The sequence below is a fragment of the Paraburkholderia antibiotica genome (assembly GCF_012927125.1).
Lineage (GTDB): Bacteria > Pseudomonadota > Gammaproteobacteria > Burkholderiales > Burkholderiaceae > Paraburkholderia > Paraburkholderia antibiotica.
Map to the genome: position 1 here is coordinate 744,624 of NZ_JABBFZ010000001.1, position 57,671 is coordinate 802,294.

47 protein-coding genes and 1 tRNA gene (2 of these 48 cut by a window edge) are annotated in these 57,671 nt (G+C 63.7%); 37 read left to right on the forward strand and 11 right to left on the reverse strand.

The genetic code is table 11. From position 1 onward, the window contains the following. The 14 genes from ispG to HHL14_RS03410 all read left to right on the forward strand — a co-directional run. Nucleotides 1-1,099, forward strand: the 3' portion of a protein-coding gene (gene ispG, locus HHL14_RS03345; protein ID WP_169496136.1) for a flavodoxin-dependent (E)-4-hydroxy-3-methylbut-2-enyl-diphosphate synthase. 218 nt of this gene lie to the left of the window's left edge; 1,099 of the gene's 1,317 nt are visible here — the last part of the coding sequence; the start codon falls outside the window, past its left edge; it ends in the stop codon at nt 1,097-1,099. Nucleotides 1,100-1,120: 21 nt separating this feature from the next. Next, complete coding sequence (gene hisS, locus HHL14_RS03350) at nt 1,121-2,461, forward strand: histidine--tRNA ligase (RefSeq protein ID WP_169496137.1); 1,341 nt, start codon at nt 1,121-1,123, stop codon at nt 2,459-2,461. Nucleotides 2,462-2,527: 66 nt separating this feature from the next. Further along, nucleotides 2,528-3,157 carry a tetratricopeptide repeat protein gene (locus tag HHL14_RS03355; RefSeq protein WP_169496138.1) on the forward strand — a complete coding sequence of 210 codons (630 nt, stop codon included), beginning with the start codon at nt 2,528-2,530 and terminating at the stop codon, nt 3,155-3,157. Between the two features lie 78 nt (nt 3,158-3,235). After that, nucleotides 3,236-4,381: an outer membrane protein assembly factor BamB gene (bamB, locus tag HHL14_RS03360; protein WP_169496139.1), complete on the forward strand. Its 1,146-nt coding sequence runs from the start codon at nt 3,236-3,238 to the stop codon at nt 4,379-4,381. Nucleotides 4,382-4,923: 542 nt separating this feature from the next. Then, nucleotides 4,924-6,261 carry a ribosome biogenesis GTPase Der gene (gene der / locus HHL14_RS03365; RefSeq protein WP_169496140.1) on the forward strand — a complete coding sequence of 446 codons (1,338 nt, stop codon included), beginning with the start codon at nt 4,924-4,926 and terminating at the stop codon, nt 6,259-6,261. 225 nt (nt 6,262-6,486) lie between these two features. Then, a complete protein-coding gene (hfq, locus tag HHL14_RS03370) occupies nt 6,487-6,723 on the forward strand; it encodes an RNA chaperone Hfq (protein ID WP_006051315.1) in 237 nt (78 codons plus the stop codon). A gap of 57 nt (nt 6,724-6,780) precedes the next feature. Then, entirely contained in the window at nt 6,781-7,968 is a 1,188-nt protein-coding gene (hflX, locus tag HHL14_RS03375) for a GTPase HflX (RefSeq protein WP_169496141.1), read from the forward strand. A gap of 49 nt (nt 7,969-8,017) precedes the next feature. Beyond that, nucleotides 8,018-9,418, forward strand: coding sequence for an FtsH protease activity modulator HflK (hflK, locus tag HHL14_RS03380; RefSeq protein ID WP_169496142.1), 1,401 nt, complete (start codon nt 8,018-8,020; stop codon nt 9,416-9,418). 15 nt (nt 9,419-9,433) lie between these two features. Beyond that, complete coding sequence (hflC, locus tag HHL14_RS03385) at nt 9,434-10,339, forward strand: protease modulator HflC (protein WP_169496143.1); 906 nt, start codon at nt 9,434-9,436, stop codon at nt 10,337-10,339. Nucleotides 10,340-10,382: 43 nt separating this feature from the next. Beyond that, the gene (locus HHL14_RS03390; protein ID WP_169496144.1) at nt 10,383-10,574 is read left to right on the forward strand and encodes a DUF2065 domain-containing protein; all 192 of its coding nucleotides are present in this window, start codon (nt 10,383-10,385) and stop codon (nt 10,572-10,574) included. A gap of 293 nt (nt 10,575-10,867) precedes the next feature. Next, nucleotides 10,868-12,019 (forward strand): ATP phosphoribosyltransferase regulatory subunit, encoded by a 1,152-nt coding sequence (locus HHL14_RS03395; protein ID WP_169496145.1) that lies wholly within the window; start codon nt 10,868-10,870, stop codon nt 12,017-12,019. Between the two features lie 220 nt (nt 12,020-12,239). After that, nucleotides 12,240-13,586 carry an adenylosuccinate synthase gene (locus HHL14_RS03400; RefSeq protein WP_169496146.1) on the forward strand — a complete coding sequence of 449 codons (1,347 nt, stop codon included), beginning with the start codon at nt 12,240-12,242 and terminating at the stop codon, nt 13,584-13,586. A gap of 18 nt (nt 13,587-13,604) precedes the next feature. Continuing rightward, nucleotides 13,605-14,180, forward strand: a complete 576-nt coding sequence (locus HHL14_RS03405) for a phosphoribosyltransferase (RefSeq protein WP_169496147.1) — start codon at nt 13,605-13,607, stop codon at nt 14,178-14,180. A 354-nt stretch (nt 14,181-14,534) separates the two neighbouring features. Then, complete coding sequence (locus HHL14_RS03410) at nt 14,535-16,421, forward strand: potassium transporter Kup (RefSeq protein WP_169496148.1); 1,887 nt, start codon at nt 14,535-14,537, stop codon at nt 16,419-16,421. Between the two features lie 191 nt (nt 16,422-16,612). Here HHL14_RS03410 and HHL14_RS03415 read toward each other — a convergent pair whose 3' ends face one another. Then, on the reverse strand, nt 16,613-18,964 hold the full coding sequence (locus HHL14_RS03415; RefSeq protein ID WP_169496149.1) for a Tex family protein: 2,352 nt from the start codon (nt 18,962-18,964) through the stop codon (nt 16,613-16,615). Nucleotides 18,965-19,298: 334 nt separating this feature from the next. Between HHL14_RS03415 and HHL14_RS03420 the strand changes: the two genes are divergently transcribed. The 3 genes from HHL14_RS03420 (at nt 19,299) to HHL14_RS03430 (ending at nt 22,958) form a co-directional block, all read left to right on the forward strand. Further along, entirely contained in the window at nt 19,299-20,246 is a 948-nt protein-coding gene (locus HHL14_RS03420) for a hypothetical protein (protein WP_407945253.1), read from the forward strand. Nucleotides 20,247-20,411: 165 nt separating this feature from the next. Continuing rightward, nucleotides 20,412-20,630 (forward strand): DUF465 domain-containing protein, encoded by a 219-nt coding sequence (locus HHL14_RS03425; protein ID WP_169496150.1) that lies wholly within the window; start codon nt 20,412-20,414, stop codon nt 20,628-20,630. Between the two features lie 63 nt (nt 20,631-20,693). After that, nucleotides 20,694-22,958, forward strand: a complete 2,265-nt coding sequence (locus HHL14_RS03430; RefSeq protein ID WP_169496151.1) for an ATP-dependent DNA helicase — start codon at nt 20,694-20,696, stop codon at nt 22,956-22,958. A gap of 206 nt (nt 22,959-23,164) precedes the next feature. Here the strand turns inward: HHL14_RS03430 and HHL14_RS33045 are convergent, their stop codons facing one another. Next, nucleotides 23,165-23,440 carry a hypothetical protein gene (locus HHL14_RS33045; protein ID WP_230412894.1) on the reverse strand — a complete coding sequence of 92 codons (276 nt, stop codon included), beginning with the start codon at nt 23,438-23,440 and terminating at the stop codon, nt 23,165-23,167. 232 nt (nt 23,441-23,672) lie between these two features. Further along, a complete protein-coding gene (locus tag HHL14_RS03435) occupies nt 23,673-24,926 on the reverse strand; it encodes a cupin domain-containing protein (protein WP_169496299.1) in 1,254 nt (417 codons plus the stop codon). A gap of 32 nt (nt 24,927-24,958) precedes the next feature. On the opposite strand from HHL14_RS03435, the gene HHL14_RS03440 reads away from it, so the two are divergent. After that, nucleotides 24,959-25,501 (forward strand): FKBP-type peptidyl-prolyl cis-trans isomerase, encoded by a 543-nt coding sequence (locus HHL14_RS03440; protein WP_169496152.1) that lies wholly within the window; start codon nt 24,959-24,961, stop codon nt 25,499-25,501. Here HHL14_RS03440 and HHL14_RS03445 read toward each other — a convergent pair. From HHL14_RS03445 to HHL14_RS03460, 4 genes are all read right to left on the reverse strand, one after another. Continuing rightward, nucleotides 25,481-26,884, reverse strand: a complete 1,404-nt coding sequence (locus tag HHL14_RS03445; RefSeq protein WP_169496153.1) for a hypothetical protein — start codon at nt 26,882-26,884, stop codon at nt 25,481-25,483. The two genes, HHL14_RS03440 and HHL14_RS03445, sit on opposite strands and share 21 nt — an antisense overlap. Further along, nucleotides 26,871-29,558: a DNA mismatch repair protein MutS gene (mutS, locus tag HHL14_RS03450; protein WP_169496154.1), complete on the reverse strand. Its 2,688-nt coding sequence runs from the start codon at nt 29,556-29,558 to the stop codon at nt 26,871-26,873. Before mutS ends, HHL14_RS03445 begins: the two co-directional genes overlap by 14 nt. 129 nt (nt 29,559-29,687) lie before the next feature. Beyond that, entirely contained in the window at nt 29,688-30,986 is a 1,299-nt protein-coding gene (lplT, locus tag HHL14_RS03455) for a lysophospholipid transporter LplT (protein WP_169496155.1), read from the reverse strand. 151 nt (nt 30,987-31,137) lie between these two features. Beyond that, on the reverse strand, nt 31,138-31,947 hold the full coding sequence (locus tag HHL14_RS03460; RefSeq protein WP_169496156.1) for an inositol monophosphatase family protein: 810 nt from the start codon (nt 31,945-31,947) through the stop codon (nt 31,138-31,140). A 450-nt stretch (nt 31,948-32,397) separates the two neighbouring features. Between HHL14_RS03460 and HHL14_RS03465 the strand changes: the two genes are divergently transcribed. Next, the gene (locus HHL14_RS03465) at nt 32,398-33,237 is read left to right on the forward strand and encodes an RNA methyltransferase (RefSeq protein ID WP_169496157.1); all 840 of its coding nucleotides are present in this window, start codon (nt 32,398-32,400) and stop codon (nt 33,235-33,237) included. A 378-nt stretch (nt 33,238-33,615) separates the two neighbouring features. After that, nucleotides 33,616-34,473: a serine O-acetyltransferase gene (gene cysE, locus HHL14_RS03470; RefSeq protein ID WP_169496158.1), complete on the forward strand. Its 858-nt coding sequence runs from the start codon at nt 33,616-33,618 to the stop codon at nt 34,471-34,473. Nucleotides 34,474-34,684: 211 nt separating this feature from the next. Here the strand turns inward: cysE and HHL14_RS03475 are convergent, their stop codons facing one another. Both HHL14_RS03475 and HHL14_RS03480 read right to left on the reverse strand, forming a co-directional pair. Then, nucleotides 34,685-35,482, reverse strand: a complete 798-nt coding sequence (locus HHL14_RS03475; protein ID WP_169496159.1) for a UDP-2,3-diacylglucosamine diphosphatase — start codon at nt 35,480-35,482, stop codon at nt 34,685-34,687. A 48-nt stretch (nt 35,483-35,530) separates the two neighbouring features. Beyond that, the gene (locus HHL14_RS03480) at nt 35,531-36,025 is read right to left on the reverse strand and encodes a peptidylprolyl isomerase (RefSeq protein ID WP_169496160.1); all 495 of its coding nucleotides are present in this window, start codon (nt 36,023-36,025) and stop codon (nt 35,531-35,533) included. Between HHL14_RS03480 and HHL14_RS32805 the strand changes: the two genes are divergently transcribed. Then, on the forward strand, nt 36,024-36,188 hold the full coding sequence (locus HHL14_RS32805; protein WP_206002160.1) for a hypothetical protein: 165 nt from the start codon (nt 36,024-36,026) through the stop codon (nt 36,186-36,188). The genes HHL14_RS03480 and HHL14_RS32805 overlap by 2 nt on opposite strands. Nucleotides 36,189-36,214: 26 nt before the next feature. On the opposite strand, the gene HHL14_RS03485 is transcribed toward HHL14_RS32805, so the two are convergent. Together HHL14_RS03485 and HHL14_RS03490 are read right to left on the reverse strand one after the other, a co-directional pair. Further along, nucleotides 36,215-36,796 carry a peptidylprolyl isomerase gene (locus HHL14_RS03485; protein WP_169496161.1) on the reverse strand — a complete coding sequence of 194 codons (582 nt, stop codon included), beginning with the start codon at nt 36,794-36,796 and terminating at the stop codon, nt 36,215-36,217. Nucleotides 36,797-36,853: 57 nt separating this feature from the next. Further along, the gene (locus tag HHL14_RS03490; RefSeq protein ID WP_169496162.1) at nt 36,854-37,663 is read right to left on the reverse strand and encodes a tetratricopeptide repeat protein; all 810 of its coding nucleotides are present in this window, start codon (nt 37,661-37,663) and stop codon (nt 36,854-36,856) included. Between the two features lie 247 nt (nt 37,664-37,910). Here HHL14_RS03490 and cysS point away from each other — a divergent pair, with 247 nt between their 5' ends. From cysS to HHL14_RS03570, 16 genes are all read left to right on the forward strand, one after another. Beyond that, nucleotides 37,911-39,308 carry a cysteine--tRNA ligase gene (gene cysS / locus HHL14_RS03495; RefSeq protein WP_169496163.1) on the forward strand — a complete coding sequence of 466 codons (1,398 nt, stop codon included), beginning with the start codon at nt 37,911-37,913 and terminating at the stop codon, nt 39,306-39,308. A 47-nt stretch (nt 39,309-39,355) separates the two neighbouring features. Then, nucleotides 39,356-40,471: a DNA-3-methyladenine glycosylase family protein gene (locus HHL14_RS03500; RefSeq protein WP_169496164.1), complete on the forward strand. Its 1,116-nt coding sequence runs from the start codon at nt 39,356-39,358 to the stop codon at nt 40,469-40,471. Between the two features lie 127 nt (nt 40,472-40,598). Then, nucleotides 40,599-41,570, forward strand: coding sequence for an acetyl-CoA carboxylase carboxyltransferase subunit alpha (locus HHL14_RS03505; RefSeq protein ID WP_169496165.1), 972 nt, complete (start codon nt 40,599-40,601; stop codon nt 41,568-41,570). Between the two features lie 54 nt (nt 41,571-41,624). Continuing rightward, nucleotides 41,625-43,163 carry a tRNA lysidine(34) synthetase TilS gene (gene tilS, locus HHL14_RS03510; protein WP_169496166.1) on the forward strand — a complete coding sequence of 513 codons (1,539 nt, stop codon included), beginning with the start codon at nt 41,625-41,627 and terminating at the stop codon, nt 43,161-43,163. Between the two features lie 414 nt (nt 43,164-43,577). Next, entirely contained in the window at nt 43,578-44,828 is a 1,251-nt protein-coding gene (locus HHL14_RS03515) for an aspartate kinase (protein WP_169496167.1), read from the forward strand. A gap of 180 nt (nt 44,829-45,008) precedes the next feature. Beyond that, nucleotides 45,009-45,102, forward strand: a tRNA-Ser gene (locus HHL14_RS03520). 1,187 nt (nt 45,103-46,289) lie between these two features. After that, entirely contained in the window at nt 46,290-46,928 is a 639-nt protein-coding gene (locus tag HHL14_RS03525) for a response regulator transcription factor (RefSeq protein WP_169496168.1), read from the forward strand. A 244-nt stretch (nt 46,929-47,172) separates the two neighbouring features. Beyond that, nucleotides 47,173-47,715: a fimbrial protein gene (locus HHL14_RS03530; RefSeq protein ID WP_169496169.1), complete on the forward strand. Its 543-nt coding sequence runs from the start codon at nt 47,173-47,175 to the stop codon at nt 47,713-47,715. A gap of 135 nt (nt 47,716-47,850) precedes the next feature. After that, nucleotides 47,851-48,702, forward strand: coding sequence for a fimbria/pilus periplasmic chaperone (locus HHL14_RS03535; RefSeq protein WP_169496170.1), 852 nt, complete (start codon nt 47,851-47,853; stop codon nt 48,700-48,702). 113 nt (nt 48,703-48,815) lie between these two features. After that, entirely contained in the window at nt 48,816-51,734 is a 2,919-nt protein-coding gene (locus tag HHL14_RS03540) for a fimbria/pilus outer membrane usher protein (protein WP_230412895.1), read from the forward strand. A gap of 54 nt (nt 51,735-51,788) precedes the next feature. Then, nucleotides 51,789-52,064 carry a hypothetical protein gene (locus HHL14_RS03545; RefSeq protein ID WP_169496171.1) on the forward strand — a complete coding sequence of 92 codons (276 nt, stop codon included), beginning with the start codon at nt 51,789-51,791 and terminating at the stop codon, nt 52,062-52,064. After that, nucleotides 52,003-53,232 (forward strand): fimbrial protein, encoded by a 1,230-nt coding sequence (locus tag HHL14_RS33720; protein ID WP_169496172.1) that lies wholly within the window; start codon nt 52,003-52,005, stop codon nt 53,230-53,232. The genes HHL14_RS03545 and HHL14_RS33720 overlap by 62 nt, the downstream gene beginning before the upstream one ends. A 191-nt stretch (nt 53,233-53,423) precedes the next feature. Then, nucleotides 53,424-53,567, forward strand: coding sequence for a hypothetical protein (locus HHL14_RS03555; protein ID WP_169496173.1), 144 nt, complete (start codon nt 53,424-53,426; stop codon nt 53,565-53,567). A 145-nt stretch (nt 53,568-53,712) separates the two neighbouring features. Continuing rightward, nucleotides 53,713-54,579, forward strand: coding sequence for a lysophospholipid acyltransferase family protein (locus HHL14_RS03560; protein ID WP_230412896.1), 867 nt, complete (start codon nt 53,713-53,715; stop codon nt 54,577-54,579). A gap of 173 nt (nt 54,580-54,752) precedes the next feature. Continuing rightward, nucleotides 54,753-55,949 (forward strand): HlyD family secretion protein, encoded by a 1,197-nt coding sequence (locus tag HHL14_RS03565; protein WP_169496175.1) that lies wholly within the window; start codon nt 54,753-54,755, stop codon nt 55,947-55,949. Between the two features lies 1 nt (nt 55,950). Next, nucleotides 55,951-57,671 carry the 5' portion of a peptidase domain-containing ABC transporter gene (locus HHL14_RS03570; RefSeq protein ID WP_169496176.1) on the forward strand. 445 nt of this gene lie beyond the right edge of the window, so 1,721 of the gene's 2,166 nt are visible here — the first part of the coding sequence; it begins with the start codon at nt 55,951-55,953; its stop codon lies beyond the right edge, outside the window.

Below are 57,671 nucleotides of genomic sequence, written 5' to 3' on the forward strand. Positions count from 1 at the left end.
CAAGGAACTGGCACAGGCCGGCTCGGAGCTGGTCCGTATCACGGTGAACACGCCGGAAGCCGCGGCGGCCGTACCGGCCGTGCGCGAACAGCTCGACCGGATGGGCGTGATGGTGCCGCTCGTCGGCGACTTCCACTACAACGGCCATCTGCTGTTGCGCGACTACCCGGCCTGCGCGGAAGCGCTGTCGAAGTACCGGATCAATCCGGGCAACGTCGGTCATGGTGCGAAGCGCGATACGCAGTTCGCGCAGATGATCGAAGCGGCGGTCAAATACGACAAGCCGGTGCGCATCGGCGTGAACTGGGGCAGTCTCGACCAGGACCTGCTCGCGAAGATGATGGACGAAAACGCGTCGCGTGCCACGCCGTGGGAAGCGCAAAGCGTGATGTACGAAGCGCTGATCCAGTCGGCGATCGGCTCGGCGGAGCGCGCGGTCGAACTTGGCCTCGGACGCGACCAGATCATCCTGTCGTGCAAGGTCAGCGGCGTGCAGGATCTGATCGCCGTGTATCGCGAACTCGCACGCCGTTGTGACTTCGCGCTGCATCTGGGCCTGACCGAAGCGGGCATGGGCTCGAAGGGCATCGTCGCGTCGACGGCGGCGCTGTCGGTGCTGCTGCAGCAGGGCATCGGCGACACGATCCGCATTTCGCTGACGCCGGAACCAGGCGCGTCGCGCACCGGCGAAGTGATCGTCGGTCAGGAAATCCTGCAGACCATGGGGCTGCGCTCGTTCACGCCGATGGTGATCGCGTGTCCGGGCTGCGGTCGCACCACCAGCACGCTGTTCCAGGAACTCGCGTCGCAGATCCAGACCTATCTGCGCACGCAGATGCCGGTGTGGCGCGATCAGTATCCTGGCGTCGAGCAGATGCATGTCGCGGTGATGGGCTGCATCGTCAACGGACCGGGTGAATCGAAGCAGGCCAATATCGGTATCAGCCTGCCGGGTTCGGGCGAGAATCCGGCCGCGCCGGTGTTCATCGACGGCGAGAAGGTCAAGACGCTGCGCGGCGAGAACATCGCGCAAGAATTCCAGCAAATCGTGAGCGACTACGTCGAGCGCCGTTATGGTCGCGCCGACGCGCTCAACTAAACATCGGCTATCGAAATACAGATGACTGAACAGAAGAAAAAGCTCGAGAAGCTGTCCGGCGTGAAGGGCATGAACGACATCCTTCCGCAGGAAGCCGGGCTCTGGGAATTTTTCGAGACCACCGCCAGGTCGATGCTGCGTTCGTACGGATACCAGAATATCCGCACGCCGATCGTCGAGCATACGCAGCTGTTCACGCGCGGGATCGGCGAAGTGACCGATATCGTCGAAAAAGAGATGTACAGCTTCACGGATGCATTGAACGGCGAAAACCTGACCATGCGCCCGGAAAACACGGCGGCGGTGGTGCGTGCGTCGATCGAGCACAACATGCTGTACGACGGCCCGAAGCGCCTGTGGTACATCGGCCCGATGTTCCGTCACGAGCGTCCGCAGCGCGGCCGTTATCGCCAGTTCCATCAGGTCGGCGTCGAGGCGCTTGGCTTCGCGGGCCCGGATGCGGACGCGGAAATCATCATGATGTGCCAGCGCCTGTGGGACGACCTCGGCCTGAGCGGCATCAAGCTCGAAATCAACTCGCTGGGTCTCGCTGAAGAGCGCGCCGCGCATCGCGTCGAACTGATCGCGTATCTCGAAAAGCACATGGACGTGCTCGACGAAGACGCGAAGCGTCGTCTCTATACGAACCCGCTGCGCGTACTCGACACGAAGAATCCGGCGTTGCAGGAAGTCGCGCAGAACGCGCCGAAGCTGATCGATTTTCTCGGCGAGGAATCGCGCGCGCACTTCGAAGGGCTGCAGCGTCTTCTGAAGGCAAACAACCTGCCGTTCACGATCAATCCGCGTCTCGTGCGCGGTCTCGATTACTACAATCTGACCGTGTTCGAGTGGGTGACCGATAAGCTCGGCGCGCAAGGCACGGTCGCCGCGGGCGGCCGCTACGATCCGCTGATCGAGCAGCTTGGCGGCAAGCCGACGGCCGCGTGCGGCTGGGCGATGGGCGTCGAACGGATTCTCGAACTGCTGAAGGAAGAGCAGCTCGTGCCGGAAGACGAAGGCTGCGACGTGTACATGGTCCATCAGGGCGATGCCGCGCGCGAGCAGGCTTTCATCATTGCCGAGCGGTTGCGCGATACGGGCCTCGACGTGATCCTGCATTGCAGCGCGGACGGCCAGTCGGCAAGCTTCAAGTCGCAGATGAAGCGCGCCGACGCGAGCGGCGCCGCGTTCGCGGTGGTGCTCGGCGAAGACGAGATCGCCAACGGCACGGTCGGCGTCAAACCGCTGCGCGATACGCAGGCCAACGGCGGTAAGAGCGAGCAACAGAACGTGCCCGCCGAAGACTTGACCGAATATCTAATCAATGCGATGGTTGCAACCGCCGAAGACGGCGACGACTGATCGCGATGTCGTCGGGCCGGCTGGCTCGACACGCGTAAGTATCAAGAAAGAGGAAATCGCCGGGCGATGAGTTACCACGACGAACAAGAATCGATTGAAAGTCTGAAGGCATGGTGGAAGCAGTGGGGCAATGCGACCACGTGGATCGTGCTGGTGGCGTTGTTGGCAGGCGCGGGCTGGAACGGCTGGAATTTCTGGCAGCGTCGCCAGGCCGCCGAAGCGTCGGTGCTGTATGACCAGGTGCAACAGGCCGTGACGTCGGGCGACAAGGCGCAGGTCCTGCGCGTCGCCGCCGACATGCAGGACAAGTTCGGTCGCACCGCCTACGCGCAGTTGACCGCGCTCGGCGCCGCCAAGGCGCTGTACGCCGCCGGCGACGAAGCCGGCGCGAAGGCGCAACTGCAATGGGCGATCGATCACGCGAAAGACGACGAGTTCAAGCAGATCGCGAAGCTGCGCATGGCGTCGCTGCTGCTCGACGAAAAAGCCTACGACCAGGGGCTCGCGCTGCTGGCCGAACCGCAATCGGATGCCTTCAAGGGCGTCGTCGCGGATCGCCGTGGCGACCTGCTCGCCGCTCAGGGCAAGCGCGACGATGCGCGCACGGCCTACCAGCTTGCGCTCGATTCGCTGGCAAAGAGCGACAGCTCCGCGCGTCAGCTGATCCAGTTCAAACTGGATGCGCTCGGCAGCTGAGCGTCCCGCGCGGCGCGCCGCGCGCCATGACCGCAAGACGGTCTCCTTTAATCCATTTCCTGAATGCTTCGTCCACCGATGAATCTGCTGAAACGTTACGCTGTGCCCGTTATCTGTGCGATGACCGTTCTCACGCTGGCGGCTTGCTCATCCACGAAAGACGAGCGCCGTGTGCCGACGCCGCTCACCGAGTTCAAATCCGTGCTCGATGTGCAGCAGTCCTGGTCGGCGAGCGTGGGCAAGGCGGGTCGCTACCTGTTCTCGCCAGTCGCGGTCGGCAATGCCGTGATCGCGGCGGGCGCGAACGGCACGGTTGCCAAAATCGACGCGCAAACCGGCAAGGACGTGTGGCGCGTCAAGCTGCATGACGACCTGTCGGCCGGTGCCGGCAGCGACGGCACGCTCACCGCGGTCGGCGGTCTGAAGGGCGACGTGTACGTGCTCGGCGCGGACGGCAAGCAACTCTGGACGGCCCGGGCGCCGGGCGAAATCATCTCGCCGCCGCTCGTCGGCAACGGCCTCGTGATCGTGCGCACGATCGACGGTCAGATCGTCGCGTTCAACGCGCAAACCGGCGAGCAGAAGTGGAACTACCGCAACCGTGCGGTGCCGCTGAACCTGCGCGTGTCGTCGGGCATGACCTTCGCGGGCGACGCGGCGGTGCTGGCCGGCTTCCCGGGCGGCTCGTTCGCGGCAATCAACCTGCAGACCGGCGACACCTACTGGCAGACGCCGGTGTCGTATCCGAAGGGCGTGACCGAAGTCGAGCGTATCAACGACGTGACGGGCCCGCCCACGCTGGTCGGCTCGCAAACCTGCGCGGTCACGTTCCAGGGCCAGATTGGCTGCTTCGACGCGAACTCGGGCCGCTCGCTGTGGAGCAAGCCGTTCTCGAGTGCGAGCGGTCTCGCGCAGGATGAGCGCAGCGTGGTGGCTGCGGACGACTGGTCGGTCGTGTCCGCGTTCGACGGCAACAACGGCTCGGTGCTGTGGAAGAACGAGACGCTGAAGAACCGCGATCTGAGCGTGCCGATGCTGCTCGGTCGTGCGGCCGTGTTCGGCGACTACCAGGGCTATGTGCATTTCCTGTCGGCGACCGACGGCGTGGTCGTCGCGCGGGTGAAGACCGACGGCAGCGCGATTACCGCGGCGCCGGTGCTGGCCGGCGACACGCTGATCGTGCAGACGCGCAACGGCGGTCTGTACGGCTTCCGCCCGCGTTGATCGCGTAACACAGGCTGTCTGGCGCGCAGGCCGGCTTTGCCGGCCGCGCGCTTTTTAGTTGAGGTTCGAGCCGGCTTCACGCCGGCTGGAAGTAGGCGAACCGGTTTGGGTTTGCCGGTCTGCCCGCCGCGCGAGCGAATGGGCTCAATAGAAAAAATCGCCGGACGGGCTGGTCCGGCAAGTCGGATCGCGTGCTGTCCCGGCTGTCGTGCCGGCGGCGTCCGGGCTTCTTCAGCGGGACCGTGAAAAAGCGCGTGAAAAGATGCGTCGAGTGGACGTGTCAAGCCGACGCCTCGAGCGGCGCGCAACGAAACGTGCTCGAACGGACGTGCGAACCGTCGGGCAATCGGATCTGCAGCAGACGGCAGCCGCCATCGTCTGCACAGCCCACTCCCGTCCGCCCGGATGCGTATCGCGATTGCTTATCCGGGGCTGGCCGAATTCGTGATAATTTCGTCGGAACGTCGCCATGTGGCGACTCTCCTGACGTCGCTACGCGGGCGATCGCTGCCGATCCCGCGTTTCACCGTGAACAACATCAGATGAAACCCGTTATTGCCCTCGTCGGGCGCCCCAATGTGGGGAAATCCACGCTATTCAACCGCCTCACGCGCTCGCGCGACGCGCTGGTTGCCGATCTGCCCGGTCTCACCCGCGATCGCCATTACGGCGAAGGGCGCACCGGCGAGCGGCCGTATCTGGTCGTCGATACCGGCGGTTTCGAACCGGTCGCGAAAGACGGCATCCTGCACGAGATGGCGCGCCAGACCCGCCAGGCGGTCGAGGAGTCGGACATCGTCGTGTTCATCGTCGACGGTCGCAACGGTCTCGCGCCGCAGGACAAGTCGATCGCCGACTATCTGCGCAAGGTCGGCCGGCCGATCTTCCTCGTCGTCAACAAGGCCGAAGGGATGCGCTACACGACGGTCGCCGCCGACTTCTACGAGCTCGGCCTCGGCGACCCGCGCGCGATTTCCGCCGCGCACGGCGACGGCGTGACGGAAATGATCAACGAAGCGCTCGAAGTCGCATACGCCGGCCAGCCGGAAGAGAGCGATGAGGACAAGGAAACGCGCGGCGTGAAGATCGCGATCGTCGGCCGGCCGAACGTCGGCAAGTCGACGCTGATCAACGCGCTGGTCGGCGAAGAGCGGGTCATCGCGTTCGACATGCCGGGCACCACGCGCGATTCGATCTACGTCGATTTCGAGCGCAACGGCAAGCCGTACACGCTGATCGACACGGCTGGCCTGCGCCGTCGCGGCAAGGTGTTCGAGGCGATCGAGAAGTTCTCGGTGGTGAAGACGCTGCAGTCGATCTCCGACGCGAACGTCGTGATCCTGCTGCTCGACGCGCGCCAGGACATTTCGGAGCAGGATGCGCACATCGCCGGCTTCGTCGTCGAGCAGGGTCGTGCGCTGGTGGTGGGCGTGAACAAGTGGGACGGTCTCGATCCGCATGTGCGCGAGCGCACCAAAGCCGACCTCGAGCGCAAACTAAAATTTCTGGACTTTGCCAAATTCCACTTCATTTCCGCCGCGGAGAAAACCGGAATTGGCCCGCTGATGCGTTCGGTCGACGATGCCTACACGGCCGCGATGGCGAAACTGCCGACGCCGAAGCTGACGCGCGCGCTGATCGAAGCGGTGGAATTCCAGCAGCCGCGCCGCCGCGGCCCGGTGCGGCCGAAGCTGCGTTATGCGCACCAGGGCGGTCAGAATCCGCCGATCATCGTGATTCACGGCAACGCGCTCGACGCGATCACCGACACGTATAAGCGCTACCTCGAAAATCGCTTCAGGGAAACTTTCAAGCTGACAGGCACTCCATTGCGAATAGAGTTCAGATCGTCGACGAACCCTTACGCGGACAAAGGCTGAACTTCGGGCTGAAGTCCGAGCCGGAACGGGCCTGAAATCGAGGCCCGGACTCAAGCTCGAATTTGGCCTGGAAGTCAGGCCGAAACCCGCGTGCGTACTGGCTTTGGCCGCCTGGCCCGGGCCCGCGCGCCGAAATGAAAATCAGCTATAGTGTAGCGGTTGGCGGTGGATCTCTTTTTCTTCCCCGTCAATTCAGTCAACCTGCAAAAAAATACGGAGTTTGCTATGAGCAACAAAGGGCAATTGTTACAAGACCCGTTTTTGAACGCACTGCGTAAAGAGCATGTGCCGGTGTCGATCTACCTGGTCAACGGCATCAAGCTTCAAGGGAACATCGAATCGTTCGACCAGTACGTCGTGTTGCTCCGGAATACGGTCACCCAGATGGTCTACAAGCACGCCATTTCGACGGTCGTGCCGGCCCGCCCGGTGAATTTCCACCCGGATTCCGAACAGTCCTAACCCTCGTCGCGGCCGGCGCAGCGTCGCCCGTTGGCGACCTCTCCCGGCCGCGTCATTTTGATACCCTCCAATTTGATCAATGCAGCGCTCGTTGGCATCGACTTCGGCAAGATCGATTTCGAAGCCAGTCTCGAAGAACTCAGCCTGCTCGCGCAAAGCGCGGGCGCGAATCCTGTAGTCACTCTCACCGGACGTCGTTCCAGTCCCGACGCGAAGATGTTCGTCGGCAGCGGCAAGGCGGAAGAACTGCGTCTTGCGTGCGAAGCGAACGACATCGAACTCGTGATCTTCAACCACGCTCTGGCCCCTGCGCAGCAGCGCAATCTGGAGCGGGCGCTTAACCGGCGCGTGGTCGATCGCACCAGCCTCATCCTCGACATTTTTGCGCAACGCGCCCGCAGCCACGAAGGCAAGCTGCAGGTGGAGCTCGCGCAGCTGCAGTATCTGTCCACCCGGCTGATTCGCGCGTGGACTCACCTTGAACGGCAGAAGGGCGGTATCGGTCTGCGCGGTCCGGGCGAAACGCAGCTCGAAACCGACCGCCGGCTGATCGGCGAGCGCATCAAGGCGCTGAAGATCCGGCTCGACAAGCTGCGTCGCCAGCACGGCACGCAGCGCCGCGCGCGCAGCCGCAACCAGACGATGTCGGTATCGCTCGTCGGCTATACGAACGCGGGCAAATCGACGCTGTTCAATGCGCTGACGAAGGCGCAGGCCTACGCCGCCGACCAGCTGTTCGCGACGCTCGACACAACCTCGCGGCGCGTCTATCTCGGCGACGAAGCGGGGCAGGTGGTGGTCTCCGATACCGTCGGCTTTATCCGCGAGCTGCCGCACCAGCTGGTCGCCGCGTTTCGCGCGACGCTCGAGGAAACCATTCACGCGGACCTGCTGTTGCACGTGGTCGACGCGTCGAGCGCGGTGCGGCTCGATCAGATCGACCAGGTCAACGAAGTGCTGCACGCGATCGGCGCGGACACGATCCGTCAGGTGCTCGTGTTCAACAAGATCGACGCGGTGCCGGAGCTGGCGGCCCGTGGCGACGCGGTTGAGCGGGATGAGTATGGTAATATTTCGCGCGTCTTTTTGAGCGCGCGCACGGGGCAGGGGCTTGATACGTTGCGCGCTGCCATCGCTGAAATCGCTACTGCCGAACCGCTTACCGACATGCCGCTCGATCCGTCAAAAGACGACCGCGCTGCGGAACCGCACGATAATCATAAGGTTCCAGAACTCGGGCACTGACCCGTTCCAATTGCATTGACACGCTGTCTACTCTGGTGAACGAACACAGGTGAACGATTACAACGAGCGGAGTACCTGGCTGCGTATGCGCGCCTTGCTTTCACTGAACGATCCGCGCTGGGGCCGGGGCGACGGTAATGGCGACCGGCAACGGCCGAACGATCCGAAGCGTCCGGGGCGCGACGGCGAGGGGCCGCCCGATCTCGATGAAATGTGGCGCGATTTCAATCGTCGTCTATCGCGGATTTTCGGCCGCAAGGGCGGGGGTGCCGGCGGCGGCCGTCCGGACAACGGACGCGGCGCGCGCATCGGCGTCGGCATCGTGATCGGCGTGCTGATCGCGATCTATCTCGGCAGCGGTGTGTTCGTGGTGCAGGACGGCCAGGCGGCCGTCGTGATGCAGTTCGGCAAATACCGCTACACGGCGGATCAGGGCGTGCATTGGCGTCTGCCGTATCCGTTCGAATCGCACGAGTTCGTCAACATCGGGCAGACCCGCCAGGTCGAGATCGGCCGCAGCAATGTGGTGCGTCTCGCGAACGTGAAGGACGCGTCGATGCTCACGCACGACGGCGACATCGTCGACGTGCGCTTCGCGGTGCAATACCAGATTCACAAGCCCACCGACTATCTGTTCCGTAGCGTCGAACCCGATCAGAGCGTGATGCATGCCGCGCAGGCGGCGGTGCGCGCGATCGTCGGTGCGCACAGCACCAGCGACATTCTCGATCAGGATCACGAAACCTTGCGCCAGCAGTTGCAGGCGTCGATCCAGCAATCGCTCGACCAGTACCAGTCCGGCCTCGCGGTCACGGGCGTGACGATCCAGAGCGTGCAGGTGCCGGAGCAGGTGCAGCCCGCCTTCGACGCAGCCGCCAAGGTGCGCGACGAAAACGAACGTGCGAAGCGCGATGCGCAGGTCTACGCGGCCGATCTGCTGCCGCGCGCGCAGGCCGACGTCGCGCGTCAGGTCGCGGAAGCGAAGACCTATAGCGAAAGCACGGTCGCGCAGGCGCAGGCCGAGGCCGAGCGCTTCAAGCAGGTCTACGCGCAATACGCGAAGGCGCCGGCGGTGGTGCGCTTCCGTCTGTACATGGAAACGATGCAGCAGATCTACTCGAACGCGACCAAGGTGTTCGTCGACGCGAAGAACGGCAACAACGTGCTGTATCTGCCGCTCGACCGGCTCGTCGAGCAGAACCGCGAACGCCAGGCCGCAGCGTCCGGCGCGGCTGCGGCGAGCGCGCCGCAAGGGGCGAGTGCCGCGGTGCCGTCGGTTGCTTCGGGACCCGCTGCGGTGCCCGATACCGGCGCCGCCGCAGGTGCCGCGACCGACGCCGCCTCGGCCCCCGCGGCTTCCGCGCCGGCGCCCGCGAGCCGTCCGAGCGCCGCGTCGCTGCGTTCGCGCGATGCATTCCGCAATCGCATGCGTGAAGATGACGTTCAATAAGGAGCGCACGGAAACATGAACAGAATCATCGCGCTCGTCGTCGCCATCGTTATCGTGCTGTTCGCGGCATCGTCGATGGTATTCGTCGTCGATCAACGCCATATGGCGGTCTTGTCCGCGCGCGGCGACGCCACGCCCACGCTACTCGGCCCCGGTCTGCACGTGAAGCTGCCGCCGCCGCTGCAAACGGTCACGCTGGTCGACAATCGCATCCAGTCGCTCGACGCACCGGACGAAGACCATTACGTCACGTCCGATAAAACCGATCTGCTGGTCAACCCGGTCATCAAGTTCCGTGTAACCGATCCGCTGAAGCTGATTGCCGAAACGAAGGGCGACGTGCAGAGCTTGCCGGATCGGCTCGCGCTGCTGTCACGCGGCGCGCTCGGCGATGCGTTCGGCAAGTTCACGCTGTCGGATGCGCTCGCCAAACAGCCGGCGCTTGCCGAAGAAGCGCGTCGCGCGATGGATCAAGGCGCGGCGTCGCTCGGCGTGTCGGTGGTGGACGTGCAGTTGACGCGCGTCGATTTGCCGGCGTCGGCAACTGATGGCGTCTTCAAGCGCATGATCGCCGCGCGCGATCAGGCCGCTGCCGACGAGCGCGCGAAGGGCACCGCGGAAGCGGATCAGATTCGTGCCGACGCGCTTGCGAAGCAGCAGGCGGTGCTCGCCGACGGCCTCGCGCAGGCGCAGGGCATTCGCGGCGAAGGCGATGCGAAGGCCGCGGAAATCGCCGCCGAAGCGTTCGGCAAGGACCCGCAGTTCTATCAGTTTTATCTCAGCATGCAGGCGTACCGGAAGACCTTCAAGCCGGGCGATCTGATCGTGGTCGACTCGAACAGCGAGTTCTTCCGCTTCATGCGTAGCCCGACCGGTGGCGCCGCCCCGGACGCTCCCGCGACGACTCCGCGCAAACGCTGATTACCGAAGGCCGCGGCATCCGCATCGCGGCCGCTTCACTCGCATGGACATAGCTGGCTCGTTACTGCTCGCGATCGCCTTGATGCTGATTATCGAGGGGATGTTTCCCTTCGTTTTTCCGAGCGCCTGGCGCGACACGTTCCGTAAAATAGCGGAGCGGCCGCCGCATCATATTCGCGTCGGCGGACTCATCGTGATGTTGCTCGGGCTGGTTTTGCTGTTTATCGCGACCTGAAGAGGCGAGGGTTTCGCGTGCTCTGACGCTCGGCTCTCACGAACACCGCGCCAGCGCCGCGAAACGGGGCCCGTAGTCGCGGGTTTCGTTCGCTTGCATAAGGCGCTGGCCTGGCAGGCGAGGCACCGCCTGCCGTATGCAGCATGCCGCGCGTCATGCACGAGTCGCGAGGAGAGTGTCGCCGGACCGCCCGGACCGCCCGAACGACCTGCCGGAATCAAGTCGCTGCACGCCATTCACACTCATTCATCGGCGCTTCAAGACGCCGTGCTCAACGCCGTAGGACTGTATCGATGTCGACCTGGTTGCTTCCCGAGAATATTGCCGACGTGCTGCCGTCGGAGGCCCGCAAGATCGAAGAATTGCGGCGTCATTTGCTGGACCGTTTCCGCTCGTACGGCTACGAGATGGTGATGCCGCCGCTGCTCGAGTACCTCGAGTCGCTGCTGACGGGCGGCGGCCAGGACCTGAATCTGCGCACCTTCAAGCTCGTCGATCAGCTGTCGGGCCGCACGCTCGGTCTGCGCGCCGACATCACGCCGCAGGTCGCGCGTATCGACGCGCATCTGCTGAACCGCCAGGGCGTCACGCGTCTGTGCTACGCGGGCAACGTCGCGCATACGCGGCCGCGCGGCCTGCACGCGACGCGTGAGCAGATCCAGATCGGCGCGGAAATCTATGGCCACGCGGGCCTCGAAGCGGATCTCGAAATCCAGCAGCTGATGCTCGACGCGCTGCGTCTGGCCGGTCTCGGCAAGGTGCGCCTCGACCTGTGCCACGCGGGCGTGCTGGCTGCGCTGATCGAGGCCGAGCCGGCCGCCGAACAGCTCGGTCAGGCGTTGTATGACGCGCTCGCCGGCAAGGACGTGCCGCGTCTCGTCGAGCTGACCGCGCAACTGTCGCCGGTGATTCGCGATGCACTGCGCGCGCTGCCCGCCTTGTACGGCGATGCCTCGGTGCTCGAAGAGGCGCGCGCGCGTTTGCCGAACTCGCCGGCCATTGCCCGCGCGCTCGACGACCTCGCGTTCCTCGCGAGCCAGGTCGACGGCGCGGAAGTGATGATCGACCTCGCCGATCTGCGTGGCTACGCGTACCACAGCGGCGTGATGTTCTCCGCCTATGTGGACGGTGTGCCGAACGCGGTCGCGCGTGGCGGTCGTTACGACCACGTCGGCCAGGCTTATGGCCGGGCTCGCGCGGCAACCGGTTTTTCGCTCGATCTGCGCGAAGTCGCGCGGATTTCGCCGATCGAAGCGCGCAGCAGCGCAATTCTCGCGCCGTGGCGGCACGACGACTCGCTGCGAGTCGCGGTCGCGGCGCTGCGCGATGCCGGCGAAGTGGTAATCCAGGCGCTGCCCGGTCACAAGCACGATCTCGACGAATTCGCGTTCGACCGTGTGCTGGTCGAGCGCAATGGCGCATGGGTGGTCGAACCGCGCGCCTGAGCGCGCGTTCCGATAAAGCCCGTCCGGGGTACCTTCCCGTGCGTTAGCCACAGGGCGGCCAGACGGCCGCCGGAAACGGGCGCGGTCATGCCGACAGCGGCGCCCGCGCAACCTTCGCAATACTCAACATAACGTGCATGCCGTTGAGCGGAAACGGAAAAAATCCGGAAGCTTCCGCGAACATAGGTAGAATACGTTTTTAACCAGCTTACGAAACAACATGTCTGCCAGCGCAGTGAATGTGAACCCCGGGCGCAACGTCGTCGTCGTGGGTACCCAATGGGGTGATGAGGGCAAGGGCAAGATCGTCGACTGGCTGACGGACCACGCTCAGGGCGTCGTTCGCTTCCAGGGTGGTCACAATGCCGGTCACACGCTTATCATCGGCGGCAAGAAAACCATCTTGCGCCTGATTCCGTCGGGCATCATGCATCCCGGCGTCGCGTGCTACATCGGCAATGGCGTCGTGTTGTCGCCGGAAGCGCTGTTCAAGGAAATCGGCGAACTCGAAGCCGCCGGCGTCGATGTTCAGAAGCGCCTGTTCATTTCCGAAGCCACCACGCTGATCCTGCCGTATCACATCGCGATCGACCAGGGCCGCGAAGCGCGCCGCGGCGCGAGCAAGATCGGCACGACTGGTCGCGGCATCGGCCCGGCTTACGAAGACAAGGTTGCGCGCCGCGGTCTGCGCGTGCAGGACCTGTTCGACGCGACGGCATTCGCCGAGCGTCTGCGCGAAAACCTCGACTATCACAACTTCGTGCTCACGCAATACCTCGGCGTCGCCGCGGTGGACTTCCAGCAGACGCTCGACACGATGCTGAGCTACGCCGAGCGCCTCAAGCCGATGGTCACCGACGTGTCGCGCCGTCTGTACGACGTGAACGCGAACGGCGGCAATCTGCTGTTCGAAGGCGCGCAGGGCACGTTGCTCGACATCGACCACGGCACCTATCCGTTCGTTACGTCGAGCAACTGCGTCGCGGGCGCCGCGACGGCAGGCGCGGGCGTTGGTCCGCAGAAGCTCAACTATATCCTCGGCATTACGAAGGCGTACTGCACGCGTGTCGGTTCGGGCCCGTTCCCGAGCGAACTGTACGATGCGGACAACGCGTCGCGTCAGGACCCGATCGGCCTCGAACTGGCCACCGTCGGCAAGGAATTCGGCTCGGTCACCGGCCGTCCGCGCCGCACCGGCTGGCTCGACGTCGCCGCGCTGCGTCGCTCGATCCAGATCAACGGCGTGTCGGGCCTGTGCATGACCAAGCTCGACGTGCTCGACGGCCTCGACGAAGTGAAGCTGTGCGTCGGCTACACGGTCGACGGCCAGAACGTCGACCTGCTGCCGCGCGGTTCGACGGAAGTCGCGCGCTGCGTGCCGATCTATGAAACCTTCGCGGGCTGGAAGGAAAGCACGGTCGGTATCAAGGAGTGGGACAAGCTGCCCGCTAACGCGCGTGCGTATCTGTCGCGCGTCGAAGAAGTCGCGGGTATTCCGATCGACATGGTGTCCACCGGTCCGGATCGCGACGAGACGATTCTGCGACGTCATCCGTTCAAGGTCTAAGCGATGCAAGGTGTACCGATGATCGCGATGAAAGATCCGCGTAACGACGACAAGAACCTGTGGGTCGGCTGGGAGGAATATCACCGGCTGATCGAATTGCTGGCGCTTGCCGTGCACGAATCGGACTGGAAGTTCGACCAGATTCTGTGTCTCGCGCGCGGCGGTCTGCGCGTGGGCGACCAGCTGTCGCGCATCTACGATCTGCCGCTGGCGATTCTCGCCACGAGTTCGTATCGCGAGGCGGCCGGCACGGAGCAGGGCGAACTCGACATCGCGCAATACATCACGATGACGCGCGGCGAACTGCACGGCAACGTGCTGCTCGTCGACGACCTCGTCGATTCGGGCGTCACGCTCGCGCGCGTGCAACAGCATCTGAAGGAGCGCTATCCGGCCATTACCGCGGTGCGCTCGGCGGTGCTCTGGTACAAGGGCTGCTCGAAGGTGAAGCCGGACTACCACGTGCAGTATCTGCCGACGAATCCGTGGATTCATCAGCCGTTCGAGGAATGGGACACGGTGCGTCCGCATAACCTCGGCGCGTGGATCAAGCGCGGCATCGCGCAGGCCGAGGAGTCGGCCGGCAACAAGTGATGCGTGCTCGCCTGCCGGGGGACGGCTGTTTCGCCTGACCTTCCCGCGGCCGGCCGCTTGCACCGCCCTGGCTGAAATGCCGTATCCGCAAAACGGAGCCCTATGGGCTCCGTTTTTTTATGCGCGCGCCACATCCGGCATCGCGTCTCGCGCACGTTACCCGCCATCCGCGACCGACCGTCCGGTCGCCGCCGTCCGTCGCGACGGTTCCCGGCTTGGGCAGACGCGGTCATATCGCAGTGCTACACTTCGCGGACATCCACGTAGCGTATCAACAACAGGCTGGGTGGCGTCAGGTGGGCGGTTTAGAATAGCGGTCGTTTTTTCCGCCCGGGAACGGACTCCCTTGCGTCTATGACAGATAACAATCACGCACATAAACAGCCGCTGCCTTCCCTTGCGATCGCCGCAATCGGAGTGGTATTCGGCGACATCGGCACGAGCCCGTTGTACTCGCTCAAAGAGGCTTTCAGCCCGTCGCATGGCATTCCGTTGACCGATCAATCGATTCTCGGCGTGATCTCGCTGCTGTTCTGGGCGATCATGATCGTGGTCGGCGTGAAGTACGTGCTGTTCGTGATGCGCGCCGACAACAACGGCGAAGGCGGCGTGCTTGCGCTGATGGCGCTGGCGTTGCGCTCGGTCGATCAGAAATCGAAAATGGCCGGCCTGCTGATGATGCTGGGCATCTTCGGCGCCTGCATGTTCTATGGCGACGCGGTGATCACGCCGGCGATCTCGGTGATTTCGGCGGTCGAAGGTCTGGAGATCGCCGCGCCGCATCTGTCGCATCTGGTACTGCCGCTGACCATCGTGATCCTGATCGCGCTGTTCTGGATTCAACGTCACGGCACGGCGATGGTCGGCCGCCTGTTCGGTCCGATCATGGTGGTGTGGTTTCTCGTGCTCGCCGTGCTCGGCTTGTGGCACATCGTGCAATCGCCGAGCGTGATTCGCGCGCTCAATCCGTACTACGCCTATACGTTCATGGCCGCGCACGTGCTGCAGGCCTACGTGGTGCTCGGCTCGGTCGTGCTGGTGCTGACCGGCGCCGAGGCGCTGTACGCGGACATGGGCCACTTCGGCGCGAAGCCGATCCGTATGGCGTGGTACGTGCTCGTGATGCCGTCGCTGGTGCTGAACTACTTCGGCCAGGGCGCGCTGCTGATGCACGACTCGAAGGCGATCGAAAATCCGTTCTTCCTGCTCGCGCCGGACTGGGCGCTGTTGCCGCTCGTCGTGCTGTCGACGGTGGCGACCGTGATCGCATCGCAGGCGGTGATTTCGGGCGCGTACTCGCTGACGAGCCAGGCGATCCAGCTCGGCTACGTGCCGCGCATGAAGGTCCTGCACACGTCGGAACTGGCGATCGGGCAGATCTATGTGCCGGTCGTGAACTGGATGCTGCTGTTCATCATCCTGTGCATCGCGATCGCGTTCAAGAGCTCGGATAATCTGGCCGCCGCATACGGTATCGCGGTGACGGCGACGATGGTGATCACGACGATTCTCGCCTGCGTCGTGATGGTGAACGTGTGGAAGTGGAACAAGTTCCTGGTCGCGCTGATCATCGGCGTGTTCCTCGTCGTCGACCTCGGGTTCTTCGGCGCGAACCTGCTGAAGGTCGAGGAAGGCGGCTGGCTGCCGCTGTGTATCGGCGCGCTGCTGTTCTTCCTGCTGATGACGTGGTTCAAGGGCAGGATGATCGTCAAGGAGCGCACGGCCGCCGACGGTATCCCGTTGATGCCGTTCCTGCAGGGCTTGCTCGCGCATCCGCCGCATCGCGTGTCGGGCACCGCGATCTATCTGACCGGCAGCGACACGCTCGTGCCGGTGAGCCTGCTGCACAACCTCAAGCACAACAAGGTGCTGCATGAGCGCACGATCTTCCTGACCTTCATCACGCGCGATATCCCGTACGTGAACGACGCCGAGCGCGTGACGGTCAAGGACATGGACGGCGGCCTGTATCTGGTGAAGGCGGCCTACGGTTTCAACGAGACGCCGGATGTGAAGGCGGTGCTGCTCGACGTCGGCCGCACGCACGACATGACTTTCGAGATGATGGACACGTCGTTCTTCCTCGCGCGCGAAACGGTGGTGCCGACGCAGTTGCCGGGCATGTCGGTGTGGCGCGAGCGCGTGTTTGCGTGGATGCATCAGAACGCCGCGAAGCCGACGGACTTCTTCAGTATTCCCGCCAACCGGGTCGTGGAGCTGGGGACCAAGATCGAGATCTGACGCGTTATTTTCCGCGCCTGGCGCGCGGGGAGTACAAACAAAAAGCCCACGCATTGCGTGGGCTTTTTTTATGCCTCGGTGAACGAGGCGTGGGCGATGAGTGAGCAGTAAATGAGCGATCTCTCACACCACACACTCAAGCACAGACCGGCACACCTGCAAACGAGGTGGACCGATCCGCGACCGCTTCCTTACTTCTGCTTGAGCTTCGCAAACGCGGCCGCCATCGCGCCAGCCGGCTCCGCGTCGCGCGAGCGCTGCGGCGCACCGCGTCCGCCGCCACGATTGAAGTTGCCGCCCGAGCCGCCGCGATCCTGCTGTGCGCCACCGCCGCTGCGCGGGGCTGTCGCGCCGGGTTCGTCGTCGAGACGCATCGTCAGCGCAATCCGCTGGCGCTTCACGTCGACTTCGAGCACCTTGACCTTGACGATCTGACCGGCCTTCACGACTTCATGCGGGTCCTTGATGAACTTCGTCGACATCGCCGACACGTGCACGAGGCCATCCTGATGCACGCCGACATCGATGAACGCGCCGAACGCCGCGACGTTCGTCACGACGCCTTCGAGCAGCATGCCCGGGATCAGGTCGCTGACCTTCTCGACGCCCTCGCGGAACGTCGCGGTCTTGAACTCGGGGCGCGGATCGCGGCCCGGCTTTTCGAGTTCGACCAGAATGTCGCGCACCGTCGGCAGACCGAAACGTTCGTCGACGAATTCGGTCGGCGACAACCCGCGCAACGCGTCGCGATTGCCGAGCACTTCGCCGACCTGCCTGCTGATCTTCGCGAGAATGCGCTCGACGACCGGATACGCTTCCGGGTGCACCGACGAACGGTCGAGCGGATTCTCGCCGTTGTTGATACGCAGGAAGCCGGCCGCCTGTTCGAAGGTCTTGTCGCCGAGACGCGGCACCTTGCGCAGATGCTCGCGCGACGGGAACGGACCGTTCGCATCGCGATAGTCGACGATGTTGCGCGCGAGCGTCGCGTTCAGGCCGGACACGCGCGCAAGCAGCGCGACCGACGCGGTGTTCGCATCCACGCCGACCGCGTTCACGCAGTCTTCGACGACCGCGTCGAGCGAACGCGCGAGTTCGCGCTGGTTCACGTCGTGCTGATACTGGCCGACGCCGATCGCTTTCGGCTCGATCTTCACCAGCTCCGCGAGCGGGTCCTGCAGACGTCGCGCGATCGACACCGCGCCGCGCAGCGACACGTCCATGTCGGGGAATTCCTTCGCCGCGAGTTCGGACGCCGAGTACACCGATGCGCCCGCTTCGGACACGACGATCTTCTGCAGCTTCAGCTCCGGATGACGGGCAATCAGCTCGCTCGCGAGCTTGTCCGTCTCACGCGACGCGGTGCCGTTGCCGATACTGATCAGCTCGGCTTGCGTTTGCGCGGCGATGCGCGCGAGCTTCGCGAGCGAGCCGTCCCAGTCGCGGCGCGGCTCGTGCGGATAGATCACGTCGGTGGCGAGCACCTTGCCGGTGCGATCGACCACCGCGACCTTCACGCCCGTGCGCATGCCCGGATCGAGGCCGATCACGGCCTTCGGACCCGCCGGCGCGGCCAGCAGCAAGTCCTTCAGATTACGCGCGAACACGCGAATCGCTTCGTGCTCGGCTTCGTCGCGCAGGTTCGTGAGCAGTTCGTTCTCGATGTGCGGCTGCACCTTCACGCGCCAGCACCAGCGGCACACGTCGGAGAGCCACTTGTCGGCGGGGCGGTTCTGATTGGCGATGCCGAAATGCCGCGCGATCAGCGCTTCGCCCGGATGCGGCACCTGCGCGTCGAGCTCTTCACCGAGACCGAGCTTGATCATCAGCACGCCGGCATTGCGGCCGCGGAAGAGGGCGAGCGCGCGATGCGACGGCACCGTGCGGATCGTTTCCGCGTAGTCGTAGTAGTCGCGGAATTTCTCTTCTTCCGCGGTTTCCTTGCCTTCCACCACTTTCGACGACACCACGCCCTGGTTGAACAGGTAATCGCGCAGCTTGCCGAGCAGATCGGCGGTTTCGCCGAACTGTTCGGAGAGGATGTCGCGCGCGCCGTCGAGCGCGGCTTTCACGTCGGCCACGCCTTTTTCCGCGTCCACGTAGGCGGCGGCTTCGGTTTGCGGGTCGAGCAGCGGATTGCCGAGCAGCGCGTCGGCGAGCGGCTGCAGGCCGGCCTCACGGGCGATCTGCGCGCGCGTGCGGCGCTTCGGCTTGTACGGCAGATAGAGGTCTTCCAGCACCTGCTTGCTGTCGGCGCCTTCGATCGCGCCACGCAGTTCGTCGGTGAGCTTGCCCTGTTCGTCGATGCTCGCGATGATCGTCGCGCGCCGGTCTTCCAGCTCGCGCAGATACAGCAGGCGTTCCTCGAGGTTACGCAGTTGCGTGTCGTCGAGATTGCCGGTCACTTCCTTGCGGTAACGGGCGATAAACGGAACGGTCGCGCCTTCGTCGAGAAGTTCCACCGCGGCCGCGACCTGGCGCGGCTGGACGGACAGTTCGGTGGCGATGCGCTGGACGATCTTGAGTGCTACGGTTTCCGTCATAAGGTCTTGGTGTTCCTGCGGACTCAGTGATGGGCCGCGCGCGGGCGGCAAATCGGGACAGGCCGGGCGTGGGCCGCGACCAGGTTGCTAGAGCGGGGCATTTTGCCATAAATGCCAAAGGGCTCAACCGCAGGGTGTTAGAATTTCGGGCATGTTCCGTTGACCCTCTACGACGTTGCCAATCTCCTTGTCCCTCACCCGCCTGGTCTCTTTTCTGTCGTCAGGTTCGCTGCCGGGTTCGACTCCGGGTTGGTCTTCGCATTTGCCCCGGTTGCCGCTGGTTTCGTCGCGCTTGTTCAATTCGTTTCGTTCGTTCCGTTCATCGCCGTCATGTTTGTCGCTCGGATCGCTCGCCGCGGTGAGCGCCGCGTGCGTGATCGCCGGTGTGGTGGCGATGCCGGCGCCAGCTGCCGCACAGACGACCACACAAACGGCCGCACAGACCGCGACGTCCGCGCAGGGTACGGCAGCGGTTGCAGCACCCGCTGCGGCAGCATCGGACGCCGCTATCGCCGACAGCCCGCAAAGCGCGAGCGACACGGCCGCGCTGGACAAATCCTTCGAGGAGCGGCAACAGGCGCTCGACCAGCGCAGCGACGACAACAACTATCAATACGCGGTCGCGCAGCACAACTGCTACAGCCGCTTCTTCGTCAATCACTGCCTGAACCGCGCGCGCGATTCGATGCGGACCGTGCAGGCGCAAATCCGCAAGGAGCAGCTCGCGCTCGACGCCGAACAGCGTGCGCAACGCGCGCGCGAACGCGACGAGCGTACCGCGTTGCGGCGCGCGCAAGCTCAGGCGGAAGCGCCGCAGCGCGCAGCCGAAGATGCGCGCAACGAGCAGGCGTATCAGGACAAGCAACGTCAGCACGCGATCGATCAGGCGCAGCGCAACGCCGAGGCGCCGCAGCGCGCGGCCAACGCGCAGGCGTACGAAGACAAGCGGCGCCAGCATGCGCTCGATCAGGCGCAACGTGGCATCACGCCAGCACAGGCAGCGACCAATCAGCAGGCCTACGACCAGAAGCAGGGCGACTTCCAGCGCAAGCTCGACGAAGCGCATCAGCAGGGCGCACAAAAGGCAGCGGAGCGTCAGCAGAAGCAGGAGAATTTCGAGCGCAAGCAGGCTGACGCCGCGCAGCATAAGGCCGACGTCGAGGCGCGCCAGAAGCAGGCCGCCGAGAAAGCCGAGCAGAAGCGTCAGGACGACCTGAAGCAGCAGCAACTCGAAGAGCAGCAAAGACAGCAGCAACAGCAGCAACAGCAACAGCAACAGTAGTAAAGGGGCTGTAGGAACTGTGCAGTAAAGTGAGCCAGTAACCCCCGGTGGTCCGTGGCCGGGGGTGGGCGGCCGTAGTTGCCGTAACGCGTTTTGAGCCGGACAGCAACCTCAGGTATCGGGCTGCGCGCACGCGGTCGATGCCGCAGACGAGAGGAGGCGAGCATGCGCGATCGTCATCACGCCATCGACGCGAACACGCTTCGCGACCGCATTCTGCAGCTGGAATCGGAGCACAGTGGGCTCGACCGGTTGATCGACCGGATCTCGGACGAGCCCGGCATCGACGACTTCGAGTTGCAGCGCCTGAAAAAGCGCAAACTCAAAGTCAAGGACACCATCATCTTGCTGCAATTGCAGCTCGAACCGGACGCGCGTGCCTGAGTTCGCGGCCTGGCAGGCGCCGGGCGCGCCGCGCGCGAGCCGGACCTAGCAGGAACGCTTGCCTTGAATTCACCGCATGACACTTCATCCCCGGCCGCATCGGGCGACGCATCCACTACCGGCACGCCGGCGCCGCGCGCGGCCGCGGCCGTGCCGGGTGTGTCGCTGAGCCGGCGCCGCGTGACCGAGCTCGACGAGATCTTCGCCGGCAATGGCCTGCTCGCGCGGCAGATCGACGGTTATCGGCCGCGCGCATCGCAGATCGACATGGCGCGTGCCGTCGCTTCGGCCATGGAGGCGTCGGGCCGCGCGATGCCCGAGCCGGCGATGTTCGAGGCGCAGAAGCGCCCGGCGCGGCGTCTGCAGCAGGCGGGCGGCGATGTCGCCGCCGAAGCGGCCGACAGCACGGAAGCCGACGGCGCCGACGGTGGTGAAAATACGCTGATCGTCGAGGCGGGCACCGGTACCGGCAAGACCTACGCGTACCTCGTGCCGGCGATGCTGTGGGGCGGCAAGGTGATCGTCTCCACCGGCACCAAGCATCTTCAGGATCAGCTGTTCCAGCGCGATATTCCGACTGTGCGCGACGCGCTCGCGGTGCCCGTATCGGTTGCGATGCTCAAGGGCCGCGCGAACTACCTGTGCCACTACTATCTGCAGCGCACCGCGGACAACGGCCGTCTGCCGTCGCGTCAGGAGACCTCGTATCTGCAGGACATCGTGCGCTTCGCGAAGATCACGCGCACCGGCGACAAGGCCGAGCTCGCGAGTGTGCCGGAGACCGCGCAGGTGTGGTCGATGGTGACGTCGACGCGCGACAACTGTCTTGGTCAGGAGTGTCCGCACTACAAGGACTGCTTCGTGATGCAGGCGCGCCGCGAAGCGCAGCAGGCCGATATCGTGGTGGTCAACCACCATCTGTTTTTCGCCGACATCATGCTGCGCGACACCGGCATGGCCGAACTGCTGCCGACCGCCAACACGGTGATCTTCGACGAAGCGCATCAACTTCCCGAAACCGCGACGCTGTTTTTCGGCGAAACGCTGTCGACCGCGCAGTTCCTCGAACTCGCGCGCGACTCGGTGGCCGAGGGTCTTGGCCATGCGCGCGATGCGGTCGACTGGGTCAAGCTCGGTGCGACGCTCGAGCGCGCGGCGCGCGATGTGCGGCTCGCATTCAAGGAAGACTCGGTGCGTCTGTCGATCGGCCAGTTACCCGACGACCATCCGCTGTTCCCCGCGCTAGAGACGCTCGAAACCGAACTCGACGCGTTGGCCTCGGCGCTGGCGGGACAGGCCGAGCGTGCCGAATCGATCGGCGTCTGTCTGCGTCGCGCGCGCGAATTGCAGGGCGTGCTCGCCGGCTGGACCACGCCGCCCACGACTACCGAACGCAACGCGGCGGCCAACCGCGAAGGCGACGCCAACGCCAATGCGGAACGCACCGATCCGAACGAAAAGGTGCGCTGGATCGAAGTGTTCTCGCACACGGTGCAGTTGCACGAAACGCCGTTGTCGGTCGCGCCGATTTTCGCGAAGCAGCGCGCCGGCGTGCCGCGCGCGTGGATCTTCACGTCGGCGACGCTGTCGGTGCGCGGCGATTTCACGCACTATGCGGCGCAGATGGGCCTGAACTCGAAACGCTCGATGACGTTGCCGAGCCCGTTCGACTATCCGTCGCAGGGGCTGTTGTACGTGCCGCGCAATCTGCCGCAGCCGTCCTCGCCGATGTTCACCGATGCGGTGTTCGACGCCGCGTTGCCCGCGATCGAAGCCTCGGGCGGCGGTGTGTTCATGCTGTGCACGACGCTGCGCGCGGTGGACCGCATCTCGGCGAAGCTGCGCGAGGCGATCGAGTCGCGCGGTTGGGACTATCCGTTGCTCGTGCAGGGCGATGCGAGCCGTACCGAATTGCTCGACCGCTTCCGCGCGTACGGCAACGCGATTCTGGTCGGCAGTCAAAGCTTCTGGGAAGGGGTCGATGTGCGCGGCGATGCGCTGTCGCTGGTGGTGATCGACAAGCTGCCGTTTGCGCCGCCCGACGATCCGGTGCTGTCTGCGCGACTCGATGCTTTGACGAAGAAAGGCTTGAGCCCGTTCGCCGTGCATCAGCTGCCGCAGGCGGTGATCACGTTGAAGCAGGGTGCGGGGCGGCTGATTCGTGCGGAGACCGATCGCGGCGTGTTGATGATCTGCGATACCCGGCTCGTCGATAAGCCTTATGGCCGTCGTATCTGGCAGAGTCTGCCGCCGTTCAAGCGGACCCGCGAAATCGATGTGGTCCGCGAGTTTTTCGAAGAGAACGCTGTGCCGGATTCAGCGGCCTGATCGATCGCTTCGATTTCGCATAAAAAAACGCCGCTTCAATAGCGGCGTTTTTTTATGCGCGCAGAGCGACGCCAAAAAACAAAACGCCACGGAGATGAATCCGTGGCGTTTTGCCTGACTGCCGGGAAACCGACCGATCTTCGCGACCGATTTTCGAACGATTTCCCGAAGCAGTTCTCGCCCAGAGGCGAACCCTACGCGACAGCTTACTGGCTTGCGCCCGAAGCCGGAGCTGCAGCCGAAGCAGCAGCGTCCGAAGCGGCAGCGCCAGCGTCCGAAGCAGCAGCCGTAGCCGAAGCAGCAGCGTCGCTCGCAGCAGCAGCAGCACCCGAAGCAGCCGTAGCTGCGTCCGAAGCTGCAGCAGCCGGTGCCGAAGCAGCAGCTGCGTCGCTAGCCGGTGCAGCGGCCTGATCGTTGCTCTTGTTGCATGCAGCCAGTGCCACAGCTGCCAACAGGGATGCTACGAGGAGGGATTTCTTCATGATCACGTCCTTTTATGGTTTAAAGGTAAGCAACAGCGCAAAATAAAACCGGTAATGTGCTCCAACACCGACCTGGGCCGCTGGTGGAGATGCTCTTTTGACGAGCTGAAATCTTCCCTACGGCTTGGGCGGAAATTATATGCACTTTCGTACTGACAGTCGATCAATCCGGGGTCAATACGTTGTCTTTCTCATACAAAATTTCACTGTACGGTATAACACGTGGGCAGAATTACGCAAGCTCGCCCACTTGTATCCAGCCCGCACAATACCACTCGTGTAGCAGTGCTGTCACCGATGAATCGTGCGAGAGTGTTACAAAGCGTTTCGCACTCATGCACCGTAGATTGGCGAGATCAAACAGCCATTTTTTTGCGCCGTCCCACGCTATTTCTTCTCCATTTACGAAGAAAAAACGACGTTCATACAACAGGTTAGTCTTGCGATCGAGCCGCAGGCCAGTTTTCGATGCCGAGCTGATAAAACGGGCTTCGTTGAGCGGCCGTTGCGGCGGATCGAAGACGACACTCGGCTTGGGTTCGCTGAGATACGTGCCAAGGAACGACGCAATATCCTGCTCATTCCATTTGATCCGAGCAAGGATCGCGCCCACCCGTTCGACGAGCGCCGCCGGCAGTTCTGCGGGACGCTCCACCGCCGGTTGCTTCGGATCGCGATAGAGCGCGCCGGCCTTGCCGGCCGCCTCGCCGCGCTCGGCCAGATGGTAGAGGAACTGCGCGGTCAGCTCGCTTTCCGAAGGCGCGCGAAAACCGATCGAGCAGGTCATGCATTCGCCTTCGGCGATGCCGTCATGGGCGATATGCGGCGGCAGATACAGCATGTCGCCGGGCTCCAGCACCCACTCTTCCTCGGCCTCGAAATTCTGTAAAACTTTCAATGGCAAGCCGGGTTGCAGCGTCAGATCCTTCTGCGCGCTGATGCGCCAGCGGCGCTTGCCTTTTACTTGCAAAAGAAACACATCGTAGGAATCGAAGTGCGGGCCGACGCCGCCGCCATCGGTCGCATACGAAATCATCAGGTCGTCCAGACGCGCGTCGGGCACGAAGCGGAAGCGATCGAGCAACGCGCGCGCACGGTCGTCGTGCAGGTCCACGCCCTGCACCAGCAGCGTCCATGCGCGCTGTTTGATCGACGGCAGTTCGTCGGGCGCGAACGGACCGTGTTCGAGCTGCCACTTGTTGCGGAAGTGGGTGATCAGGCGCGCTTCGATGTCGTCCTGATCGGCGAGTTCGAAAAGCTCGTCGCGCGTGAGCGGCGCCTCGATGTTCGGGATCGCCTGACGGATCAGCAACGGCTTTTTCTGCCAGTACCGGCGCATGAATTGCGACGGACTCAGATGGCCGAGCAACGCGGTCGGAACATCGGGCGCGGGTGGAAGAATGGGGTGCGTGGCCGGCTTTGCAGCAGACGACGAATTGGGTGCCGAAGCTGCATCGGCCGGGTGGTCAGTGGGCCGCCTGGGCATCGTATAATGTGAGTTGTATTCTGGAGAATCGAATGAAAATCGCAAAGAACACCGTCGTGTCGGTCGCCTACAAGCTGTCGGATGCACAGGGCAATCTGATTGAGGAAAGCGACGAGCCGATGGTCTATCTGCACGGCGGCTATGATGGCACGTTCCCCAAGATCGAGGAAGAGCTCGACGGCCACGAGGCCGGCTTCGAGACCCAGATCCAGCTCGAGCCGCAAGATGCGTTCGGCGAATACGATCCCGAACTCGTGAAGATCGAACCGCGCGATCGCTTCCCGGAACCGCTGGAAGTTGGCATGCAGTTCGAAGGCACGCCTGAAGACGGCGACGAGGAAATCGACTCGCTGGTGTATGTCGTGACCGACGTCGCGGAAGACAAAGTCGTGCTCGACGGCAATCACCCGCTGGCCGGCATGGCGCTGCGTTTCGCACTGACCGTGAAAGACGTGCGTCCTGCTACCGAAGACGAAATCGAGCACGAACACGCGCATGGCGCGGATGGTCTCGAAGTCCTCGACGACGATGAGGACGAAGACGAAGAAGGCAATTCAAAACCGACCCTGCACTGAACTGGCGGGTATGCGTGGCGCCGTCGCGGGGGCAGTCGGCGCCGAGGTGGGCGAGGCGGGCAATATCGAGCCCGGCGGCATTGAGATCGCCGGTCCGTAGCCGCCACCGCCCTGGTCCGACGGGATACGCGGTTGCTGATCCAGTTTCGACTCTCCGGGCGTTTGCAATAGCGGCGGCAACTCCGACGCCGGCCCAAACCCTTCCACATTAGGCATTTCAGACCCACCGGGCGTCGACGCGCCGGTATCCTCGCGCGGCGATCCCGATGACGACACTGGCGGCGTGGCGGGCAGCGGCATCTGCTTCGGCACGTCGCGCACACTCACGCGGAACGGCGGCTTCCTCGCGAAATCCGCTTCAATTTCGGTCCACTGGTTAAGACGGTCACGCGGCGCAAGTGCGATACGCGTGAGATTCGTCACGACCATACCCTTGTCATTGTGTAGCGGCTGATCGATCACGAAGCCGCCGGCCGCACGTTCGTCGTCGGCATGGACCACGACGACCGGCCCGCGAAAAATCTGCGCGAGCTTGACGAGGCTGCGTTTGAATTCGAGAAAGCCGTCGCGGCGTGAGCTATGCGCGAAGCGCAGCCATGCAAACCGCTCGGGCCGTTCGTAACGCTCCGGGTCGAAGTCGCCCTGAATGAACACGACGATCGCGCGCGCGTCGCGGCGCTTCGCGTATTCGCCCGCGTGTTCGAGCCAGAACGCATTGGCGATCACACGATCTTCGAACTCGCCGTTGCGGCCGCCCGCGGTCAGATAGTGATTGTTTGGCCCCGGTGCGTTCAGGCCGACGAACACGATGTCGCCGGCCTTGTCGCTCACGGTCCAGCGCACGTTTTCGCGAAACTGACGAAAGCGTGAGACTTCGCTTTCGCGCGTCAACGCGATCGGGTTCTGGCCCATCGAGGTCGGATCGGCGAAGAGCGTCTGCCGCAATTGATCGAGCCGTTCGACCGGATCGAAGCCGCCGGCCTCCGCGGTGCCGCAATCGACCCAGTCGTGCTGGCCGGGGATGAAGAAGAGGGCGGGCCGTGCGCTTTCGAGCAGCGTGTGGCGGCGTTCGAAGAGCGTGTCGCGGCACACTTCCTTCGGCCCCTTCAGATTGCCGTTGTAGACGATGAAGCGCACGTCGCGGTCGCGGCCGATCGCTTCGAGCAGCCGCTGCGTGGAAGCTTCGTCGGCGGGACTGTGCATCGTGTTCGCGATGACCGCGAACGTGAAGCGCGAGGCCGCGGCTTCGGCCGGCGTAGTCGACACCCACAACACCGCCGTCAGCGAAGCAACGATGCCGCCCGTCAACGCGAGCGCGTGGCACAGCGCCGCGCGCAATCCGCGTGGACGGGGCGGATGCGTCGAGGTGTCAGTGGTCCGCATCCGGCGCGTTGGCCAGTTCGTGCAGTTCGTACAGCAGATCGAGTGCTTCGCGCGGCCGCAGATCGTTCGGATCGAGGCCGCGCAGACGCTCGACGAGCGCCTGCATCGCGGGCGAGACGGACGGCGTAGCGGTGGGCGCATCGTAGTCGTCGTCCGCGTCTTCGGCCAGCATGGCCGGCGGCGCGGCAAACAGATCGAGTTGCGGCGCGGGCTGCGCGGCCGATTGCTGCTCCAGATGCGCGAGATGCTTGCGCGCCGCACGGATCACCGCGTTCGGCACGCCGGCGAGCTGTGCGACCTGCAGACCATAACTCTGGTTGGCCGGCCCTTCGTTCACCGCGTGCAGGAACACGATGCCGTGTCCATGCTCGACCGCCGACAGATGCACGTTCGCCGCCTGCGTAAATTCCGCCGGCAACTGCGTCAGCTCGAAGTAGTGCGTCGCGAACAGCGTGTAGCAGCCGTTATGCGATAGCAGATGCCGCGCGATGGCCCACGCGAGCGCGAGGCCGTCGAACGTCGAGGTGCCGCGGCCGATCTCGTCCATCAGCACGAGGCTGTGCGGGCTTGCGTCGTTGAGAATCGCGGCGGCCTCGGTCATCTCGACCATGAAGGTCGAGCGGCCGCCGGCGAGGTCGTCGGCGGCACCGATACGCGTGAAGATGCGGTCGATCGGCCCGAAGGCCGCGCGCCGCGCCGGCACGTAGCTGCCCACGTAGGCGAGCAGCGCGATCAGCGCGGTCTGACGCATGAAGGTCGACTTACCGCCCATGTTCGGGCCGGTGATCAGCAGCAGCTTGCGTTCGCTCGCGAGCAGGCAGTCGTTGGCGATGAACTGCTCGACCTGAGCCTCGACGACCGGATGACGACCCTGTTCGATGTCGATGCCGGCCTCGGCGGAGAAGGTCGGCGCGACCCAGTCGAGTGCGCGAGCGCGTTCGGCGAACGCGGCCAGCAGATCGAGTTCCGCGAGTGCCGATGCGACCCGCTGGCAGTCCGGAATGAACGGCAACAACGCTTGCAACAACGCATCGTACAGCGCACGTTCGCGGGCGAGCGCACGCTCCTGCGCGGACAGCGCCTTGTCCTCGAAGGTCTTCAGTTCGGGCGTGATGTAGCGCTCGGCGTTCTTCAGCGTCTGCCGACGGCGGTAGTCGTCGGGCACCTTGTCGGTCTGGCCGCGCGTGACTTCGATATAGAAGCCGTGCACCTTGTTGTATTCGACGCGCAGATTGCCGATGCCGGTACGCGTGCGTTCGCGCGTTTCGAGATCGATCAGGAACTGTCCGCAGTTCTCCGAAATATCGCGCAGTTCGTCGAGCTCCGCGTCATAGCCGCGTGCGATCACGCCGCCGTCGCGCACCATCGCGGCCGGTTCCTGCGCGACCGCGCGCTTGAGCAGTTCGACGCACTCGGCCGGCGGTTCGAGCGACGCGTCGATCCGCGCGAGCGAATCCGCGTTCGATGCCACCGCCGCGAGTTGCGTGCGCAATTCGGGCAGCGCAATGAAGGTGTCGCGCAGGCTCGACAGATCGCGTGGCCGCGCCGAGAGCAGCGCGAGCCGCCCGGTGATCCGCTCGATGTCCGAAATCTGCCGCAACGCGCTGCGCAAGGTGTCGAGCTCGGCACCGGGCGGCGCGTCGAGCAGCGCGCCGATGGCTTGCTGACGCGCCTGGGCGAGCGCCGGATCGCGCGGCGGATGATGCAGCCAGTGACGCAGCAGGCGGCTACCCATCGTCGTGCAGCAGGTGTCGAGCAGCGAGCACAGCGTCGGCGATTCGGTGCCGCGCAGCGTTTCGGTGAGTTCGAGGTTGCGGCGCGTGGCCGGATCGAGGCCGATGTATTCGGACTCGTATTCGACTTTCAGGCTGCGTACGTGACGCAACTGCTGGCCTTGTGTGGCCGCCGCGTACAGCAGCAACGCGCCGGCCGCGCCGCATGCGCAGCCGAGCGAGTGGGCGCCGAAGCCGTCGAGGCTCGCGACTTCGAGCTGATCGCACAGACGCTTGGTGCCCGACGTGATATCGAAGTGCCAGGCGGGCACGCGCTTGAGCGCGCTGGCGTTGACGGGCGGCGTCCAGCTCGATGAATCCGCGGTGGCGTCGGCGACCAGAATTTCGGCGGGGCGGATGCGTTCGAGCGCGGCGGCGACCTGGTCGGGCGCGACTTCGGCCAGACGCAGCGCGCCGCTTGCCAGATTGAGCCACGCGAGGCCCACGCTTGTCGCGACGCCGCGGCGGTTATGCGCGACGCACATCGACAGCAGATAGACGTCGCTCTTGTCGGACAGCAGCGCCGCGTCGGTCAGCGTGCCAGGCGTGACGACGCGCACGACCTTGCGCTCGACCGGACCCTTCGAGGTAGCCGGGTCGCCGATCTGTTCGCAGATTGCGACCGATTCGCCGAGCTTCACGAGCTTGGCCAGATACTGTTCGACCGCGTGATGCGGCACGCCGGCCATCTTGATCGGATTGCCCGCCGACGCGCCGCGTTGCGTGAGCGTCAGATCGAGCAGACGCGCGGCTTTCTCGGCGTCCTCGAAAAAGAGTTCGTAGAAGTCGCCCATCCGGTAGAACACCAGCGTGCCCGGATGCTCCGATTTAATGCGCAGATACTGCTGCATCATGGGAGTATGTTGTGCGACGTCGGTGGCCGCTGCGGTTTGAATGCCCATCCTTGGTGTCTTCTTGCGGTAGATGCTCAGGGCGTGAGTTTAACCCGCCGACGCGGCGAGCGGACCCTGGCCGAATGGACGATCCCCGGGGCGGGATCGATGGGGTAATCTGATGGGGCAATCTGATCGTCACTCCTCAACCATCGCCCGCATATCCACGCTCCGTTCGTTCGCGGCGCTACGCTGTTTCGCGAGCCACATCATCAGCGTGATGAAGCTGCCGAACACGACGATGATCCATTGCGCCGGCATCTTCGCGGTAAGCAGCAGCGCGTACACGCCGAGCATCAGCAGCACCGCGAGGTTCTGGTTGAAGTTCTGCACGGCGATCGAATGACCGGCCGACAGCAGTGTCGCGCCGCGATGCTGGAGAATCGCGTTCATCGGTACGATGAAAAAGCCCGACAGCGCGCCGAGCACGATCATCAGCGGATAGGCGAGCAGGATGTAGAAGGGCGCGACGTGCGTGCCGACGCGCAGGCCCGCGCCCGCCGGAAACAGGTCCTTGTGATAGAAGGCCATCGCGATTGCCACCGCGCCGGTCAGCACGCCGATCGGCAGCACCCGCAGCGATTTGCGCAGCGGAATCAGCGCGGCCGCGCCCGCCGCGCCGAGCGCGATGCCGACGCCGGTCACGCCCTGCATCACCGCCGCCTTCGATAGCGACAGCCCGAGATTCACGTTCGCCCATTTGAGCACCAGCAACTGCATCGTTACTGCGGCGCCCCACATCAGCGTCGTCACCCACAGCGCGATCTGCGCGAGCTTGTCCGCCCACAGTACGTGGAAGCAGTGATGGAAATCGCTGACCAGCTTCTTCGGCTCCGTCAGCCGGTTCGGATAGCGCGCGCCGGTATCGGGAATGAAGATGTTGATCGCGGCGGCGAGCGCGTACGTGATCATCACCGCAAGCATCGCGAGGTCGGCGGCGGAACCGATCAGCGGCAGATGCACGCGCGCGACGAAATGCCCGGCGACCGTGCTGATCAGCGCACCGCCGAGCATCGTGCCGACGATCGTCGAGAGCACCGTCGCCGATTCGAGCCATGCGTTCGCTTTCACGAGCTTGTCGGCCGGCAGCAGCTCGGTGAGGATGCCGTACTTGGCCGGCGAATACGCGGCCGCGCCGAAGCCGACCACGCCGTAGGCGATCATCGGATGAACGCCGGCGATCATCAGCAGGCAGCCGCCCGCCTTCAGCGCGTTGGAGATGAACATCACGTGGCGCTTCTGCATCGCATCGGCGAAGGCGCCGACGAACGGCGCGAGCAGCACGTACGAGATCGTGAAGAAAATCTGCAGCAGCGGCGTGACCCACGCGGCGGACCGGATGACCGACAGCAGTGCGATCGCGGCGATCAGCAGCGCATTGTCCGCGAGCGATGAAACGAACTGCGCCGCGATGATCGTGTAGAAGCCTTTTTTCATGAGGCGGATGGAAAGCTGCGCACGCAATGGGCTCCCCGCTTTGTAGCACGACGCTTCACACACCGCAGCGCCGCCAACAAAAAAAGCGGCCGAAGCCGCTTTCTTTTCCATCGATGCCGTGCCGCGGACCGGCCGCGGCGGCAAGGACGCCTTATGCCGACTGCGACTGCTGACGCGTGCGGCTGTAGCGCGACAGGATCGGGATCATCTGCGCGTAGACCTTCGGGTTGCCCACGACGATTTCGCCGACGTGCAGGAAATCCGAATCGCCGGTGTAGTTACCGACGAGGCCGCCCGCTTCGGTGATCAGCAGGCTGCCGGCGGCGACGTCCCACGCGTTCAGGCCCTGCTCGAAGAAACCGTCCATGCGGCCGGCCGCGACGTTGGCGAGATCGAGCGCGGCGGCGCCCGGACGACGCAGGCCCGCGCAGGCTTCGGTCATCTCGGCGAACTGGCGGCCGTATGCGTCGAGGCTGTCGCTCTCGCGGAACGGGAAGCCGGTGCCGATCAGGCAGTCGGCGAGGCGGTCGCGCTTGGCGACGCGGATGCGGCGATCGTTCAGGAACGCGCCACGGCCGCGCGACGCGGTGAACAGGTCATTGCGGTTCGGATCGTAGACGACGGCCTGGGTGACGATACCCTTGTGCGCGAGCGCGATCGACACGCAGTAGTACGGGAAGCCGTGGATGAAGTTGGTGGTGCCGTCGAGCGGATCGATGATCCACTGGTATTCGGACTCGTTGTCCGACTTGCCGGACTCTTCGGCGAGGATCGCGTGATCGGGGTAAGCGGTCTTCAGCGTATCGATGATCGCCGCTTCCGACGCCTTGTCGACCTCCGTGACGAAATCGTTGTGCTGCTTCTTGCTGACCTGCACCAGGTCGAGATCGAGCGACGCGCGGTTGATGATCTGTGCGGCGCGGCGGGCGGCCTTCACAGCGATATTGAGCATGGGATGCATAACTGATCCTTGTGCCGGGGCAGCACGGCTGCTTGCCGGTAAATAAGCGCGAAACCTGCGCTGACGGGCGCCGCAACGGCGCGAAAACAGCACGGAACGCTGGCCGGACAATGCCGGAGCGCATTCCGTCGACGGAGACGAATTGAATAAGAACGGTGCGGCCGGTTCGACGCGAAGCTTTGGAAAAGACGCAGGCGCCGGACGCGAATTGCGCTATTTTACCCGAAGTCCGCGCGTCGCCGGGCAGCGGCCTGTGGCCGGGCTCGGGCGCGTCGCGCGCAGCTGCCGGAGGCGTCGCCGGCGCGGCGCAGTCCGGTGCGATCCGGCCCGATTCGGCGCCAGCGCCGGTTGGCGCTACCATACGGGTTTTCGGGCGTCGTCAGGCGTCTTCAACCGTCGTCCTTGGACCACCTTGGACCACTTGGACCATTTAGCCAGCCGGGTTTCATCGTGGATCATCCTCATCATTCCTCCGACCCCGCCGTTGCCGATGTGCGCGGTGGCTTTACGTCGACGCGCTTCGTGCTCGTCGAGCCCAGCCATCCGGGCAATGTCGGCGCCGCCGCGCGCGCGCTGAAAACCATGGGCTTCTCGCGGCTCGTGCTGGTGTCGCCGCGCGTGGCGAACGTGCAGAACGATCCCGAGGCGATCGCGATGGCGAGCGGAGCAGACGACGTGCTTGCGTCCGTGCACATCGTGCCGACCCTCGCCGATGCGCTGACCGGCGTGCACTGGTCGATCGCGATGACCGCGCGGTTGCGCGAATACGGGCCGCCGCAATGGACGCCGCGCGCGGCCGCCAGCGCCGCGCACGGCGAGGCGCTGCACGGCGAGATCGCGCTGGTGTTCGGCAACGAGCGCACCGGGTTGTCGAATGAGGACGTCGAGCGGTGCAGCGCGATCGCGCATATTCCGGCCAATCCGGCCTACAGCTCGCTCAATCTCGCCCAGGCGGTGCAGGTGCTCGCGTACGAGTTGCGCACCGCGTATCTCGGCACCGACGATGCACCCGCCGCTGGCCGCGCAGGCAGCGGCGCGGGCGAGGGCGCGGGGTCGGCCGATGCCGCTGGCGCGCGCGCACAGATGGCGGCGAGCGACGAGATCGAAAGCATGTTCGCGCATCTGGAAAGCGCGCTCGTCGAGCTCGAATTTCTCGATCCGGCCAATCCGAAGAAGCTGATGTCGCGGCTGCGGCGACTGTTCGCGCGTTCCGGGCTGGAGCGCGAGGAGGTCAACATCGTGCGCGGTATCGCCAAGCACATCCTGCTGAAGACGAAGCGCGGCGACTGAGCGTCGTCCGCACGCACGGCGCCGGCTGCGATGCGCTTGCGCGTCGTGTCCGGCGTTGCTTCGTTTTGCCTTGCCTTCTCTTGCCTTGCCCGGCCGGCCGACGACAACCTTGCCGGCCGCGTGGGCTTCCGGCAGGTTTCGCGCAATCGCCCTACAATCCACCAGACGTTCGAAGCTAAGCTGCCACGGTGCTAAGGCAGCGTGAAGGCTGCATGAAGGCAGCTTGCTAAAGCAGCGCGGCCGTCATGCGTGGCGCGAAATGCAGAACCGCGCAAACGCATGAACCAGCGCTCGAAACCGGCGCGCAGAACCTCGCGCGATCGCGTCTGGCGTCTGAGCGCGCAGACGGTTTCCCCTCCCACAAATACAGTCCCTGCCATGTTCACGAGACTTCGCGAAGACATCGCCACGATCCGCGAGCGCGATCCCGCCGCCCGCAGCGCCTGGGAAGTGCTCACGTGTTATCCGGGGCTGCATGCGCTCGTGCTGCACCGTTTCGCGCATGCGTGCTGGCGCGCGAAGCGTCGCTGGCTCGCGCGTTTCGTGTCGCAGATGGCGCGTTTCATGACCGGTATCGAAATCCATCCGGGCGCGACGCTCGGGCGGCGCGTGTTCATCGATCACGGCATGGGCGTCGTGATCGGCGAGACCGCGCAGATCGGCGACGACTGCACGATCTATCAGGGCGTGACGCTCGGCGGCACGTCGCTCACGCGCGGCGCGAAGCGGCATCCGACGCTCGAGCGCGGCGTGATCGTCGGCGCGGGTGCGAAGGTGCTCGGCGGCTTCACGATCGGCGCCGACGCGAAGATCGGTTCGAACGCGGTCGTGACCAAGCCGGTGCCGGCGGGTGGCACCGCGGTCGGCAATCCGGCGCGGATCATCGTGCCGGCCGCGGCGACGGTTGCCGCGAGTGGAGCCGGCGCGAGCACCCATGGCGATGCCAGCCGCGATGCCAACCCCGCCACGCGCGACGCAAAACGCCCGGCCGAAGCCAGCGCGTTCTGCGCGTACGGCATCACGCCGAACGCGGACGATCCGGTGTCGCTCGCGATTCATGGCCTGATCGATCATGCGGCCACGCAGTCGCGGCGCATCGATGAAATCGTCGATGCGCTAGAGCGGCTCGGCACGAGCCTCGAAGGACTGCAGGGCGCGGACGCGGCGCTGCTCGACCTGCGACGCCTGTCGGCGGCGATCGCGGGCAAGGTGGAAGGGGTGACGGCGGAGCGCTAGGTTGCGATGCGGTGGTTATCGCCGCTCGCTTTAGGGGCTGTCAGGCCGGCATCGGTCTGACGTCTGAGCGTCGGGCGGGCTCATGGGTCCGCTTGTATCGAACCGATCTCAAGCCAGCAGCATCGGACCGGCATCAAGGCAGCATCAAGCCGGCATCGAATCGACATCGAACTGGCATCAAGCCGGGCATCAAGCCAGCACCAAACGCCCCTCAATCCAGCGGCAACGCCCGAATGCCGTCCGCATCGATTTTCAGATAGCCGCCACGGCGCTCGCCGTGGTCGAGATCCCAGTCCGGCAGAACCCAGCGCGTGCCGCCCGGTTCGCGATGCCGCGCGGGCAGATGCGTGTGCCCATGAATCATCGTCGCCGCTTTCGACGTCCTGAACAACGCCGCAACGCCTTTGCGCGTCACGTCGTACTTGATCGACATCGGCCGCGTGCGTCCATGCTCGCTGTTCGAGCGCATGTTTTCAGCCAGCTTCTGACGCCAGCGGAACGGCCACGCGAGAAACAGCATCTGCGCGAAACGATTGCGCGCGAAGCGGCGAAACAGTTGATAGCCGCGATCTGCGGTGCACAGCGCATCGCCGTGCGCGAGCGCGATACGCGTGCCGAACGCGGTGATCACGAACGGATCGGGCAGCCAGATCGCGCCGGCCGCTTTCATGAAGCGCTTGCCGAGCAGAAAGTCGCGATTGCCGTGCATGATGTAGAGTCCGATGCCGCGCTCGGACAGCGTATGCAGCAGCGCCGCCATCCGCGCGACGAACGGCTCGCTCAGCATGTCGTCGCCGATCCAGTACTCGAACAGATCGCCGAGGATGAACACCGAGTCGGCCGCCTCGGCGGTGACGCGGATGAAATGCTCGAACGCGGCGACCGTGCGCGGAATCGCCTCGCTCAGATGCAGATCGGAGAGGAAGAAAAAAGGGCGTGCGGCGCGCGGGCTCGAGCCCTCGCCAGGCACGCCCGCGGCGACGCTTCGCAGCGGCGTTTCTTGCAGCATTGAAGGTGCCTGATTTCAGTTCAAACAGGTCGGCGTTGCGTGTGCCGCTTAGCCGACGACAACAGCCTTCTCGATCACGACGTCGTCGACCGGCACGTCCTGATGGAAGCCCTTCGAACCGGTCTTGACCTTCTTGATCTTCTCGACCACGTCCATGCCTTCGACGACCTTGCCGAACACAGCATAACCCCAGCCCTGCGGCGTCGGCGACGAGTGGTTCAGGAAGTCGTTGTCGTTCACGTTGATGAAGAACTGCGCGGTCGCCGAGTGCGGGTCGTTGGTACGCGCCATCGCGATCGAGCCGTTTGCATTCTTCAGACCGTTGTTCGCTTCGTTGGTGATCGGCTCGGCCGTCGGCTTCTGCTTCATGCCGGGTTCGAAACCGCCGCCCTGGATCATGAAGCCGTCGATCACGCGGTGGAACACCGTGTTGTCGTAGTGACCGGCCTTCACGTAGTTGAGGAAGTTCTCGACCGACTTCGGCGCCTTTTCAGCGTCCAGTTCGAGTTTGATGATGCCGTGGTTCGTATGCAGTTCGACCATGATGGAATCCTTTGATGAACAGGTGGATAAAAGGCGCGGCGCGCCGTCATGCGTTGACGGCTGGCCGCGCCGGGGCGTGGTTTTGCGCGCGCGTGGCGGTGAAGCAGGGGTGCTTCGCCGCGCCGCTTCATCGTTGCATCGATGTTGCCTGAATGCCGACTGAGCCGCGCGCGTTGGCGTGCTGATCTGTTACTTGCTCACCACCGTCGCCGACTGGATCACGATCGGCTTTTGCGGCACGTCGCCCATCGCGCCGCGCGTGGTGGTGGGGGTGGCCTCGATGCGCTTCACGACGTCCATGCCGCTCGTGACCTTGCCGAACACCGCGTAGCCGTTGCCGTCCGGATTCGGATAGTCGAGATTGGCGTTGTCGACCGTGTTGATGAAGAACTGCGCGGTGGCCGAGTTCGGGTCGCTGGTGCGCGCCATCGCGATCGTGCCCGCGGTGTTCTTCAGGCCATTGCGGCTCTCGAGCGGAATCGGCGCGCGCGTCGGCTTCTCGGCGAAGCTCTGCGTATAGCCGCCGCCCTGAATCATGAAGCCCGGAATCACCCGATGAAAGATCGTACCGCTGTACTGGCCGGCCTTCACGTAGTCGAGGAAATTCGCGACAGTCTTTGGCGCTTTCTCGGGATACAACTCGACGCGAATGTCACCTTCCGACGTCTTGAGCAGCACCGACGGATGAGCGGCCTGCGAGCCGGTCTGCGCAAAGGCAGGCGCGTTTGCGATCAGCGCGGCGCTGCCTAGCGCCAACATCAACCATTTCATGAAGATCCTCGGGGTTTGAAAAAAACTGCAGCGGGTGCGGAACGCGCGAGTCCGGGCTTAGCGCGACGGCGCCATGTACGGCGGCATCGCGAGCGAGCCGTTCGCACCGCCGAACTGGAAGCTCGGTGTCTCGGTCATGTTCGAGATGGCGCGCGTGGCGGCTTCGTTCGTGGCGGCGGCGGCCGGCTGCGCGGACTTGCGGGCGGGCGCCGGCGAGACGATCTTCTGGATGTCCGCGAGACGCTGCGTGGTCGTTGCGCTGGCCTTGCCGAGGCCTTGCGCGCGCCGGTACGCTTCATTCGCCATGCGCAGATAGACGTCGCCGAGGTTCTCGTACGCGAGGCCGTAATTCGGATTGACCTGCACGGCCGTTTCGAGCGCGGCGCGCGCGTCGGTCAGGCGGCCTTGTCGTGCATACAGCGTGGCGAGGTTGTTGTACGGTTCGGGCAACTCGGGGTAGAGCTGCGTGAGCTCGGTGAAGGCGGCGATCGCGTCGTCGTCGCGACCGAGGTGAGCCAGCACCGTGCCGCGCTTGAATTTGGCTTGCGCGTCGTGCGGGTTCGACGCGATGCGCGCGTCGAGTTGGGTCAGCGCGGTTTGCCAGTTTTTCTGCGCGATCGACGCGTCGATCTCAGGCGTGTTGTCGCGCACCGCGGGGCCTTGCGGCATCACCGCGGCCTTCTGTGCATAGGCGCCCGCGACCGGCACGATGGCAAGCGCGGCAGCCACGGTGACACGCCACGCGAGAGCGCGCGCCGCTTCGAATTTAACGCCGCTCACGCCGCCGACAATGCCGCCAGCAATGCTGCCAAACGCAGTCGCGGCGAGGGTCGTGGCGCTGCGCGCGCGGCCGCTGGAGTGTTTCATAGGCTCAGGTCTGGATGTTATACTCCGAGCCATTCTAACAAAAGGTCTGCGCGTTCCGTCGAACCGCCGACTGTCTTTTCGCCACTCGTGGCCGTCTCCGCCCGGTTCGCAGTTTCGTCTGCAGCCTGATCGCCGCACGAGGTGCGCCGGTTTCAGCTGTAGCGATGCACCCGCTGTCCTGTTCGTCTCGCGGGCCGCGTGCGCATGAAGCACAATGCGGACTCTTTCGGCCCACGCATCGTTCTCTATGGAATCTCTGCGCATCTACAACACGCTCGCGCGTGACAAGCAAACTTTCGCGCCGCTGCAGGAAGGCGTCGTGCGGATGTACGTCTGCGGGATGACCGTGTACGACTATTGTCACGTTGGCCACGCGCGGGTGATGGTCGTGTTCGACATCGTGCAGCGCTGGTTGCGCACGCTCGGCTACGACGTGACCTACGTGCGCAACATCACCGACATCGACGACAAGATCATCCGTCGCGCGGTCGAGAACGGCGAGACCATCAAGTCGCTGACCGACCGCTTCATCGCCGCGCTGCACGAAGATGCGGACGCGCTCGGCATCGCGCGTCCCGACATCGAACCGCGCGCGACCGATTTCATTCCGCAGATGCTCGGCATGATCGAGAAGCTGGAAGCGAACGGCTACGCGTATCAGGCGAGCGACGGCGACGTCAACTACGCGGTACGCAAATTCGCGGGCTACGGCAAGCTCTCGGGCAAGTCGCTCGAAGACCTGCGCGCGGGCGAACGCGTCGCCGCGAACGATGCGAAGCAGGATCCGCTCGACTTCGTGCTGTGGAAGAAAGCGAAGCCCGAGGAACCCGCCGACACCGGCTGGGATTCGAAGTACGGGCGCGGCCGTCCGGGCTGGCATATCGAGTGTTCGGCGATGGGCTGCACGCTGCTTGGCGAACAGTTCGACATTCATGGCGGCGGCCAGGATCTGCAGTTTCCGCACCACGAAAACGAGATCGCGCAGAGCGAGGCCGCGACCGGTCAAACATTCGTGAATTACTGGATGCACAACGGCTACGTACAGATCGACAATGAGAAGATGTCGAAGTCGTTGAATAATTTTTTTACGATTCGGGAAGTGCTGGCGCAGTACGATGCAGAGGTCGTGCGTTTCTTCATCGCGCGCGCTCACTATCGTTCGCCGCTGAACTACAGCGACGTGCACATCGACGACGCGCGCAATGCACTCACGCGTCTGTACACGGCGCTGAAGGACGTGACGCCCGACACCATTGAACTCGACTGGAACGAGGCGCATGCGCAGCGTTTCCAGGCGGCGATGAACGACGACTTCAATACGCCGGTAGCGGTAGCGGTGCTGTTCGAGCTGGCCACTGAAGTCAACCGCACGCGCGACCCCGCGCTGGCCCGTCAGTTGCGTGCACTTGGCGCGGTGCTCGGGTTGCTCGGGCGTGAGCCGCGTGCCTATCTGCAGCAGGCAGCGGGTGCTGCAGCCGAAGGCGCGCTCGAGGCCGCCGCGATCGAAGAGAAGATCGCCGCGCGCGTCGCCGCCAAGAAGGCAAAGGACTATGCGGCAGCAGACCGGATCCGGGCCGAATTGCTCGAAGCCGGCGTTGCCCTTGAAGACAAACCCGGCGGGTTGACCGAGTGGCGGCGCGTGTGAGCGCACCTCGTACTTCCCTCTGATCGACTCGCCAGGCAGGAGGCAGGATGGCAACGGCCACGAAGACGCCGGCTAAACGCGCGACGTCTCAAACCAGTGCGGCAGCCGCGGCGTCGGCTGCAGCGGGTAAGCCGACGCGCGCGGCGACTCGCGCGGGCAGCGGTGCGGTAGAGAAAGCGTCGTCGAAAGCGGACGGCGCGGCGAAAACCGGTACGGCCGCGGCGAAGAAGAGCGCGGTCAAACGCTCGCTCAATGGCGCGGGCGGCGCGGCTGCGCATGCGCCCGTCGCGAAGCGCGCGAAGACGGCATCGTCGGCGCGGGAGAAGAGCAATGGCGCCACGCCAGCGGACAAAGCCGCCGCCGAGCTTGCCGGCGCCGTGCCGGAGCTCGCGCGCGACACCCACGCGGGTGAAGTCGTGCGCAAGACGCGCGTGTCGGCCACGGCGGCGAGCGCAGCCAGCGCGAGCGGCGAGGCGGGCGGCACCAGCGCGCTTGCGAGCGAAGTGGCGGTGCCGGTGCAGATCGGCGGTCTCGCGCCCGAGGTCACGCGTCCCGCGTATTGGGACAAGGCCTGCGCGGACCTCGTCAAGCGCGATCGTATTCTGAAGAAACTGATTCCGAAATTCGGCCCGGTGCATCTGCTGAGCCGTGGCGATCCGTTCGTCACGCTCGCGCGCTCGGTGGTCGGCCAGCAGATTTCCGTCGCCTCCGCGCAAGCGGTGTGGGCGAAGGTCGAAGCCGCGTGCCCGAAGCTCGTGCCGCAACAGTTCATCAAGCTTGGTATCGAGAAGCTGACCGCGTGCGGGCTGTCCAAACGCAAGGCCGAATACGTGCTCGATCTCGCGCGGCATTTCGTGTCGGGCGCGTTGCATGTCGGCAAGTGGACCTCGATGGACGACGAGGCGGTGATCGCCGAACTCACGCAGATTCGCGGCATCGGCCGCTGGACCGCGGAGATGTTCCTGATCTTCAATCTGTCGCGTCCCGACGTGCTGCCGCTCGACGACCTCGGCCTGATCCGCGCGATCAGCGTCAACTATTTCAGCGGCGAACCCGTCACGCGCAGCGAAGCGCGCGAGGTCGCGGCGAACTGGGAGCCGTGGCGCACCGTCGCGACCTGGTATATGTGGCGTAGTCTCGATCCGTTGCCGGGCGACTACTGAATAGAACAGGAAACAGAATTGTTTCGAAAACTATCGTCTGTTTGACATCGATAGTTGAGAAATGGTTTTGACATCGGTCCGCGCGGTTAGAATACGCGCTGCCCGGTAAGTCCAAGGATTACAACCAATGAAGACCACGTTTCTGGATTTCGAACAGCCGATCGCTGAACTCGAAGCGAAGATCGAAGAATTGCGCTTCGTGCAGGACGATTCGGCCGTCGATATTTCGGAAGAGATCGAGCGGCTGTCGAAGAAGAGCCAGCAGCTCACCAAAGATCTGTACGCGAACCTCACGCCGTGGCAGGTTTCGCAAATCGCCCGTCATCCGCAGCGTCCGTACACGTTCGATTACGTGAGCGAGCTGTTCACCGACTTCCATGAACTGCATGGCGACCGCAACTTCGCGGACGATCTGTCGATCGTCGGCGGTCTCGCGCGTTTCAATGGCCAGGCCTGTATGGTGATCGGTCATCAGAAGGGCCGCGACACCAAGGAGCGCGCGCTGCGCAACTTCGGCATGCCGCGTCCGGAAGGCTATCGCAAGGCCGAACGTCTGATGCGTCTGGCCGAGAAATTCGGTCTGCCGATCTTCACGTTCATCGACACGCCGGGCGCCTATCCCGGCATCGGGGCGGAAGAGCGTGGCCAGTCCGAAGCGATCGGCCGCAATCTGTACGTGATGGCCGAGCTGAAGACGCCGCTGATCGCGACGATCATCGGCGAAGGCGGTTCGGGCGGCGCACTTGCCATCGCGGTTGCCGACAACGTGCTGATGCTGCAATTCTCGACCTACTCGGTGATTTCGCCGGAAGGCTGCGCGTCGATTCTGTGGAAGAGCGCCGCGAAGGCGCCGGAAGCGGCCGAAGCGCTGGGCCTGACCGCGCATCGTCTGAAGGCGCTCGGTCTGATCGACAAGATCGTCAACGAGCCGCTCGGCGGCGCGCATCGCGATCCGAAGGGCATGGCCGCGATGCTGCGTCGTGCGCTCTCCGACTCGCTGCGTCAGTTCCAGGGCATGAGCACCAACGACCTGCGCGAACGCCGTTTCGAACGGCTGATGGCGTACGGCAAATTCAAGGAAACGACGCCGGGCGCTTAAGCTCGCGCGCGTTCTCCCGCCTTCTGGTCCACCAGCGCACCCCGCGCTCACGACGTGACCTCCACCGCTGATTCGCCCGCCGAGCGCCTCGTCATCGAGGCGCTCGGCGTGGCGTTGGCCGCGCTCGATGCGCGAGATCCGCACGCACGCATTGCGGTCGCCTTCAGCGGCGGCGTCGATTCGAGCGTGCTGCTCGATGCGGCGGTGCGCGTTGCGGGAGCGTCGCGGGTGATTGCGCTACACGTGCATCACGGCTTGAGTCCGCACGCCGACGCGTGGCTCGCGCATTGCGAGGCGTTTGCGCGCGAGCGTGGCGTCGCGTTCGACGCGCGGCAGGTCGAGGTTGCGCGCGCGAGCGGCGTGAGCATCGAGGCGGCTGCGCGCGACGCGCGTTATCGTGCGCTCGATGCGATGTGCGCGGCGCACGGCATTCGCACACTGTGGCTCGCGCAGCATGCCGACGATCAGGCCGAGACCGTGCTCCTGCAATTGCTGCGCGGCGCGGGGCTGGCCGGGTTGGCCGCGATGGCGCCCGAGTTTCTCGCGGCCGGTGCGACGGCAACGCGGGTGCGGCCGCTTCTGCATCTGTTGCGCGCGCAACTCGAGCACTACGCTGGCGCCCGTCAGTTGCGCTGGATCGACGACGAATCGAACGCGGATACGCGCTATGCGCGCAATGCGCTGCGGCATCAGGTGATGCCGGCGCTCGCGGTGCACTTTCCCGGTTTTCGCGATGCGCTCGCGCGCACGGCCGTGCATGCGGCGTCGGCGCAGCGTCTGCTCGACACGCTCGCGCGTGCCGATCTGGACAGCGCATCGCGCGACGAAGGGCGCGCACTCGAACAACACGTATTGCTCGCACTCGACGACGACCGCGCACTGAACCTGCTGCGCTACTGGATGCGCACGCTGGGTTTCGTCGCGGCGTCGAGCGCGCGTCTCGCCGATGCGCTGCGGCAGTTGCGCGAAGTCGGCGCGGGGCAGGACGGTCATCGTCTGCGCATCGATCATGCGGGGCATGCGCTGCGTAGCTATCGCGGCCTCGTCTATTGGGAAGCGGGCGACAGCAGCGAGCCCGCCGACGAAACCGCGCTCGTCGAACGTGAGGTCAGCGAACTCGCGTGGCAGGGCGAAGCGGTATGGCGTTTGCCGCAGTGGCGCGGCACGTTCGTGTTCGCGGTGGTGGAGGGTGAGGCGGCTTCCGCTGCTGCCGATGCTTCGAACGAAGCGCATGACGCGCACGAAGCGCGCGAATCGACGCACGAACCGAAGAATGACGCAGCGCGTCCCGTCGCGTTGCTCGACACGATTCCGCTCAGCGTTCTGCAACGCGCAGTACTTCGCGCGCGAGCACGCCGCGGCGGCGAGCGCATGCGCACGGGCTCGCCGGATGCGCCGAGCCGCACGCTGAAGAATCTGTTCCAGGAGCGCGGCATTCCCGTGTGGAAACGCGACGTGCCGCTGCTGTACGTCGGCGACGAATTGCTGTTCGTGCCACTGATCGGCGTGAATCGCGCGACCGTGAACGATGTGCCGTCGAGCGCCGAGGCACGCGTGAAAATTCTCTGGCGCGACGATCTGCTGATCGCCTGACCGTCCGGTCGGACAGTCTCGCCGCACGTACGGACAACGACGAAAATCACGAAATAGGGCACAAATCAGCGGGAAATAAGGCCTTTGCGGGCCCGATTTGACGCATTTGAACGCTTGTTGCGGCTTGTCTTTTTGCGCCTAATCAGGTACTTTAGCTCGTTTGCCCGACCCGATTTCGTCATCGCTGGTGTGCTATCGGTCGTGATGCCGGTTGGCGAGCGTGATCCGTCGTTGCCGTTCCATTCCGATCAGCCATCAGCGATCTCATCCCGGGCAAATCCGCGCGTGCTGCACGCGCGCTGCATCTGCGCCGTCACACACTTCGCCGCCGTTCACAAGACGTTGCGTCCCTGTGCTTCCCGTGCGGTCGTCTCCAGCGCGCCAGCGCGGTTTCTCCTCCAGTTCAGAACGACAATGGCACTCATCGTACACAAATACGGCGGCACCTCGATGGGCTCGGTCGAGCGCATCAAGAACGTCGCCAGGCGCGTCGCGAAATGGCACAAGGCTGGCCACAAGATGGTCGTCGTGCCCTCGGCAATGTCCGGCGAAACCAATCGCCTGCTTGGCCTCGCGAAAGAAATTACGTCCCAGCCGAGCCCGCGTGAACTCGACATGATCGCCGCCACCGGCGAGCAGGCGAGCTCGGGCCTTCTCGCGATCGCCCTGCAGGACGCAGGTGTCGACGCGGTCAGCTATGCCGGCTGGCAAGTACCGGTCAAGACGGATAGCGCGTTCACGAAAGCGCGCATCAGCGAAATCGACGGCGAGCGCGTGCTGCGCGATCTCGACGCCGGCAAGGTGGTGGTGATCACCGGCTTCCAGGGCATCGACCCGGACGGCAACATCACCACGCTCGGCCGTGGCGGCTCGGATACGTCGGCGGTGGCGGTTGCGGCCGCGCTGAAGGCCGACGAGTGCCTGATCTACACGGACGTCGACGGTGTGTATACGACGGACCCGCGCGTGGTCGAAGAAGCGCGTCGGCTCGATCGCGTGACGTTCGAAGAAATGCTGGAAATGGCCAGCCTGGGTTCGAAGGTGCTGCAGATCCGCTCGGTGGAGTTCGCCGGCAAATATCAGGTGAAGACGCGCGTGCTGTCGAGCCTGACCGATCCGCTCATCCCGCTCGAGACTGAAATGAAGTCCGGCACCCTGATTACTTTTGAAGAAGACGAGACCATGGAAAAAGCAGTCATCTCGGGCATCGCGTTCCAGCGCGACGAAGCTCGTATCGCCGTGATGGGTGTGCCCGACAAGCCGGGCATCGCGTATCAGATTCTCGGCCCGGTGGCGGACGCGAATATCGACGTCGACATGATCATCCAGAACCAGAGCGTCGAGGGCAAGACGGCGTTCACGTTCACGGTCGGCCGCGGCGACTACGCACGCGCAATGGAGATTCTCACGGGCCAGGTGAAGGGTCATGTGCAGGCCGAACAGGTGCTGGGCGACCCGAAGGTGTCGAAGGTCTCGGTGGTCGGCGTCGGCATGCGTTCGCACGTTGGCATCGCGAGCACGATGTTCCGCACGCTGTCGGAAGAGGGCATCAACATCCAGATGATCTCCACCTCCGAAATCAAGATTTCGGTGTTGATCGACGAAAAGTACATGGAGCTCGCGGTGCGCGCGCTGCATAAGGCCTTCGAACTCGATCAGGCGTAAATAGCAGCAAAAACGGGGCGCTCGAGAGCGCCCCGTTTGTTTTATGGCGTTCATGTGAACGAATTGCGTCGCCAATCCCATTATTGGCAGAAAAAATGTTCGTTAGACGTTGACCTTATCCGCTTGGCCCGCTATTATCTTGGCTTCGTTGCACTGACTCCCTGTGCAACAGAAAGTTTGGGAGACGTGGCCGAGAGGTCGAAGGCACTCCCCTGCTAAGGGAGCATCTGGGCCAAAACCTGGATCGAGGGTTCGAATCCCTCCGTCTCCGCCAGAAGTGGTAGAGAGAACCCCGCAGAGTCTAGGCTCTGCGGGGTTTTTGTTTTTCCGGCCGTCTACCGGCCTTTCCTCCTTTTTTCCCATTCCCCCTTTCCACCGACCACGATGCCTCGTGGGGCTTCGTTGTGTGTATTCGCATCGAAGGCCAGAGTGCGGTAGGGCGCCTGTGTGCATCGCTTTCTCGTGGTTTCGCGTCGTTTCGTGCTGCTTCGAGCGTTGTCGGGGACGCGTGCACGCGCAGGGTAATGCAGTTCGCTGAAGGTGTGTGGGATTGTTCTGGGGCTGCGTGGCCAGCAACCGGTCGATGCGCTATCGGCCCATGCGGGACTGTTCACGGTGAGTGAGCTCGCGGCGACTTGTGCCCATGCGATCCAGCCGGCTGCGCCCCCGTCCCCACCCAATAGATAGGTATCCAAATTAAGATAACGTCGCTGCCTACCATTGTCGATTCGTGGACGCGATGGCGCGGCAACGGCGCCGTCATCGCTTCCCTTCGATCCGCGCTCGTTGGGCAGCGGTTGCGCTGATGTGTGTCTGGCTGCCCAGCGGAGATCGGGGCGAGACGATGCGTCTCATGCGGTATCTGTTCCGCGCCATAAGCGTTGCCGCGAGGCCTTCGTCATAGCGGGAGATTGCACCGCCAGCGGCTGCATATCGGATGATTTGCGCTGGGGCGCTTTTTATTCAGCTATCGGTGCATACCGACTGGACGGCATATTCAGAATAAATACTTTATAAAGCAGTATGGGAAATGAATAAAATATTTATAAAAATTTGGATGCGTTATTTTAAGATGTAATGTAAATTCGATCTAGAACTAAAACATGTAACACATTGTTTCGGTTAAAATATGATTGTTAATCAAGTATTAACAATCATTAACAATGATTTCGACTTTATACTATTTATCTTCGGCGCAAGTGCCGTCGACAATACGCGCTAATAAGATAATTGAATTGCGCGGCCCGTACGTAATGTTAATTGCGCGGGAAAAATAAAATCCGCGTAAAGTTTTATGCTGATTGAGTGGTTCTATCTCATATTTGAATATTGGAAAAAAATTTTCTATTTATTTGGAAAATCTGATTTTTAAGTGGGGGAATGTGCCGATTCGGCGCAACGCTCAGAAAATCAGTTTTTGAGATGTAGTAGGGGTAGATAACCATTGTCTGGAGGTGGGTTTTGCTTACTAAGATTGCGATCGCTGACGGAAATTCCATTCTGCGAATAGGAATGCGGTGTATTTTTGGAAGGCAGGCTGGCTTGAGAGTGGTTGGTGAGGCAGAAAATTCCACGGCAATTATGGAATTACTTCGAGAGAAAGAAGTCGACGTGCTGTTGAGCGATTTCGAAATTCCCGGAAAGGTCTATCGGGACGGCAGTTCGCTGATGGCGCTACTGCGCCGGACTCATCCATCCACCAAAGTCATCTTTGTCACCACGCTGACCAATCCTCTGCTTCTGAGGGCGGTTGTTAAATCGCGGGCTCATGGCGTATTGCTGAAAAACGACTCGCCGGAAGAGGTGATTAGTGCGGTGCGCTCCGTTTCGCGCGGCCAATTCCATATTTCGCCGTCGGTGCGCCGTATCACCGGTATTAACCATAGCGAGGAATTCGATGCTGGAAAGGTGGGGAATCTCTCCGCGCGGGAAGGCGAAGTTTTGCGTCTATACGTGAGCGGGATGAGTATCAGCGAAATCGCCGCATTAAGCCACCGCAGTCTTCAGACTGTGAGCACCCAGCGCAAGCAGGGTATGAAGAAGCTTGGATTTACCAATGACCGCGAGCTGTTTGAATACATGCTGCCGTCCAGAGGCTAGTTTCGGAAAGCGTTTGCCGGCAATTCATCTATTTGCCGATGCAGAGCGTAACATCGTTAGATCGATTTAATAAATTATCAGTTCCAGGCATCCTTAAAAATAGTAGTAAGTAGATGCCAACTAATTTGGGATACATCTAATATTTTTGCTGGCATGACTTAGGTCATCCGAAGTATCAGTGCGCGCTGATGTTTTTGATTTTAAATCGATGTTTTAGATTTGCGTTTTATTCAATAGGACAAAAATGAAACTTACACGTTCACTCGCATTTGCAGCGATCGCAGCAGCAGTTGGCTTCCCGGCAGCATCGTACGCAGCAGACGGCACGATCACGTTCAACGGCAACATCACCGCGCAGACCTGCACGATCAGCGGCAATGGCGGCGGCCCGAACTTCACGGTGACCCTGCCGACGGTTTCGACCTCCGCGCTGAGCGCTGACGGTTCGACGGCTGGCCGTACGCCGTTCAACATCGCGCTGACCAACTGCTCGCCGGATTCGGGCACCGCACTGACGTACTTCGAGCCGGGCGCAACGGTCGACACGGCAACGGGTCGCCTGCTGAACGCAACGGGTAGCGCAAGCAACGTCGAAATCGGCCTGCTGAACCAGGACTACAGCTCGATCCAGCTGGGCGCGGCACAAACGTCGCAGAACTCCCAGTCGGCAACGATCTCGGGCGGCGCGGCTACCCTCGACTACTTCGCGCAATACGTCGCGACGGGCGGCGCAGCAGGCGCAGGTTCGGTCAACACGACCACGCTCTACTCGATCGTTTATCAGTAAGCAGTACGGAGCAGTTCATAAGCCGTACGTGATGTAGTGAGGCAACGGCCGGCGTCCCTCGGGCGCCGGCCGTTGTTCGGGGATATCAGCGGCATGCCGGCCGAGCCGGTTGAGCCGGGTTAGCGGGGCGTCAAGATGGCGGTACGAAAAAATTTGCTGGCGGCGGCGGCCGCTTTGTCGTTGTGTTCGGGCATCGCCCACGCGAGTGTCGTCGTAAATGGTACGCGTCTGGTGTATGACGCGAGCGACCGCGAAATTACAGTCAAGCTGGACAACGTCGGCAGCGGTCCGGCGCTCGTGCAGGTCTGGCTCGATACCGGCGATCCCAAGTCGTTGCCGGACGAGGTGCAGGTGCCGTTCACGATGTCGCCGCCGTTGTTCCGGCTCGATCAGAAGAAAGGGCAAAGCGTGCGTCTGATCTATACGCAGGACCCGATGCCGCAAGACAAGGAGTCGCTGTTCTGGCTCAACGTCCTCGAGGTGCCGCCCACGACCGCGTCGGCGGACACCGTCGATCGCAACATGCTGCGTCTCGCGTTCCGTTCGCGTATCAAACTGTTCTTCCGTCCGGATGGTCTGCCCGGCCGCGCGGATGAAGCACCCGCGAAAATCAGCTGGAAGTTCGTGCCGAAAAAAGAAGGCGGCGGCTATGTGCTCGAGGCCACCAATCCGACGCCGTATCACGTGACGTTCACGCAGGTCGTCGCCAAGGCGGGCGCCGGCACGTGGACCGACGACAAGGGCGGCATGGTCGATCCGGGTGCGACGCACGACTACGACGTCGGCAATGTTGCGTCGCTGCCGAGCGCGCCGTTGCAGGTCGACTACAAGTTCCTGAACGACTATGGCGCGGGCATAGCCGGCAAGTATCAGCCGGGACGGCAGTCGCAGGCCGATGAAGCGCCGGCAGCAGCGGCCACGGCGGCATCCCAGCCGCAGGCGCAGTCCGGGCAGCAGCCCGCACCGGCGCGCGCCGCGCAGCCGTAAGCGCTACCCCACGGCAACATCTATTCGATGCCACGACCCTCGCGGTCGCGGCACTCGCCCGAGTCATCGCGCGTCGCGGGAAGCCCGCGTCCAGCGTCTAAAGAGCGGTATTCATGCGTATCAGACAACCGGATCAACTGGTCCATGGCGCGGGCAGAGTACCCGCGCAGAGACATAGCCACTTCGCGATCCTCGGAGCGTTGGCGGCCTGGTCGGCCGTCGCGCACGGCCAGTCTTCGACGGTCGCGCAGGTTCAGTTCGACGATCAGTTCCTGATGAAGCCGAAAAACCAGAGCGTCGACGTATCGCGCTTTGAGCACGGCAATCCGGTGGTGCCCGGCGAATATACGGTCGACCTCTATGTGAACGGCGACTGGGTCGGCCACCCGGCGGTGAACTTTCGCACGCAGCAAGGCGCCGATAGCGCGACGCCGTGCTTCGATAAATCGCTCGTCGCGCGTCTCGGCCTGAATCAGAGCCGACTGTCCGATCAGGCTCGCGCGGTGCTGGCGGGTTCGAGCGAATGTATGAACCTCGGCGAGATCGTCGACGGTGCGTCGGCGTCGTTCGACATGTCCGATCTGCGCCTCGACGTGAGCGTGCCGCAGGCGTCGCTCACGCGCAATCCGCAAGGGTATGTGAGCCCCGAGTTCTGGGACGAGGGGGTGCCGTCCGCCACGCTCGCCTATAACTTCAATTCGTTCCGCGTGACCGGCTCCGGTTACGGCAGCACGCAGAGCTACCTCGGCCTGAACAGCGGCGTCAATATCGGTAGCTGGCATCTGCGGCAGAATTCGGCGATCACGTTCCAGTCGCACGGGCCGCATTCGTATCAGAACATCGCGACGTACCTGCAGCACGATCTGCCCAGTATCACCAGCCAGCTGACGCTCGGCGACGCGTTTACCGACGGCGCGGTGTTCGACAGCATCGGCATTCGCGGTGTGCAGATCGGTACCGACGACCGCATGCGTCCCGACTCGCAGCGCGGTTACGCGCCGGTGATTCGCGGCGTCGCGCTGACCAATGCGCGCGTGACGGTCACGCAGAACGGCAACCGCCTCTACGAGACCACGGTCGCGCCTGGCGCGTTCGAAATCGACGATCTGTACGCGACCGGCTACGGCGGTAACCTGCTCGTGACCGTGACCGAGGCCGACGGTACCCAGCGCAGCTTCACGGTGCCGTATGCATCGGTCGTGCAATTGCTGCGTCCGGGCATCTCGCGTTTTAACTTCGTGCTCGGCCAGATTCGCGACGCGGAACTCAACGGTCACCCGAACGTTCTGCAGGGCACGTACCAGTACGGCGTCAACAACCTGATCACCGGTTACGCCGGCGTGATCGCCGCGCAAGGCTATGCGGCGGGACTGGTCGGTGCCGCGTTCAACACGCCGATCGGCGCGGTCGCGCTCGACGTCACCCAGGCGAACGCGAGCATTCGCGGCGCGGGCAATACCTCGGGTCAGAGCTTGCGGATCAGCTACAGCAAGCTGGTGTCGGCCACTGATACCAACTTCTCGGTCGCCGCCTATCGCTATTCGTCGAGCGGCTTCTGGGCGCTGCGCGATGCGATGCTCGCGCGCGCGGAGGTGGCCGCGGGGCAGACGGCGAACGCGATCGACCGCCAGCGCAACCAGGTTCAGTTGACGATGAACCAGGGGCTGGGCGAAGGGCGCGGTAACGCCTACGTGATCGGCTCGACGCTCAGCTACTGGAACCGCTCGGGCACGACCACGCAGTTCCAGATCGGCTACAACAACATCCTGCGCGCGCTCGGCACCAGCTTCAGCTACAACCTGTCGCTGTCGCGCCAACGCGACACGATCAGCGGCCAGATGAACAATCAGGTGTTCCTGAGCGTGTCGGTGCCGCTCGGCAAGTCGCAGCACGCGCCAACGCTCGTCACCAGCTTCGCGCACGACAACGTCAGCGGCTCGTCCGAACAGGCGATGCTCACCGGTACCGCGGGCGAGGACAACAACGTCAGCTACGGCGTGACGGTGAACAACTCGGTGGGCTCGACGGTCGGCGGCGTCAATGGTCAGTACCGCAGTCCGTACGCGACGTTCCTCGGCAGCGCGAGCACCGGTTCGGGCTACTCGCAACTGTCGGGCGGCGTGTCGGGCGCGGTGGTCGCGCATCCGGGCGGCTTCACGTTCGCGAACGATCTCGGCGACACGGTCGGCGTGGTCGAGGCGAAGAACGGCTACGGCGCACGCGTGACCAATTTCACGGGTGTGCGTATCGATCCGCGCGGCTATGCGGTGATTCCGTATCTGATGCCGTACCGCATGAACATGATCGACATCGATCCGAAGGGCTTGCCGCTCGACGTCGAATTCAAGTCGACCACGCAGCAGATCACGCCGCGCGCGAACTCGGTCGTGATGATTCACTTCGACACGGTCACCGGTCGTGCCGCGGTGATCACCGCGCACCGTCCGAACGGCGCGACGCTGCCGTTCGGTGCGAACGTGGTCGACGAAAAGGGCAACAGCGTCGGCGTGATCGGTCAGGGCAGCCGTATTTTCGTGCGCGGCATCGCGGACGAAGGGGCGCTGACCGTGAAGTGGGGCGATGCTGCCGACGAGCAGTGTCTGCTGCACTACAAGTTGCCGCCGCGCGAGCAGGACAAGGGCATGTTCACGCGTGCCGAGGCAGTGTGCGACGTGGGTGGCGCGGGCACGGTGACGACGCCGGTGGCGGCGCCTGACGTGCAGGTGCAGCCGCAATCCGGGCAGCAGATGGAGCAGCAACCGCAGCAAGTGCAGCCGCAGCAGCAGGTTCAGCCGCAACAGATGCAGCCGCAGCAGCCCGCGCAACAGCAACAGGTGCAACCGCAGCAGCAGGTTCAACCGCAGCAGCCCGAGCGGCAATCGTTCGCACCGAGCGCGCAGAGCTGGGGGACGAACATGGCCGCGGCGAACATCGCGCTGGCCGCGCGGATCTCGACGCCGGGTCACCCGCATTTCGACGACATGGACGTGGACGCCGACACGGGCGACACCGCTCCCACCTACCTGCATTGAAACCGCACCGCGCGCGTCGATGCATCCGATCAACCCTGAAAAGGTATCGCTCAATTGAAAGCACGCAATCTACTGACTGTTTCGCTGCTCGCACTGTCCGCGCTGCCCGCATTGTCGGCGCACGCACAGATGGTGCGCTCGATCGGCATCGCAAGAAATCCCGCCGTCGCGGCGGCGGATCGCGCGCAGGGTTCGTGGCGCAACCGCAATGTCACGAGCGGCGTGGCCGCGAGTCCGTCCGGCGCGTCGTCGACCCAGGCGAACGCTGGTGGCAACGGCAATCGCGGCGGCGCGGGCGTCGGCTTCGTGCCGCTGCCGACCACGCGCTGAACCAACGGCCCGCGAAAGCGCCGGCAATGCGCGTGAGCGCAATGGCGGCGCGTTGTTTTTTGGTGACGCCCCGACTCCGATGCGCGTTCTGCTTCAACCGGTCACCGCAAGGAACCTTATGAAACTCTTCTCCAGATTTTTCCCTTCGACAGAGCTCGTGTCGAAACTGCTGATCCCGGTGCTCATGCTGATCGGCGCGACGTTGCTGCCGGGCCTCGCTCACGCGCAGTGTACGCAGGGCTCGGGCGGCGCGCCCAGTCTGATGATCTCGGTCCCGTCACCGATCACCATTCCGCGCGATGCGCCGGTGGGCACCGTGATCGGTCAGGGCACCGCAACGGTGACGTTCAATACCGCGTCGCCGTTCGGCGTGTATTGCTCGGCGGCGGCCACGCTCGTCTACACGAACCTGCAGGGCGCCAGTTCGTCCGGCACCAGCAACGTGATGCCGATCGGCTCGACGGGGATCGGCTATTCGCTGCAGGCGAGCGGCTCGTACTACTCGGCCGGCACGATCTCCCTGCCGGCCACGTTTTTCCAGCCGTCGGCGTGTAGCCAGACGGCGGGCGGCAAATGCTATGCGTACCTTGGACCGACCATCACGATGCGACTGATCAAGCTGTCGCCGCTCGTGAGCAGCCAGACGATTCCGTCAGGGCAGTACTTTACGGCGACGGTCGGCGGTCTCAGCGCGGGCACGGTTTCACTCGCGAATGCGGTGAATATCACCAATCAGACCTGTACCGTGACGACGCCTTCAATCTCGGTTTCGTTGGGAAGCGTGCCGATCAATCAATTCGGTGCGGTGGGATCGGGGTCGACTACCATACCATTTCAGATCGGTTTGAATTGCTCGGGCGTTGCCACCAGTTATTACATTACCTTTACGGATAGTAATAATCCTGGGAATAATACGAATTCATTGTCATTGACTTCGGATTCGAGTGCGACGGGCGTTGGAATTCAGATCCTGAACGGCGGCAATCCCGTTTCTTATGGCCCGGATTCGTCGGTGGCGGGCAATCTGAATCAGATATTCCTCGGGACCAGCACGGGCACGGGCTCTGTCGTGACTCTGCCGTTCGGCGGACGCTATGTGAAAACCAATGGCACGATGACTCCCGGCAGCGCCAATGGGGTCGCGACATTCACGATGTCATATCAATAAAAATACCATCGTTATTAGAATTTATTCGATCTTTTATTTCAAGATAATCGAGAATCGCATGATTGTTCTATGTCAAATTTGATTAAGCGTATTGCATTAAATAAAATTAATTTGGCATAATTTGCGGGTCGTCTTCTTTCGGGGTTTATTGAAGGCGACAATTTTTTTAATTTTGAAAAATAGGATTGAAAATGCAACAAGTCGATCGTAACGAACTCGCAAAGGCCAACGTCGCAGGCGGTTGCTGCAAGAGCAGCTGCTCCACGGACACCAGCTGCTCGACGAACACGGGTTCGACGGGCGGCACGGGTGGTAACCCGCTGCCGTCGGCGTAACCGTCGGTAGTCAGTTAGTCGTGCGCGCGAGTGGTCCATGGACCGCTCGCGCGCGTCGTCATATTGGGGACCGCAGATGAGCGCCTTTTCGTCACGATTGCGCAGCCGGATACGCTATGCGAAGTATCGTTGCCGACGCGCGTTGATGTCGCGTATTCCGGCGTCGATGCTGGAGCCGCTCGCAACGGTCGGCTCGCGAGCCGGCAGCGTCGTCAGCGCCAGGTCGCGCGCGAACGGCGCGGTGCGCGTGGAACTCGCGCGCGATGTGCCCGGTGTTGCGCCGCGCGAGGCACGCCGTGCGAGCACGGGCCGCGCACTCGAGCATCTGATCGATCAGCGCATCTATTTCGGGCGGCGCGTGCGCGGCGTCGAGCATTGGCCGGAACTGCAGCAGGTTGCCGCGAAGCTCGCCGAACAGATCACGCGGCTCAAACAGGCGCGACCCGGCTGTCCGGTCATCGTGTCGCCGTTTCACTACGTGTCGCAGTACGCGAACATCTACGTCATCGACGAACTGCGCGCGCAGCTCGCACTCAAGTCGATCGCCGTCGTGTCGGGCATGCCGAGAAATCTCTACGGCGACGACCACGCGCAGATTCCCGGCGTGAAAGTGCTGTACACCTACGACGACGATAACCGCGGCGGCCTTGGCCTGCGCGTCGTGCGTTCGCTGAAGCGCGACGGCGTGCTGGTGCTGTTTGCCGACGTGCCGCCATTCACGATGCACCGCTATCCGATGGAGACGATCGGCGTCGAGATGTTCGGCCGCGCGGCGCGAATTCATCACGGCGTGTTCCGGCTCGGCGCACCGCTCGACGCGATGCTGCTGCCGTTCTACCTGACCTTCGAGCACGGCCGCTTCGATGCCGAGCTATTCGAACCGCTGCCGCTTGCCGCCGCCGATGCGCCGCAACGGCTGGCCGGATGCATCGAAACGGCGCTCGGCGCCAATTACGCGCGCTGGCTCGCGGCCGGGCATCCGTCGATGTACGCGTTCGCGCCGGCCCGCTAGGGCAGTTCACGCGCGTACCCGTCTTCACCCGCTTCACCGGCCGCTTTCACCCGCCGTTACCCGTCACTACTCGCCGCTATCCGACGCTTGCCCGCCGTTGGCGTTGCACCGCCGGACAGCAGAACCGCTATAGAAAATCAGGCATGCCAATCATTGCGGCATGTTAGTCATCGATGGAATCGAACCAACTTCCGCAGTTCAAGGACGTGCCCTGGCGCTGGATCGCCTATGTGACGTCCGCGCTCGTCATCATCGCGATCGCCTTTGCGTTCCTGCACGAAATCGAATTGAAGCAGGACGTGCAGAGCGAAATCGTGTCGCCCGCCGAGGTCAAGATCCAGGGGCTGAGCGGACTCGTGTCCGCGATCTACGTGCAGCCGTCCGAGCATGTGAAAGCGGGCGAGCCGCTGTTTCAGCTCAAGCGCGATCTGTCGCTCGCCAGTAACGGCGTGCAGCGGCCCGTCTACGACGAGCGCATGCGCGATGACCAGTTGCGCACCTCCGAGGCGCAGTACGCGCAGCGCCGCTCGTCGTTGAGCGCGCAGATCGCGGCGGCGGCGCAAACGCTGCAAAGCCGGCACGCGGAGATGGCCGCGCTCGGCGAACAGATCACGCAAAACCGCGCGCTCGTCGACGAATCCGACCGCAAGCTCGCGCGCCTGAAGTCGGTGTCCGACTACGTGACGGCCGACCGCATCGAGCAGGCGAGCGCCGACGTGCATCAGGGCAAGGTGGTGGTCGCGCAAGGGCTCGCGCGGCAGCAGCAACTGCTCGGCGACGTCGCCACCCTGCAGAGCTCGCAGACCGACCTGCAGGCGCAACTGAAGGAACTCGACGCGCAACACGCGCGCGATCTGCAGGACATCCGGCTGCGCTTCGAGCAGCTTCGCCAGGACGCGACGATCTCCGCGCCGCAGGCCGGCGTGGTGACGTTTTCGAATCTGGTGCCGGGCCGCTCGCTCGCCGCGGACGACGTCGCGCTCGTGATCGGCACACGCGAAGGCGGCCCGTTGCGCGCCGCGTTGCGTATTCCGTCGCGTCAGCGCGGCTTTGTGCGCGAGGGCGACGTGGTGCGGCTGAAGTTCGACGCGTTTCCGTACGAACGCTTCGGCACCTACGAGGCGCGCATCGATTCGATTTCGGGCACCACGGTGCAGACGCAGATCTCGCCGGACAGCGCGTCGGACGCGAAGGCCAGCGAAGGCGGCGACTACATGGCGTGGGCGACGCTCGCCGGCGATACGTTCGTGTTCGAGCAGCATCGCTTCAAGATTTTGCCTGGCATGCGCGCGACCGCGAGCATCGTCGTCGAGCGCAGGACGATCGCCGAATGGGTGCTCGCACCGCTGTTTCGCATGTTGAGAGGTTAAGGTGCGCACGATCTATCAGAATGAAGTCGCCGAATGCGGCTACGCGTGTCTCGCGATGGTGCTGTCGCACCTGGGCCGCGCAACCGAAGTGCGCGAGCTGTCCGCGTTCCGGCCGATCTCGGCGAACGGGCTCACGTTGATGGACCTGTACGACGTCGCGGCCGAATTCGGTCTCGCGGTGCAGGCGTATCGCTTCGACGTCGGCGATCTGCACGAGGTCGCGCGCGGCTCGATCATCCACTTCGGCGGCGCGCACTTCGTCGTGTTCGACAAAGTGCGGCGCGGCTACGTGCATATCATCGATCCGGCCAGCGGCCGTCGGCGCGTGTCGCTCGACACCTTCGCCGCGAACGTGTCCGGCTATCTACTCCAATGCTCGCCGACCCCGCAATTGCCGCGTATCCGCGCGAAATCGGGCGTACCGGCGGCGCTGGCCCGGGTTCGCGCGAGCAACCCGCAGCTGCTCGCGCAGATCGCGAAGGTGCTGTTCGTCGCGCTCGGCAGTCAGTTCGCGATTCTGGCGATGCCGTATCTCGGCAATCTCGTGCTCGACTACGTGGTCGCCACCGACAACCTGAATCTGCTGAACCTGCTCGTGCTGACGTTCGCGAGTCTGTTCGCGGTGGGTGCGTTGAGCCAGTACGTGCAGGCGCGCCTCGTCGAGGTGCTGAACAGCCGCACGCAGATCGGCATGACCGAAGGACTGCTCGGCCATCTGCTGCGCAATCCGTTGCCGTGGTTCGAGAAGCGCAACGTCGGCGATCTGTTCGCGCGGCTCAAGGCGCAGGACGAGATCAACACCTATGCGACCCGCACCGCGGTGTCGCTGTACGTCGATATCGCGGTCGGGCTGCTCGCGTTCGCGTTGATGCTGCTGCAAAGCGCGCTGCTGACCGCGGTCGCGGTGGGCATTTTCGCGTTCTACGTGGCGGTCGCGTTCGCGCTGTTCGTGCGTATGCGCGACACGCACGCGCTGGTGATGGAGCGCTCCGCGCAATGCGACGACGCGTTGATCGAGACGATCCGCGCGGCTTCGCTGATCAAACTGTCGCAGGGCGAGACGCGTCGTACCGCGCTGTTTATGACGAAGTACCGCGACTTCATCGCCGCGACGCTGAAAAGCAATGAGCTCGGCAGCCTGCGCGACGCGATCCTGAAGCTCGTCGATTACGCGGACATGATCGTGATCACGTGGCTCGCCGCGCATCTGATGCTGACGGGCGAGATTTCGGTCGGCGTGTTCTATTCGTTTCTGATCTACAAGTCGCTGCTGTCGGAGCGGCTCGCGCGCTCGATCAACGCGATGTTCGGTTACTTCATGCTGAGCGTGCCGGTGGCGCGCGTCGACGACATCGTCAAATGCGACAGCGAACGCTATACGCCGCCTGAAGACATGCAGCGCGCGGTCGAGGTGCGCGAGTTCCACGACATCTCGATTCGCGGCGTGACGTTCCGCTACGGCGTGTCGGACCAGCCGGTGCTGAAGAATGCGAATCTGGAGATTCGTAAGGGCGACAAGATCGTGATCACCGGGCCTTCGGGCAGCGGCAAATCCACGCTGTTCAAGCTGCTCGCGGCGGCCGAGCCGCTGCAGGAAGGGCAGATGATGCTCAACGGCATCGCGTGGCCGAACCTCACGGTCGACGAAATCCGCCGCCATGCCACGCATATGCGGCAGGGCGACATCATCCTGCACGGCTCGATCGCGGACAACATTTCGCT

What these genes read in the sequence shown, in the direction of transcription:
- HHL14_RS03530 (WP_169496169.1), top strand. Translation starts at nt 47,173, where the DNA reads ATGAAACTTACACGTTCACTCGCATTTGCAGCGATCGCAGCAGCAGTT.
- HHL14_RS03555 (WP_169496173.1), top strand. Translation starts at nt 53,424, where the DNA reads ATGCAACAAGTCGATCGTAACGAACTCGCAAAGGCCAACGTCGCAGGC.
- lplT (WP_169496155.1), bottom strand. Translation starts at nt 30,986, where the DNA reads ATGAAAAAAGGCTTCTACACGATCATCGCGGCGCAGTTCGTTTCATCG.
- HHL14_RS03500 (WP_169496164.1), top strand. Translation starts at nt 39,356, where the DNA reads ATGGCAACGGCCACGAAGACGCCGGCTAAACGCGCGACGTCTCAAACC.
- bamB (WP_169496139.1), top strand. Translation starts at nt 3,236, where the DNA reads ATGAATCTGCTGAAACGTTACGCTGTGCCCGTTATCTGTGCGATGACC.
- HHL14_RS03410 (WP_169496148.1), top strand. Translation starts at nt 14,535, where the DNA reads ATGACAGATAACAATCACGCACATAAACAGCCGCTGCCTTCCCTTGCG.
- HHL14_RS03425 (WP_169496150.1), top strand. Translation starts at nt 20,412, where the DNA reads ATGCGCGATCGTCATCACGCCATCGACGCGAACACGCTTCGCGACCGC.
- HHL14_RS03505 (WP_169496165.1), top strand. Translation starts at nt 40,599, where the DNA reads ATGAAGACCACGTTTCTGGATTTCGAACAGCCGATCGCTGAACTCGAA.
- HHL14_RS03400 (WP_169496146.1), top strand. Translation starts at nt 12,240, where the DNA reads ATGTCTGCCAGCGCAGTGAATGTGAACCCCGGGCGCAACGTCGTCGTC.
- hfq (WP_006051315.1), top strand. Translation starts at nt 6,487, where the DNA reads ATGAGCAACAAAGGGCAATTGTTACAAGACCCGTTTTTGAACGCACTG.
- HHL14_RS03435 (WP_169496299.1), bottom strand. Translation starts at nt 24,926, where the DNA reads ATGCCCAGGCGGCCCACTGACCACCCGGCCGATGCAGCTTCGGCACCC.
- HHL14_RS03440 (WP_169496152.1), top strand. Translation starts at nt 24,959, where the DNA reads ATGAAAATCGCAAAGAACACCGTCGTGTCGGTCGCCTACAAGCTGTCG.
- HHL14_RS03490 (WP_169496162.1), bottom strand. Translation starts at nt 37,663, where the DNA reads ATGAAACACTCCAGCGGCCGCGCGCGCAGCGCCACGACCCTCGCCGCG.
- HHL14_RS03540 (WP_230412895.1), top strand. Translation starts at nt 48,816, where the DNA reads ATGCGTATCAGACAACCGGATCAACTGGTCCATGGCGCGGGCAGAGTA.
- HHL14_RS33045 (WP_230412894.1), bottom strand. Translation starts at nt 23,440, where the DNA reads ATGAAGAAATCCCTCCTCGTAGCATCCCTGTTGGCAGCTGTGGCACTG.
- HHL14_RS03390 (WP_169496144.1), top strand. Translation starts at nt 10,383, where the DNA reads ATGGACATAGCTGGCTCGTTACTGCTCGCGATCGCCTTGATGCTGATT.
- HHL14_RS03515 (WP_169496167.1), top strand. Translation starts at nt 43,578, where the DNA reads ATGGCACTCATCGTACACAAATACGGCGGCACCTCGATGGGCTCGGTC.
- HHL14_RS03445 (WP_169496153.1), bottom strand. Translation starts at nt 26,884, where the DNA reads ATGCGGACCACTGACACCTCGACGCATCCGCCCCGTCCACGCGGATTG.
- HHL14_RS32805 (WP_206002160.1), top strand. Translation starts at nt 36,024, where the DNA reads ATGATGGAATCCTTTGATGAACAGGTGGATAAAAGGCGCGGCGCGCCG.
- hisS (WP_169496137.1), top strand. Translation starts at nt 1,121, where the DNA reads ATGACTGAACAGAAGAAAAAGCTCGAGAAGCTGTCCGGCGTGAAGGGC.
- HHL14_RS03460 (WP_169496156.1), bottom strand. Translation starts at nt 31,947, where the DNA reads ATGCATCCCATGCTCAATATCGCTGTGAAGGCCGCCCGCCGCGCCGCA.
- HHL14_RS03535 (WP_169496170.1), top strand. Translation starts at nt 47,851, where the DNA reads ATGGCGGTACGAAAAAATTTGCTGGCGGCGGCGGCCGCTTTGTCGTTG.
- cysS (WP_169496163.1), top strand. Translation starts at nt 37,911, where the DNA reads ATGGAATCTCTGCGCATCTACAACACGCTCGCGCGTGACAAGCAAACT.
- der (WP_169496140.1), top strand. Translation starts at nt 4,924, where the DNA reads ATGAAACCCGTTATTGCCCTCGTCGGGCGCCCCAATGTGGGGAAATCC.
- HHL14_RS03480 (WP_169496160.1), bottom strand. Translation starts at nt 36,025, where the DNA reads ATGGTCGAACTGCATACGAACCACGGCATCATCAAACTCGAACTGGAC.
- cysE (WP_169496158.1), top strand. Translation starts at nt 33,616, where the DNA reads ATGTTCACGAGACTTCGCGAAGACATCGCCACGATCCGCGAGCGCGAT.
- HHL14_RS03560 (WP_230412896.1), top strand. Translation starts at nt 53,713, where the DNA reads ATGTCGCGTATTCCGGCGTCGATGCTGGAGCCGCTCGCAACGGTCGGC.
- HHL14_RS03475 (WP_169496159.1), bottom strand. Translation starts at nt 35,482, where the DNA reads ATGCTGCAAGAAACGCCGCTGCGAAGCGTCGCCGCGGGCGTGCCTGGC.
- HHL14_RS03355 (WP_169496138.1), top strand. Translation starts at nt 2,528, where the DNA reads ATGAGTTACCACGACGAACAAGAATCGATTGAAAGTCTGAAGGCATGG.
- HHL14_RS03405 (WP_169496147.1), top strand. Translation starts at nt 13,605, where the DNA reads ATGATCGCGATGAAAGATCCGCGTAACGACGACAAGAACCTGTGGGTC.
- HHL14_RS03415 (WP_169496149.1), bottom strand. Translation starts at nt 18,964, where the DNA reads ATGACGGAAACCGTAGCACTCAAGATCGTCCAGCGCATCGCCACCGAA.
- hflC (WP_169496143.1), top strand. Translation starts at nt 9,434, where the DNA reads ATGAACAGAATCATCGCGCTCGTCGTCGCCATCGTTATCGTGCTGTTC.
- HHL14_RS03485 (WP_169496161.1), bottom strand. Translation starts at nt 36,796, where the DNA reads ATGAAATGGTTGATGTTGGCGCTAGGCAGCGCCGCGCTGATCGCAAAC.
- HHL14_RS03395 (WP_169496145.1), top strand. Translation starts at nt 10,868, where the DNA reads ATGTCGACCTGGTTGCTTCCCGAGAATATTGCCGACGTGCTGCCGTCG.
- mutS (WP_169496154.1), bottom strand. Translation starts at nt 29,558, where the DNA reads ATGGGCATTCAAACCGCAGCGGCCACCGACGTCGCACAACATACTCCC.
- HHL14_RS03565 (WP_169496175.1), top strand. Translation starts at nt 54,753, where the DNA reads ATGGAATCGAACCAACTTCCGCAGTTCAAGGACGTGCCCTGGCGCTGG.